Source organism: Shinella lacus (genome assembly GCF_010994755.1).
GTDB lineage: Bacteria > Pseudomonadota > Alphaproteobacteria > Rhizobiales > Rhizobiaceae > Shinella > Shinella lacus.
Genome location: NZ_WHSB02000002.1, coordinates 506,634 through 564,304, shown reverse-complemented (window position 1 = coordinate 564,304; position 57,671 = coordinate 506,634). Strand labels below are relative to the sequence as shown.

Sequence of the window (57,671 nt, the reverse complement as noted above, 5' to 3'; positions counted from 1 at the left end):
GAGATAACCGAGGCCAGAGAGACGATCCCTGGCCTCGGCTTGTTTGAAGACCCTGTCTGCCGACGATCCCAAGGGTCGTGGTTAAGGCGACAGGTCGGAGGTGATCTTCATCACCCTGTCATATTTCCGGGTACATTCGTTCCCAAAACCTTGAGTTCGCCGGGGTTTCTCGGCGGCACGCAACAAGAACCGACAAGAGGCTCACAATGGCTGAAATCACCGCTGCACTGGTGAAGGAACTGCGCGAAAAGTCCGGCGCAGGCATGATGGACTGCAAGAAGGCGCTGGCTGAAAACGACGGCGACATCGAAGCAGCAATCGACTGGCTGCGCGCCAAGGGCATCGCCAAGGCCGACAAGAAGTCGGGCCGCACCGCCGCTGAAGGCCTCATCGGCGTCGCCACCTCCGGCACCAAGGCCGTTGTCGTCGAAGTCAACTCGGAAACCGACTTCGTTGCCCGCAACGATGCGTTCCAGACGATCGTCCGCGGCGTTGCCGACGTGGCGCTGACCACCGACGGCACCGTTGAAGCCGTTGGCGCCGCCACCTACCCGGCAACCGGCAAGTCGGTCACCGACACGATCAAGGACGCAATCGCCACCATCGGCGAGAACATGAACCTGCGTCGCTCGGTCCTGCTGTCGGTCGAAGACGGCGTCGTTGCGACCTACATCCACAACGCTGCCGCCGACCGTCTCGGCAAGCTCGGTGTTCTCGTGGCGCTGAAGTCCACCGGCGACAAGGAAGCCCTCAACGCCATCGGCCGCCAGGTCGCCATGCACGTTGCTGCAACGGCTCCGCTCGCCATCCGCGCCGAAGAAGTCGATGCTGCCGTCGCCGAACGCGAACGCAACGTCTTCATCGAGCAGTCGCGCGCTTCCGGCAAGCCGGACAACATCATCGAGAAGATGGTTGAAGGCCGCATGCGCAAGTTCTTCGAAGAAGTCGCCCTGCTGTCGCAGGCCTTCGTCATGAACCCCGACATCACCGTCGGCGCTGCCGTCAAGGAAGCTGAAAAGACTGTCGGCGCGCCGATCGAAGTCGTCGGCATGGCCCGTCTCCTGCTCGGCGAAGGCGTCGAGAAGGAAGAGACGGACTTCGCTGCCGAAGTCGCGGCTGTGGCCAAGGGCTGATTTTCTTAATCCCAATCGGGAAAAGAACAGGGCGCCGCGTGACAACGCGGCGCCCTTCGTGTATCCGGCTTGCCGAAATGCCTGCCCCGAATTTTCTTCTGCGGCGAGGGTTGCCCTGTGCCGAACCGCTCCCGGTTCTGGCCGGCTGCCCGATCGGGTGAGCAGGTTCACGAGTTCAGGAGCGACCATGACGGCCAACCCAATCTATAAACGTGTTCTGCTGAAAGCCTCCGGCGAGGCCCTGATGGGCTCGCAAGGCTTCGGCATTGATGTCGCGGTCGCCGATCGCATCGCCTCCGACATCGCCGAAGCCCGCGCGCTGGGCGTGGAAGTGGGCGTCGTCGTCGGCGGCGGCAATATCTTCCGCGGGGTGGCGGTGGCCTCCAAGGGCGGCGACCGGGTGACGGGTGACCATATGGGCATGCTGGCAACCGTCATCAACGCACTGGCGCTCGCGACCTCGCTGCGCAAGCTCGATATCGACACCGTGGTTCTCTCGGCAATCGCCATGCCGGAAATCTGCGAGAGCTTTTCGCAGCGCGCCACACTCTATCACCTGTCGCTCGGCCGCGTGGTGATCTTTGCGGGCGGCACCGGCAATCCGTTCTTCACGACCGATTCTGCCGCAGCGCTCCGCGCCGCCGAAATGGGTGCCGAGGCGATCTTCAAGGGCACGCAGGTCGACGGCATCTATTCCGCCGATCCGAAGAAGGACCCGCACGCCACCCGCTTCGACCGCCTGACGCACAGCGAAGTGCTGGAGCGGGGCCTCGCCGTCATGGACGTTGCCGCCGTGGCGCTGGCGCGCGAAAACCACATCCCGATCATCGTGTTCTCCATCCATGAAAAGGGCGGTTTCGCCGAAATATTGACGGGTGGCGGACGCGGTACCATCGTAACCGACAACTGATTCTCTAGAGGCGAGCACGCCCGATGCGTGCAGCCGTTCCGTGAAAATGGGAGTATTCCGATGAGTGAAGGTATTGACCTGAAGGAACTGAAACGCCGCATGGACGGCGCGATTTCCGCTTACAAGAACGACATTGCGTCGCTGCGCACCGGCCGCGCCTCGGCCAACGTGCTCGATCCGGTGCAGGTCGAAGCCTACGGTTCGCGCGTGCCGCTGAACCAGGTCGCCAACATCTCCGTTCCGGAACCCCGCATGCTGTCGGTTTCCGTGTGGGACAAGAGCATGGTTGGCGCCGTCGAGCGTGGCATCCGCGAATCGAATCTCGGCTTGAACCCGATCATCGACGGCCAGAACCTGCGCATCCCGCTGCCGGAGCTCAATGAGGAGCGCCGCAAGTCGCTTGTGAAGGTCGCGCACGACTATGCCGAAAAGGCCAAGGTGGCGATCCGCCATGTGCGCCGCGACGGCATGGACGACCTCAAGAAAGCCGAAAAGGATGGCGATATCGGCCAGGATCTGAGCCGCAGCCAATCCGAAAGGGTGCAGAAGATGACCGACGAGACGATTTTGGACGTCGATCGCTTGCTTGCCGAGAAGGAAAAGGAAATCATGCAGGTTTGAGGCGCCCGCCTCGCATCTTTTCTCCATTCCGGATCGCTCATGAACCAACTCTCGCCCAGCACCGTACCGGCACACGTCGCCATCATCATGGATGGCAATGGACGCTGGGCGAGTGCGCGCGGCCTGCCGCGTGCCATGGGACACCGCAAGGGTGTCGAATCCGTGCGTGAGGCTGTTCGCACGGCCGCCGAAAGCGGCGTGCGCTACCTCACGCTCTTTGCCTTCTCCTCGGAAAACTGGAGCCGGCCCGAAAGCGAGATCACCGATCTCATGGGCCTCCTGAAGACCTTCATCCGGCGCGACCTTGCGGTGCTGCACCGGGAGAACGTGCGCATCCGCGTCATCGGCGACAAGTCGAACCTGTCGAGCGACATCCTGCCGCTGCTTCTGGAAGCGGAGGACACGACGCGGGCGAACAGCGGCATCACGCTGGTCATCGCCTTCAACTACGGCTCGCGCGACGAGATCGCCCGTGCGGTGCGCACGCTTGCCGCCGAGGTCGCCGCCGGCCGCCTCGATCCGGCCGAGATCACCTCGGAGCGCATCGGCGCATCGCTCGATACTGCCGGCATTCCCGATCCCGACCTCATCATCCGCACCAGCGGCGAGGAGCGGCTGTCGAATTTCCTGCTCTGGCAGGCGGCCTATGCCGAACTGATGTTCGTTCCCGATTTCTGGCCCGACTTTTCGCGCGAGACCTTCCTTGCCGCGCTGTCGCGCTATTCTATGCGCGAGCGCCGGTTCGGCGGCTTGCAGGCCGCAAAGACCCTTGCGGTGGGCTCCTGATGCAGAGTGAACTGCGTCTGCGCATCCTCTCCGGCATCGTGCTGGCTATCGTCGTGCTCGTCGCGACCTGGCTCGGCGGTTTCGCCTTTCGCGTGCTCGCCTCGGCCATAGCGCTCCTCATCTATTATGAATGGTCGACGATCACGCGCTTGCCGGAAACGGATTTCCGCGCCAATGCGTTCGGCTGGCTGTCGGTCGGCGTGATCGCGCTTCTGGTGGTCTTCGGCATCGACGAATTCGCCATGCCCGCGCTGATCGGCGCGACGCTGATCGGCATCGTCTATGCCTTCGCCCTCCAGGGCAGCGGCTGGCTTGCAGGCGGCATCGTCTATGCCGGCCTGACGGCGATTTCGCTCGCCGCCATCCGCGGCGATACGGCGCATGGCTTTGCCGCCATGCTGTTCATCTTCGCCGTCGTCTGGGCGACGGATATTCTCGCCTATTTCGTCGGGCGCGCCATCGGCGGGCCAAAACTCGCGCCGCCGATCTCGCCGGGAAAGACCTGGTCGGGGGCGATCGGCGGGGCGATTTCCGCCGTCATCGCCGGCACGCTTGTGCACATGGCCTTCTTTTCGCTGAACGGCCTCTGGGTGCCCGTCATGGCGCTGGTGCTGTCGGTTTTCAGCCAGGTTGGTGATCTTTTCGAGTCCTTCATCAAGCGCCGTTTCGGCGTAAAGGACTCAAGCCGTCTCATTCCGGGACATGGCGGCGTCATGGACCGGGTTGACGGCCTTGTTTTTGCCTGCTTCGCCGCGTTCCTCATTGCACTTGGCGATGCGATCGTGTCGGGCACCGCGAACACGCCGGCCGGCGTGTTCCTTTTCGGCCCGTAATCGCGACACATTGGGGATTGCTCATGGAAATGCTGGCTGGCTCCGTTGGGTTCGTGACGGGCTATATCATTCCCTTCCTGGTCGTGCTGACGCTCATCGTCTTCGTGCACGAGATGGGCCACTACCTGGCGGGCCGCTGGTCCGGCATCGGCATCACCGCCTTTTCCGTCGGCTTCGGCCCGGAACTTTTCGGGTTCAATGACCGGCACGGCACGCGCTGGAAGCTCTCCGCCATTCCGCTCGGCGGCTATGTCAAGTTCCTCGGCGACGACGACCCGGCCTCGATTCCAGACTATGACGCGGTCGCATCGCTGCCGGAGGCGGTGCGCAAGCGCACGTTCCTCGGTGCTGCCCTGTGGAAAAGAGCGGTGACGGTCGCTGCCGGTCCGATCGCCAATTTCGTGCTCGCCATCGCCATCTTCGCCGTGATGTTCACCATCTACGGCCGCCAGATCGCCGATCCCATCGTCGCCGAAGTCCGCCCGGACAGCGCCGCCTCAGAGGCGGGCGTGCTCCCCGGCGACCTGCTCGTGGCGCTTGACGGCAATCCGGTCACCACCTTCGACGACGTGCGCCGCTATGTCAGCGTGCGCCCGGAACTGACGATCAACGTGACGGTGCGCCGCGACGGCCAGGATCTCGTCCTTCCGATGGTGCCCAAGCGCACCGAGATCACCGACCAGTTCGGCAACAAGATCGAGCTCGGCCTGATCGGCATCGTCACCAACCAGGAAACCGGCAATTTCCGCGTCGTGGAATATGGCCCGGTCGAGGCGGTGGGGCAGGGCGTGCTGCAAAGCTGGCACATCGTGACGGGCACGTTCGACTATCTCGGAAACCTCGTTACGGGCCGCATGAAGGCCGATCAGCTCGGCGGACCCATCCGCGTCGCGCAGGCTTCCGGCCAGATGGCGACGCTGGGTGTTGCCGCTCTGCTGCAGCTCGCTGCCGTTCTCTCTGTTTCCATTGGACTTTTGAACCTGATGCCGGTTCCGGTACTTGATGGCGGCCACCTGATGTTCTATGCGGTGGAGGCTATCCGGGGCAGGCCTGTCGGGCCCGGGGCGCAGGAGATCGCATTTCGCATCGGCATGGCGCTGGTGCTCATGCTGATGGTGTTTGCGACCTGGAACGACATATCCATGCTTCTCGGCTGAGGTTTGCCGGGCTACCGGCAGTGAATGCCGGCATTGCCGGCAGGGAATCAAAAGGGGTGCCGCTCTCGCCGACGCAGTCGTGCTAACGCTCTGTTTACCGTAATGAAACGGATGTAGTGACCTTCGGGCCACGGTTGGAATTGAAGTAAACAGAAATTAACGCGTGACCTTGCTTAGATGGCAAAAGCGGTTAAAACGGCAAACGTGACCGGAATCGGGCGTACGCGCCTGCCGGGACGTTGAAACGAAGGTAAGTAGTGAAGATGAAAGCTGGTTCAAAATTTTTGAACGCCGTGTCGGCCGTTGCATTGTCGGCCACGATGGTTGTCACGGGCGGCTCTTTTGCCACGCTTGTCTCCGCCACGGCCGCCGAGGCCGCCGTCATTCGCAGCATCCAGGTGAATGGCGCTGACCGCGTCAGCGCTGATACGGTCAAGGCCAATGTCACCATTGTGCCCGGCAAGGCCTTTTCCAACGCCGATATCGACGCCTCCGTGCGCCGCCTGTTTGCCACCGGCTACTTCTCCGATGTGAAGATCTCGGTTTCCGGCAGCACGCTCGTCGTCGTGGTCGATGAAAACCAGCTCATCAATCAGGTCGTCATCAACGGCAACCGCAAGATCAAGGACGACAAGCTGCAGGGCGTCCTGCGCTCGCAGTCGCTCGGTCCGTATAGCGAGACTGCCGTCGAAGCCGACAAGCAGGCGATCCGCGATGCCTATGCCGCGATCGGCCGCAGTGACGCCACCGTCACGACGCAGGTCTATCCGCTCGGCAATGGCCGCGTGAACCTCGCCTATATCGTCGATGAAGGTGACCGCACGAAGATCTCTCAGATCAATTTCGTCGGTAACGAAGCCTACAGCAACAGCCGTCTGCGCGCCGTTATCGTCACCAAGAAGTCGAACTTCCTGTCCTTCCTTACCCGCAAGGACGTTTATAGCGAAGACAAGCTGCGCGCTGACGAGGAGTCGCTGCGCCAGTTCTACTTCAACAACGGCTATGCCGACTTCCGCGTGATTTCGTCGGAAGCCGTGCTTGACGAATCCTCCAACGAATATGTTGTGACCTTCACGGTCGAGGAAGGCCAGCGCTACGACTTCGGCCAGGTGAACGTCGAATCGACGGTCGAAGGCATCGATGGCGCGGAGCTTCAGGGCCTCGTCGAATCGCGCCCGGGCAGCACCTACCGCGCTCGCGACGTGCAGGACACGATGTCGGAAATCTCCAAGCGCGTTGCGGCTAACGGTTATCCGTTTGCCCGCGTGACGCCGCGCGGCAACCGCGACCTCGGCAACGGCACGATCGCCGTCGATTACCTCGTCGACCAGGGCGAGCGCGCCTATGTCGAGCGCATCGAGATCCGCGGCAACACCCGCACGCGTGATTACGTGATCCGCCGCGAGTTCGATATCGGCGAAGGCGACGCCTTCAACCAGGAAGTCATCACGCGCGCCAAGCGCCGCCTCGAGGCCCTCGGTTACTTCTCCACCGTGAACATCACGACCGCGCCGGGCAGCCAGTCTGACCGCGTCGTCCTGGTGGTCGATGTTCAGGACCAGTCGACCGGTTCGTTCGGTATCGGCGCCGGTTACGAAACGGGCAAGAACGGCGGCATCAAGCTTGAAGCGTCGGTGGAAGAAAAGAACTTCCTCGGTCGCGGCCAGTATATCCGCGTGGCTGCCGGTGGCGGCGAGAACTCGCGCGATTACAGCCTGTCGTTCACGGAACCCTATTTCCTCGGCTACCGCTTGGCTGCCGGCTTCGATGTCTTCAAGAACGAAGACGAGAGCGAAGATTACTACAGCGTCAACACGGAAGGCTTCACGCTGCGCGTGACGGCCCCGATCACGGAAGACCTGTCGACGTCGCTGCGCTACAGCTACACGAAGCTCGACTACAATTCCGGCGATCTGGACGAACTGTCGTCGCCCTACCGTTACGTGGTCACCGAAGGTCCTTGGGTTCGCTCCTCGGTTTCGCACAGCGTGACCTATGACACGATCGACGACCGCACGCTGCCGCGTGAAGGTATGTTTGCCCAGATCACCCAGGAATTTGCCGGCCTCGGTGGCGATTCGGACTACTACAAGATTTCGGGCAAGGCACGTTACTTCCACATGCTGCTCGAAGATGCTGATGTCATCGGCTCGCTCTCGGTCAGCGGTGGCCACATGTGGGGCCGCGGCGACACGAAGGTGTTCGACCAGTTCACGCTTTCGGCCAGCGACATCCGCGGCTTCGAATCGGGCGGCATCGGCCCGCGCGCGACGTCGACGGACGACGCACTCGGCGGCAAGACCTACTTTACGGCCTCTGCTGAAGCATCCTTCCCGCTGCCGTTCATCTCGCGGGATTCGGGCCTGCGCGGCGCCGTCTTTGCCGATGCCGGCACGCTTTACGGCAACGACGTCAAGACGGTCGCAGCCGACCGGGTGCGTGGCGAAAGCATGAGCATCCGCGCCTCTGTCGGCGCCAGCGTGATTTGGGCTTCGCCCTTCGGTCCGCTGCGTCTCGACTACGCGGTTCCGGTCAAGAAGGAAAACTTCGACGAGGTGCAGCGCTTCAAGTTCGGCATCGCGACGCAGTTCTGATATAGGCAGTCCAGAACTGCGAGAAAACGGACGTTCTGGAGTCATGCCGATGGAGCATAACTGGTTTTTTCCGCCCCATGACGGCATTCGTCTGGGTGATCTTGCGGCGACGCTTGGGGCGGAACTTGCCGATGCTGCACATGCCGACCGTGTCGTGCGCAGCGTTTCGCCCGTCAACAGGGCAAAAGAGGGCGACCTCTGTTACATCCTCTCCCGTAAATTCCGCGGCGAGCTTGCGACCTGTGCGGCCTCGGCCATCCTCTGCGATCGATCGCTTGCAGCGCTCGTCCCGTCGCATGTCGCCGTCCTGCTTTCCACGCGCCCGCACACCGCCTTTGCGCTCGCCGGCGAGTTGCTGCACGGCTCTGCCATGCGGCCCGAGCCGATGACGTCTGCGGTGGGCATTGCGCCCGGCGCCTATGTCGATCCTGAAGCGCGTATCGAGCCCGGCGTGTCCATCGAACCGATGGCGGTGATCGGCAAGGGCGCGGAGATCGGCGAGGGCACGCATATCGGCCCTGGCGCGATCATCGGCGCTGGCGTGCGCATCGGGCGCAATTGCTCGATTGCCGCCGGCACCACGGTGCAATGCGCGCTCGTCGGCAACAATGTCATCCTGCATCCCGGCGTGCGCGTCGGCCAGGATGGTTTCGGCTATGCGCCGGGCCTGAAGCCGGGCATGATCAAGATCGTGCAGATCGGCCGCGTCATCATCCAGGACAATGTGGAGATTGGCGCGAACACCACGATCGACCGTGGCACGATGGACGACACGGTGATCGGCGAGGGGACCAAGATCGACAACCAGGTCCAGGTCGGCCACAACGTGCGCATCGGCCGCCATTGCGGCATCGTCAGCGGCGTCGGCATTGCCGGCAGCGCACGCATCGGTGATGGCGTGATGATCGGGGGGGCGGCCGGCATCAACGGCCATATCACCATCGGTGACGGCGCGCAGATCGCCGCGATGAGCGGCGTCGTTGCCGATATCCCGGCAGGCGAGAAATACGGTGGCGTTCCGGCTCGTCCGATGCGCGACTTCCTACGTGACATGGCGGAGATCGCCATGCGTTCCAGCACTCGAGTCCAGAAGAAGGGGGGCAATGATGAGTGAAGAGACCAAGGCAACGCTTGGCGTGGCTGACCTGCGTGAAATCCTGACGCTACTTCCTCACCGCTACCCCTTCCTCCTCGTCGACAAGATCATCGAGATCGACGGCGACGAACGGGCGATCGGCATCAAGAACGTGACGGTGAACGAGCCCCATTTCATGGGCCACTTCCCCGATCATCCGATCATGCCCGGCGTGTTGCTCATCGAAGGCATGGCGCAGACCGCAGGCGCCATCTGCGCGCGCAAATCGCGCTCCGGCTCCAACCTCGTCTACTTCATGACCATCGACAATGCCCGCTTCCGCAAGCCCGTCGTGCCCGGCGACCGCGTCGAGTTCCATGTCGTGAAGCAGAAGCAGCGCGGCAATATCTGGAAGTTTCATTGCGATGCAAAAGTTGATGGGCAACTTGTCGCCGAAGCTGATATCGGCGCGATGATCGTGAAGAAGGAAGACGCCTGAAAATGATTGCCGCCAGCGCGAAGATCCATCCGCTCTCCGTCATCGAGGACGGGGCGGTCGTCGGTGAGAACGTCGTCGTCGGCCCCTTCTGCCATGTCGGGGCCAAGGTCGTTCTCGGCGATGACGTGGAGCTTCTGACGCATGTCGTCGTTACCGGCCGCACGGATATCGGCCGCGGCACCCGCATCTTCGCCAATGCCGTCGTCGGCGGCGATCCGCAGAGCATACACCATGACGGCGCCGAGACGACGCTGACCGTGGGTGCGAACTGCGTCATCCGCGAAGGCGTGACGATGAATGCCGGCACCACCGAGGGCGGCGGCAGGACAGTCGTCGGCGACAACAACCTGTTCCTCGCCAATTCGCACGTCGCGCATGATTGCCAGCTCGGCAACCACATCATCCTGTCGAACAATGTCATGCTCGCCGGCCATGTGACGGTCGAGGATCGCGTCATTCTCGGCGGCGGCTCGGCCGTGCACCAGTTCACCCGCATCGGCCGCCAGGCCTTCATCGGCGGCCTTTCCGCGGTCTCCTACGACGTCATTCCCTACGGCATGCTGAACGGCAATCCCGGCGTGCTCGGTGGCCTCAACGTCGTCGGCATGAGCCGCGCCGGCATGGAGAAGGCGACGATCCACCAGGTCCGCCGCGCCTTCAAGCAGATCTTCGACGGCGAGGGTTCCATCCGCGTCAACGCCGCCGCGATCCGCGATGAATATGCCGACTGCGTGCCGGTCATGCACATCCTCGATTTCATCGCTGCCGACAGCGACCGCGCGCTCTCCTCGCCGAACCGCGGCAAGGGCTGAGCGGCATGGCGGACGGCCGGCCCCTCGCGCGCGACCGGCTGGCCATCATCGCCGGCGGCGGCCTGCTGCCGCGCTACGTTGCCGATGCAGCGCGAGCGCGCGGCGAAAATCCCTACATTCTGGCCCTCACCGACGAGTCCGTGCAGGACTGGTCCGACTTCGACCATCAGGTAATCTCGATCGGCAACTATGCCGGCATCGGCGCGGCCTTCCGCGCTGAGGGCATAGGCCGCGCTGTGCTGTCCGGTTCCGTGCGCCGCCGTCCCGAATGGCGCGATATCCGCGCGCCGCTGAAGGCGCTGACGGCCCTGCCGTCCGTGGTGCGCACGCTGCTGAAGGGCGGCGACGATACCGTGCTGAAGATGGTCATCCGCCTGATCGAGGCCGAAGGCGTGCGTGTCGTCGGCGCGCAGGACATAGTGCCCGACCTTCTCGGCAGCGAAGGCCCGCTCGGCGCCGTCGCGCCGGACGAGGCCGCCAGAGCCGACATTGCCGCCGCCGCTGCCGCCGCACTCGCGCTCGGCCGGCTCGACGTGGGGCAGGGCGCCGTTGCGCTCGGTGGCCGCGTGGTGGCGCTGGAGGGCGCGGAGGGCACGGATGCGATGCTGGAGCGCGTGGCGGGCCTGCGCGCGGCCGGCCGCATTTCTACACGCCGCAAAGGCGTGCTGGTAAAGCTCTGCAAGCCGGAACAGGACCTGCGCGCCGACCTGCCGTCGATCGGCGTGGAAACCTTGCGCCGCGCCCATGCCGCCGGGCTTGCCGGCATTGCGGTAGAGGCCGGGCGCTCGCTGGTGCTGGAGCGCGCGGCGCTTGTAGCTGAGGCGGATGCGCATGGCCTCTTCGTCACGGGCATCGTGCCGGAACGAACGGAGCTGCGGCGATGACGGAAAGACCCTTGAAAATCGGCATCATCGCCGGCGAAGTGTCGGGCGACCTGCTTGGCGGCGACCTCATCGCGGCCCTGCGCAAGGCCCATGCCGGCGAAATCGACCTCATCGGCGTTGGCGGCGAGGCGTTGCAGGGGCAGGGGCTCCAATCGCTGTTCGATTTCTCCGAACTCTCCATCATGGGCATTTCGCAGGTGCTGAAGCGCCTGCCGTCTCTGCTGCGCCGCATCCGCCAGACTGCGGAAGCCATCATCGCTGCGCGCCCGGACGTGCTCGTCATCATCGACAGCCCGGATTTTACCCACCGTGTCGCGCGCCGCGTGCGCAAGGCGCTGCCGGACCTGCCGGTCGTCAACTATGTCTGCCCGAGTGTGTGGGCCTGGAAGGAAGAGCGCGCGCCGCGCATGCGCGCCTATGTCGACCATGTGCTCGCGTTGCTGCCCTTCGAGCCCGCCGTGATGGCGCGACTCGGCGGCCCCGCGACCACCTATGTCGGCCATCGGCTGATCGGCGATCCCGACATCCAGCGCGTGCGCGCCGCAAGGCTCGCCCGGCCGGCGCGCAGCGAACCCATCTGCCTGCTGCTTCCCGGCTCGCGCAGCACCGAGATCAGCCGCCTGCTGCCGGCCTTCGGCGAGGCTGCCCGGGAGCTGACCGCCCGCACGCCCGGCACGCGTTTCCTGCTGCCGACCCTGCCGCGGCAGGAGGCGCTTGTGCGCAACCTGACGGCCGACTGGCCGGTGAAGCCGCAGATCACTCTCTCCACCGCCGAAAAATGGCAGGCCTTTGCCGAGGCCGATGCCGCGATCGCGGCGTCCGGCACGGTCATCCTGGAACTGGCGCTCGCCCGCGTCCCTGTCATCTCCACCTATCGGCTCGACTGGCTGGCGAACCTCTATCTCGGCCGGATCCGGGTGTGGACCGCGGCGATCCCCAACATCATCGCCGACTATGCTGTCGTGCCGGAATATCTGAACGACATGGTGCGCCCCGGGGCGCTCACGCGCTGGTTCGAGCGGCTTTCCGCCGACACGATCGAGCGCCGCGCCATGCTGGAGGGATATGACCTCGTCTACGAACGCATGCAGACCGAGCGCCCGCCCGGCGAGACCGGCGCGGCCGTCATCCTCGATCTCCTCGCAACAAAAAAGCCCGGTCGAAACTGACCGGGCTTTTTCATGTGGTTCTGCCAAAAAATCAGCGCTTGGAAACCGGCAGGTAATCGCGCTTCGGTTCGCCGATATAGAGCTGGCGCGGGCGGCCGATGCGCTGTTCCGGGTCTTCGATCATTTCGTTCCACTGGGCGATCCAGCCGACCGTGCGGGCGAGCGCGAAGAGCACGGTGAACATGGTGGTGGGGAAGCCCAGCGCCTTCAGCGTGATGCCGGAGTAGAAGTCGATGTTCGGGTAGAGCTTCTTCTCGATGAAATACTCGTCCGTCAGCGCGATGCGTTCAAGTTCCATCGCGACTTCCAGCATCGGATCGTCCTTGATGCCGAGCTCGCCGAGAACCTCGTGCGTCGTCTTCTGCATGATGCGCGCGCGCGGGTCGTAGTTCTTGTAGACGCGGTGGCCGAAGCCCATCAGGCGGAACGGATCGTTCTTGTCCTTGGCCTTGGCGACATATTCCGGAATGCGCTCGACCGAGCCGATTTCCGCCAGCATGTTGAGCGCCGCTTCGTTGGCGCCGCCATGCGCCGGGCCCCAGAGGCAGGCGATGCCGGCCGCGATGCAGGCGAACGGATTGGCGCCCGAAGAGCCGGCGAGGCGAACGGTCGAGGTCGAGGCGTTCTGCTCATGGTCGGCATGCAGGATGAAGATGCGGTCCATGGCGCGCGCCAGAACCGGGTTCACCACATAGTCCTCGCAGGGCACGGCAAAACACATGCGCAGGAAATTCGAGGCGTAGTCGAGGTCGTTCTTCGGGTAAACGAAGGGCTGGCCGATATGGTACTTATAGGCCATGGCGGCGATCGTCGGCATCTTGGCGATCATGCGCAGCGAAGCGACCATGCGCTGGTGCGGATCGGTGATATCGGTCGAGTCGTGGTAGAAGGCCGACAGCGCGCCGACACAGCCGCACATGACAGCCATCGGATGTGCATCGCGGCGGAAGCCGGTGAAGAAGCGGCTCATCTGCTCGTGCACCATGGTGTGGTGCGTGACGCGGTAGTCGAAGTCGTCCTTCTGGGTCTTGGTCGGCAGTTCGCCGTACAACAGAAGGTAGCACACTTCGAGGAAGTCGCCGTGTTCGGCAAGCTGCTCGATCGGGTAGCCGCGGTGCAGAAGCACGCCTTCGTCGCCGTCGATATAGGTGATCTTCGATTCGCACGAGGCGGTGGAGGTGAAGCCGGGATCGTAGGTGAAGGCGCCGGTATTCTTGTACAGCGTGCCGATGTCGATCACATCGGGACCGATCGTGCCGGATCGCGTCGGCAGCTCGACCGACTTGCCACCGAACGATACATCCGCGATTGTTCCTGTCATAACGATCCTCCGTTGTTTCAAATGGTGGCACAGTTTCGTGCCGCAACCATGAACATGCTCGTTTTGCTAGCCCATTTACGATGCGCTGCCAAGCGATACCAAAGGCAAATTGTGCATTGCGATAACGGGCTTTCCGGCAACGCAATATCTACCCTTTCCGGCAAGTTGCAAGCAACTTCTGAGGGTGGTTTTCGTGTTGCGGAGGGCGCATGCTTTCTGTTTGGCTTAGTATTAATTCGCCCTACTTTTGATTGAAGATTTCTGCGACGGGTTGCATAATCGCCGGGGGAACCTGCGGGGCCGAGTGCATGGCCAGGATCGACATCGCGGAGAAGCATGCGGCGCGCGAGGCAGAGGCCTGGGGCGTCGCGCCGGCTGGCGATTCGCTGCCGATACCGGCTTTGCCAGTGCCTCGTCGCAACGCCGCACTTGTTGCCTATGCGCGCGCCGTCGGCCGGGTTCGGGAAAGCCTTGCCGGCCAGAGAATTGATGCCGCCTTCGCCGAGGAGCGGGCGCACGGCCACTTCTTCCTGTTCGTGCCGGTCTTCCTCGGCATCGGCGCCGCGCTGTGGTTTGCCGCCGCTACCGATCCGCCAATTTATGCCCTGCAGCTTCTCGCCTGCGTTACGTTCTGGCCCGCCTGGCGGCTGCGGTATCGGGAGGACTGGGTGGCACTCGCCGCGGGTGCCGCTTTTCTCGTTCCCGTGGGCATGCTGCTTGCGGCCCTGGAAAGCGCCCGCCTCGACACCGTCGTCCTCGATACACCGGTCACCACGCAGATCAGCGGCCGCGTGCTGTCCCGCGAAAGCGACGAGCGCGGCGCGATCCGCTACCGTATCGCGCTGGAGGCGACGCGCGATCCGGTGCTGAAGCGGCCGCCCGGCATCGTCACGCTGCTCGCCCGCAGCCGGCACGAGCCGATCGCGATCGGCACGGGCATAACGGGGCGCGCGCGCCTCGGGCCGCCGTCCGGCCCGGCCTTGGCGGGCCTCAACGATTTTGCTTTCGATGCCTATTTCGCCGGCACCGGCGCCGTCGGCTATTTTTACAGCGCGCCCAAAGGTGTTGCGACCGGCGAGGCGGGGCTTGAAGGTCGGGTAAGGCAGGAGATCGCGCGCTGGCGCAACAACCTGACCGAGCATATTCGGGGCCGCATCGGCGGCGATGCCGGGGCGATCGCCGCGGCACTGGTGACGGCGGAACAGCGGGCGATCGGCGCGGAGACGGTCGAGGCGCTACGGCAGGCGGGGCTTGCGCATGTATTGGCCATTTCAGGGCTCAACATGGTGCTCGCCGCCGGCACCTTTCTCGTCGGTGCTCGCATGCTGATGGCGCTGATTCCGGGCTTTTCCGAGCGCTATCCGGCCAAGAAGATTGCCGCCGTCGGCGCGCTCATCATGGTGACGCTCTACATCCTCGTCTCGGGCGGCGCGCTCTCGGCCGTGCGGTCGTGGATCATGATCTGCGTCATGCTTGTGGCCGTGCTCTTCGGACGATCGGCCATCAGCCTGCGCAATGTCGCGCTCTCGGCGATCCTCATCCTGCTGGTGACACCGTCGGCCGTCACCAATCCCGGCTTCCAGATGTCCTATGCGGCGACGCTCGGACTCGTCGCGGGCTATGCGGCCTGGCGCGAGCGGCCGATGCGGCGGGAAAGCCGGGGAGGGCCGCTGCAATTGTTCGGCGGCTCGCTCGGCCGCTTTTTCGGCGGGCTCATGCTTTCCTCGCTGATCGGCGGTTTTTCCACGCTGATCTATTCCATCGGCCATTTTCACCGCATTCCCGCCTATGGCCTTGCCGGCAATCTTTTGGCGATGCCGGTGATCAGCACGATCGTCATGCCCTTCGGCCTCATCGCCGTGCTGCTGATGCCGTTCGGCCTCGACGCCATTCCCTTCGCGATCATGGGCAAGGGCATCGAGTGGATGATCGCGCTTTCGACCTGGGTCGCAAGCTGGAAAGGCGAAATCGTCACCGGTCAGATTCCGCAGTCCGCCTTCCTGCTGGTCGGCCTCGGCGGCGGTCTAGCCTGCATTTTGCGCACCCGGCTGCGCCATTCCGGAACGCTGCTCGTCATGCTCGGGATCGTCATCGCCTGCTGGCCGGACGAACGCCGCGCGCCGGAAGTGCTGGTCTCGGAAGACGGCCGTCTCGTGGCGATCCGGCGCGGTGACACCGTTGCGACGAACCGCGCAAGGCCGCCGGACTTCATCTATGCGCAATGGCGCCGCGCGCTGCGGCTCGGCGAGCTCGTCAAGCCGGAGATGCGCAAGAGCGAAGGCGTGACGATAGAGGATGCCGCCGCACCCGCTGAAGGGCCTGAAAAGCAGAGGAAGCCACGCCGCAAGGCGGACCGGCAGAAGGCGAAGGACGCCATGGCATCCGCCCTGGAGGCGGCGGGAAAGGGTACGGGCTTCATCTGCGAAACAAAGGCATTCTGCGCCGCGGTCTCGCCGAGCGGCTGGCGGATCGTCACGCTGGAAGACCTCGCCTTCCTCGGCACCGCCTGCGATGCTGCCGACCTCGTCGTCGTGTCCCAGGCCCTGCGGCTGGAAGCGTGCCGCTCCGGTGCCCGGCTGATGACGGCTCGCCATCTGCGGCGCACAGGCGCCCTGGAAATCCAACCCGGCGCTGAAAAAACCGCTTCAACACTTTCCGAAGCCGAGATCACGCGCGCCGTCGAAACCCTCGACCGGCCCTGGTCCCGCCACCGCACCTATGATTGGCGCAGCGGCACCTTCGAGGCCGAGACGGCGCTCAATGATAGCGGCGAATGAGGCCGACGAGCTTGCCCTGGATCTTCACGCGGTCCGGGCCGAAGATGCGGGTCTCGTAGGCCGGGTTTGCGGCTTCGAGCGCGATGGAGGCGCCCTTGCGGCGGAAGCGCTTCAGCGTCGCCTCCTCGTCGTCGACGAGCGCCACGATAATCTCGCCCGGATTGGCGGTGGTGGCGTTGCGGATGATCACCGTGTCGCCGTCGAGGATGCCGGCCTCGATCATCGAGTCGCCCTTGACCTCCAGCGCATAATGATCGCCGTTGCCGACCATCTCGGCCGGCACCATGATCTCATGGGTGTTGTTCTGGATGGCGGAGATCGGCACACCGGCGGCGATGCGTCCCATGACCGGCACGGAGACCGAAGACGACATGTCCGCCTGCAGCGTGCGCTGCACGGGGGCGGCCGGCACGGGCTGCTTGCCGCGGCTGCCTTCGATGACGGCAGGCGAAAAACCGCGGCGCGGCTGGAGGCTCGGCGAATAGGCTTCGGGAAGCTTGATGACTTCCAGCGCGCGCGCGCGGTTGGGTAGGCGGCGGATGAAGCCGCGCTCTTCCAGCGCCGTGATGAGGCGGTGGATGCCGGACTTGGACGCGAGATCGAGCGCATCCTTCATCTCGTCAAACGATGGAGGGATACCGGACTCCTTCATCCGTTCATGAATGAACAGGAGAAGTTCCTGTTGTTTCCGCGTGAGCATGGCCCCTCCACCGAGAATCTTGAAACAATCCAGAATCGTGAAACAAATCCAGAACAGACACTATCTGTTCCATATGTGTTCTGCAAGGCCTTGGAAATAATAATATTGTTCAGGCGGAGGGTTCGCGCAGGAGAAGGACTTCGCAGGGATCGCCTTCGGGCACGGCCGGGGCGTATGGCGGGCGGATCAGCAGGCCTTCCGATTCGGCGAAGACCTTCATCATCGAGGAATCCTGCTTGCCGAAGGGGGTGACGCGCAGGTCGCCGGCCGGTCCCCGGATTATGCGGGCGCGAACATAATCCTGCCGCTGGTCGTTTTCCTTGAGCGGCACGGCGGCGATGGCCGGGTGCCGGCGGTTTTTTGCGGGCAGGCGGGCGAGGCGGCGCACCAGCGGCTCCAGGAAGAGCAGCGAGCAGACGAGGCTGGAGACCGGGTTGCCGGGAAGGCCCAGAACCTGGATATCCCCCAGCCGGCCGACCATCAGCGGTTTTCCGGGGCGCATGGCGATGCGCCAGAAATCGAGTTCCATGCCGGCCTCGCCGAGCACCGGCTGCACGAGATCGAAATCACCGACGGAGGCGCCGCCGAGCGTCACGAGCACGTCGATATCGAGCGTCAGCGCGTTGCGCACGGCTTCCAGGATCGCCTGCTTGTCGTCGCCGACGATGCCGAGGTCGATCACCTCCGCGCCGGCCGCCCGCGCGAGCGCCGAAACGCCGTAGGTGTTGGAGGCGATGATCTGGCTGGCGCCGGGCGGCGTTCCGGGCGGGACGAGCTCGTCGCCGGTCGCAAGCACCGCGATGCGCGGGCGGGCGTAGACTGTCAGCGCCGGATGGTTCATCGCGGCGGCGACGGTCAGGCGGCCGGCATCGAGCACGGCGCCGGCCTTCAGCACGGTCTCGCCTTCGGAAAAATCCTGCCCGCGCGGGCGGACATGGCGGCCCTTCGGCGTTAGGAAGGTCGTGCGGATATGGCCGTCTTCCAGCTTTTCCGCGTCTTCCTGAAGAAGCACGGTATCGGCGAACGCGGGCAAGGGCGCGCCGGTGAAGATGCGCACGGCCTCGCCGGGGCCGGCGGAGCCTTCGAAAGCATGGCCGGCGGAGGAGAGGCCGACGACCTTCAGGATGGCGCCGAGCGTTGCGATATCCGCGTGGCGAACGGCGTAGCCGTCCATGGCGGAATTGTCGAAGGGCGGCTGGGTCAGGCGCGCGGCGATGTCTTCGGCGAGCACGCGGCCTTGCGCGTCATGCAGCGAAACCGTCTCCGTCCGCTGTGTCGGCTTGGCCCGGGAAAGCAGGCGGTCGAGGGCGTCGGCGACGGGGAGGAGCGACATCAGGCGTTTGCCCGCTTGTAGTCGCCGGAGCGGCCGCCGGATTTTTCGACGAGCCGGATGCCGCCGACCTCCATCTCGCGGTCGGCGGCTTTCGCCATGTCGTAGATGGTGAGGCAGGCGACGCTGACGGCGGTGAGCGCCTCCATCTCCACGCCGGTGCGGCCGGTGAGCTTCGCCATGGCCTCGACGCGCAGGCCGGGCAGCGCGGGGTCCTCGCGGATTTCGACGGCGACCTTGGTGAGCATTAGCGGGTGGCAGAGCGGAATGAGGCTCGACGTCTGCTTGGCGGCCATGATGCCGGCAAGGCGCGCCGTGCCGATCACGTCGCCCTTCTTGGCGTCGCCCTTGAGGATGAGATCGAGGGTCGCGGGCGCCATGCGGATGAAACCTTCGGCAACGGCGATGCGCACCGTTTCCGCCTTGTCGCCGACATCCACCATGTTGGCTTCGCCGGAGGCGTCGATATGGGTCAGCTTGCCGGCCTTTTCGGCCATCATTCGGCCGCCAGCATGCCGGCGGAACCGGTCAGCAATTCTCGGGTGGCGGCGGCCACGTCCTCCTTGCGCATCAGGCTCTCGCCGACGAGGAAGGTGGAAATGCCGACCTTGCCGAGGCGTTCACAATCCGCATGGGTGAAGATGCCGCTTTCGCCGACGAGCAGCCGGTCGTCGGGCACCATGCCGGCGAGCTTTTCCGACACTGCGAGGTCGACCTCGAAGGTCCGCAGATTGCGGTTGTTGATGCCGACGAGCTTGGACTTGAGCTTCAGCGCCCGTTCCATTTCCGGTTCGTCGTGCACTTCGATCAGCACGTCCATGCCGAGCGAGAAGGCGGCATCCTCCAGCATCTTCGCATCGTCGCCGCTGAGGGACGCCATGATGATGAGGATGCAGTCGGCGCCCCAGGCGCGGGCTTCCAGCACCTGGTAGCTGTCGAACATGAAATCCTTGCGCAGCGCCGGCAGCGCGCAGGCTTGGCGAGCGGCTGTGAGGAATTCGGGCGCGCCCTGGAAGCTCGGCGTGTCCGTCAGCACCGAAAGGCAGGCGGCGCCCCCGGCCTCATAGGCCTTGGCGAGCGCCGGCGGATCGAAATCCGGGCGGATGAGGCCTTTGGAGGGGCTGGCCTTCTTGATTTCGGCGATCAGGCCGAAACTGCCGGCAGCTTTTCTGGCCTTGAGGCTCGCGAAGAAGCCGCGCGGCGGCTCCTGGTCGCGAATCTGGGCGCGAAGTTCGGCGGGGGCCACGCGCGCCTTGGCGGCGGCGATTTCTTGCAGCTTGTAGGCTTCGATCGTCTTCAGGATATCGGTCATGGCCAATCCTACTCCGCATGGCCTTCGTTGGAAACCGAAACGAGGCGTTCGAGCACCGTGCGGGCGCGCCCGCTTTCCAGCGCCTCGGTTGCCTTCGCCATGCCGTCCTTCAGCGTTTCCGCCTTGCCGGCGATGAGAAGGGCGGCTGCGGCATTGGCGAGCGACACGTCGCGATAGGGCATGTGCGCGCCGCCGAGCACCGAGAGGAGGGCTGCGGCGTTGTGCGCGCCATCGCCGCCGCGGATATCGTCGAGCGTCACCTGGGGCAGGCCGAAATCGGCGGGCGTCAGCTCGAAGGTGCGGATTTTGCCGTCTTCGAGGGCTGCGACCTGTGTGGTGCCCGTCGTGGTGATTTCATCGAGGCCGGAGCCGTGCACGACCCAGATGCTCTCGGAGCCGAGATCGCGCAGCACTTCGGCAAGCGGCACCAGCCATTGCGGCGCGAAGACGCCGAGGAGCTGGCGCTTGACGCCGCCGGGATTGGAAAGCGGACCGAGCAGGTTGAAGATCGTGCGCGTGCCGAGCTCGACGCGCGACGGCCCGACATGTTTCATCGCCGGATGGTGCAGCTGCGCGAACATGAAGCCGAGGCCGGCATCGTGCACGCAGCGGGCGATTTCGGCGGGGCCGATATCGAGCTTCACGCCGAGGCAAGAAAGCGCATCCGCCGTGCCCGCCTTGGAGCTCAGCGCCCGGTTGCCGTGTTTTGCGACGGGCACGCCGGCGCCGGCGGTGATGATCGCGGCAAGCGTCGAGATGTTGTAGGTGCCCGTGCCGTCGCCGCCCGTGCCGACGATGTCGATGGCATCCGCCGGCACCGCGACCGGCAGCATGCGGGCGCGCATCGAACCGACGGCGCCGTAGATCTCGTCGACGGTTTCGCCGCGCACGCGCAGCGCCATCAGGAAGCCGCCGATCTGCGAGGGCGTGGCGGCGCCCGACATGATGATCTCGAAGGCGCCGCGGGCGTCCTCGCGGTCGAGCGCGTTGCCGGCGGCGACCTTGGCGATATAGGATTTCAGGTCGGACATGCGGTTCCCGTCTTCCTCTATCGAGCAATGCTCTGTTCGGCGAGCGTGCGGTTGATCGAGACGCCATAGGCGGTCTGCAGCGAGCTTACCATCTGGTCGAGGATGTCGTCGCCGCTGGCGCGCGCGACGGCAGCGATCTGCTGGTCCTCGTTGGAGAGCGCGTCGGTCGCCGAATCGGTGACGACATCCGCGACCTTCAGGAGGATCTGGCCTTCGCCATCCACACCGGGCGTGTTGGCGACATGGCCGACCGGGCCGGCGAAGGCGGCGGCAACGGCGGCCGGGCTCAGCACCGGGTCCTGTGCGCTGCGGTGCAGGCCCGCCTTGTTTTCGACCGCCATGCCGAGTTCGCCGGCAATCGCGGCGAGGTCGCCGCCCTTGCGCACGCGCTCGGCGAGTTCCTCTGCCTTCTTGGCGAGCGTCTGGCGCTGCTGCTCGGCCGTCCAGTCGGCCACCACGCGGTCACGCACCTCGTCAAGCGTGCGGTCGCGATCCGGGATCACGTCGAGCACTTCGAACCAGGCATAGCCTTCGCGGCCGACATTGGTCGGCTGGGTTTCCGTGCCGACATCCGTCTTGAAGATTTCGCCGATAAGGGCGGCCTTCTCCGGCAGGCCGTTGACCTCTTCGCCCTTCTGGTCGTTGCCCTGGGCATCGATGCCGTCGATCGTCACGGCCTTCAGGTTGTTCTTGGCGGCCGCTTCCGCAAGGCCAAGGCCCTCGGCGCGGCTGTCCTCCATGCGGTCATGCACCGCGAGAATGCCGTCGGCAGCTTCGCTCAGCGCCAGTTCGCTGCGCAGCTCTTCCTTCACCTCGTCGAAGGTCTTGAGGTTTTCCGGGCGGATGTTGGTCACGCGCAAGATGATCGGGCCGAAGGTGCCGTCGATGACCGGCGTCGTGCCGCCGTCCGTGGCAACGGCGAAGGCGGGTTCGGCGAACTTCTGGTCCGGCACGTTCGCCTGCGTGAAGTCGCCCAGCAGCACGTCGGTCGCCGTCTTGCTCTGTTCGGCGACCAGCGCGTCGAAGGTCGTGCCGGAGGCGAGCTTGGCGGCGGCGGCGTCGGCCGCGGCGCGATCGGGGAAGGTCAGCTGCTCGATCGTGCGCGTTGCCGGCGTGCGGTACTTTTCCTTGGTCTTCTCATAGTCGGCCTGGAGCGCTTCGTCGGTGATCGCGGCCGCGTCCATGATGTCCTTCGGCTCCAGCGCGACATAGACGACCTTGCGGTATTCCGGCGCGCGGTATCTCGCCTTGTTCTGTTCGAACCAGGGGGCGAGCACGTCGTCGCCCGGCGCCTTGACCGGGTCGATATTGGCGTTGCTGAGGATGAGGTAATCGATGGTGCGCGCTTCGTTGCGGTACTGGCGCAGCGCCTCCGTCAGCACGTCCGGCGCCTTGTAGCCGTCCGAAACGGCCTCGACGACCTGGGTGCGGATCGCCACCTGGCTGCGGTTGTTGATATAGTCGTTCTCGCGCAGGCCCGCATTGCGCAGCACCGAGGAGAAGGCGAGGCGATCGAACTGGCCGTTGACGCCGCGGAAGGCCGGATCGTCGGCGATCAACTGGGCGAGGCGGCCTTCCGACAAGCCGAGGTTCATGTCGCGCGAAAGTTGGTCTAGGGCGGCACCGGCGACGAGTTCGGCGAAGACCTGGTTCTCGATGCCGAAGGCGCGCGCCTGCTCGGCGTTCAGCCGCATGCCGAAGCGCTGCGACATGGTGGCGACCTGACGCTCATAGGCGAGGCGGAAATCCGTCGGCGAAACGCTGACGTCGCCAACGGTCACGACGGAATTCGCCGTGCCGGTGACGAGAGAGCTCGAAACGCCCCAGACAGCGAAGGAGCCGACCAGCAGGATCAGCAGGGCTTTTGCCACCCAGGTCTGGGAGGAGCGTCTCAGGGCTTCGAGCATCGTCTAAATTTCCTCAATATCGGCGGCCATGCGGCCGGAAACCGTCTCTTATCGGAAAGTTCGCGGGAATTGAAGTATGCTGGCGCTTCGCAATGCATGGGAAAACGGCCTCTGACGCAAATGTGTCAGCGGCTGCCGATTTCCTTTGCCGGCAAACGAAAGTTTTCTGAAATTATTGGCGGAATTTCGCTGTTTTGCCCTATCCGGATGCGAGACTTCGTGATCGGATGCGGGATTAAGCCGGTGAGTCCGGCGTTTTACCGGTTTGATGGAGGTGCACCGACGTGGAATCCACTGTTGTCATGATCAACCTTTTCGGCGCTGTCGCGCTGCTCCTGTTCGGGCTGGCACAGGTGAAGGACGGCATGACGCGGGCTTTCGGCGTGCGGTTGCGCTCCGGGCTGGCGCTCGGCACGCGCGGGCCGTTCCGCTCCTTCTTCGCCGGTTTCGTCGCGACGATCGCCCTCCAGAGTTCCACGGCGACGGCGCTGATGACCGCCTCCTTCGTCGAGCGCAAGCTCGTGCAGGCCCGCATGGCGCAGATCGTGCTGCTCGGTGCCAATGTCGGCACGGCCGTCACCGCCTGGCTGGTGGCGACGGGCATCGAATCGGTCTCGCCGCTGGTCATCCTGGTCGGCGTCGTGCTCTACAAGTCGAGCGGCTCGACGGCGCGCCAGGGCCTCGGTTCCGCGCTGGTCGGCATCGGGCTGATGCTGCTGTCGCTGCATCTGCTGAGCCTTGCGACGGAGCCGATGCGCCAGTCGCCGGCACTCGCCGCCTTCCTGACGCTGCTCGACGGTGCCTGGCCGGTCGCGCTCGCCTTCTCGACCGTGCTTGCCATCATCGCCTCGTCGAGCCTTGCGGTGGTCGTGCTCATCCTGTCGCTGACGGCGATGGGCATCCTGTCGCCGGCGCTGACGGTCATCCTCGTGCTCGGCGCCAATCTCGGCGGCGCCGTGCCGCCGGTCATCGCGACGCTGAAAGCGGCGGCCTCCGCCCGGCGCGTGACGCTCGGCAATCTGCTCGTGCGGGGCGTCGGTTGCCTCGCCGTGCTGCCCTTCGCGGGGCAGGTGGCCGACCTGCTCGCGCTGCTGCCCATCCCGGCCTCCAAACTGCCGGTCGACGTGCACCTTGTCTTCAATCTGGTCGTAGCGCTCGTGCTCTGGCCGCTGTCCGGACTGGTGTCGCGGCTGATGGAAAGGCTCGTTCCGGAGGAAAAGCAGCCGGAGACGGGGCCGAAATATCTCGACGATTCGGCGCTCTCCACGCCGCTCATCGCGCTGTCAGGCGCGACGCGCGAGGTGCTGCGCGTCGGCGATCTTATTGAATCCATGCTGATCCGCTCGATGCGCGCCTTCAACGACAACAATCTCGCGCCGCTCGGCGAGATCGTCGAACTGGAGCGGCAGGTCGATGCCTTGCAGCAGGAGGTGAAGATCTACCTCTCCCGGCTCGGTCGGCAGGGCATCACCGGCGAAAGTGCGGCGCGCTCCATCGTCATCATCGACTATGCGATCAACCTCGAACATGTCGGCGACATCATCGAGAAGGGTTTGCAGGAGCAGGTGCGCAAGAAGATCGTTAACGGGCTGAAATTCTCCGACGACGGCTACAAGGAGCTTTCCAACCTGTTCAACCTGACGATCGAGAACCTGCGCATCGCCCAGACGATCTTCGTCACGCGCGACGAGGGGCTGGCGCGCCAACTGGTCGAGGTGAAGGTCGACGTGCGGCGCATGGAGAAACAGTCCTCCGAGCGGCACCTGGAGCGCCTGCGCGACGGGCGGCTCGACAGCCTCCAGACGAGTTCGCTGCATCTCGACATGCTGCGCGATCTGAAGCGTGTCAACGCGCATCTCGTCTCCGTCGCTTATCCGATCCTCGACGAAAGCGGACTGCTCACGGAAAGCCGCCTGCGCAGCGCCAATTAAATCCCTTTGTCTGCCCCCAAGGCTTTTTGCTAAGGATCGGCGACGATTTGGCGTGAACGAGGGATTCCCATGACTGCAGACCGGACGAAGCGCAACTGCCTGGCCGTGATCCTGGCCGCCGGCGAAAGCACGCGGATGAAGTCCTCGCGGTCGAAGGTGCTGCACCCCGTCGCCGGCCGGCCGATGATCGCCCATGTGGTGGATGCGCTGGCGAAGGCCGGCATTTCCGATATCGCGCTGGTGCTCGGCCGGGATGCCGAGAAGGTCGAGGCGGCGGCGAAGAATGCTGCCGTGAAAAACTCCGTGCACATCCAGACCGAACGCCTCGGCACCGCCCATGCTGTGCTTGCCGCCCGCGATGCGATCGCGAAGGGGTATGACGACGTGCTCGTCGTCTTCGGCGATACGCCGCTCATCACCGAGACGCCGCTGAAGGCCGCGCGCGACGGCCTTGCCAAGGGCATCGACGTCGTCGTCATCGGTTTCGAAACGGCCGATCCCACGGGTTATGGCCGCCTGATCGTGGAAGACGGCGAGCTGGTCGCGATCCGCGAGCAGAAGGACGCGAGCGAGGCCGAACGCGCCATCACCTATTGCAACGGCGGCCTGATGGCCATCGACGGAAGCAAGGCGCTCGACCTCATCCACCGCATCGGCAATGATAATGCTAAGGGCGAATATTATCTCACCGACATCGTCGAGGTGGTGCGCGCCTCCGGCGGCCACGCCATCGCCGTCAAGGCGCCCGAGGAGGAGCTGACCGGCTGCAACACCCGCGCCGAACTCGCCGTCATCGAGCGCCTCTGGCAGCAGCGCCGCCGGCTGGAGATGATGCTGGACGGCGTGTCGATGATCGCGCCCGAAACCGTCTTCCTCGCCTTTGACACGAAGATCGAGCGCGACGTGACGATCGAGCCGAACGTTTTCTTCGGCCCGGGCGTGACGATCGAAAGCGGCGCGCTCATCCATTCCTTCTCGCATATCGAGGGGGCGCATATCGCGGTGGATGCCGAAGTCGGCCCCTATGCGCGGCTGCGTCCGGGCGCCAATCTCGGAGAAGGCTCGAAGGTCGGCAATTTCTGCGAGGTGAAGAAGGCGGAGATCGGCCGGGGCGCCAAGGTCAACCACCTTACCTATATCGGTGATGCCATCATCGGCGAAAAGACGAATATCGGCGCCGGCACCATCACGTGTAACTATGACGGCATCAACAAGCACCTGACGCAGATCGGCGCCCATGCGTTCATCGGCTCCAATTCGTCGCTCGTCGCCCCGGTTTCGATCGGCAACGGTGCCTATATCGCGTCCGGCAGCGTCATCACCATGGACGTGCCGGACGATGCCGTCGCCTTCGCCCGTGCCCGGCAGGAGAACAAGGAGGGCCGGGCGGTCCTCATCCGCGAGCGCAACCAGGCGATCAAGGATGCCAAGAAGAAGGCCGCCGAATAGGCCCAGCCAGCATTAACGCTTGCAATCGAAAGTGAGTGCCGGCGAGTTGCGCCGCAGCAAAAAACCACTACGAAAAGAACGCAGTAGAAACTTTTCGAAAGCGCGGAGCGGGCCATGTGCGGAATTGTCGGTATCGTCGGAAACCAGCCTGTCGCCGGCCGGCTTGTCGATGCGCTGAAGCGCCTTGAATACCGCGGCTACGATTCCGCCGGCGTGGCCACCATCGTCGATGGCAAGCTCGAGCGTCGCCGCGCAGAAGGCAAACTCTTCAACCTGGAAAAGCGCCTTTCCGAAGAGCCGCTTGCCGGCACCCTCGGCATCGCCCACACCCGCTGGGCGACGCACGGCGCGCCGACGGAAGCCAATGCCCACCCGCATTTCGTCGATGGCGTCGCCGTCGTGCACAACGGCATCATCGAGAACTTTTCCGAGCTGAAGGACGAACTCATCGCCGGGGGCGCCACCTTCGCCACGCAGACCGACACCGAGGTCGTCGCCCAGCTCGTAGCAAAATACCGCCGCGACGGTCTCGGCCGGCGCGAGGCGATGCATGCCATGCTGCGCCGCGTCACCGGCGCCTATGCGCTCGCCGTGATCTTCGAAGACGATCCGTCGACCATCATGGCCGCCCGCAGCGGCCCGCCGCTTGCCATCGGCTACGGCCGTGGCGAAATGTTCCTCGGCTCCGACGCCATCGCGCTTGCGCCCTTCACCAACGAAATCACCTATCTCGTCGATGGCGACTGGGCGGTGATCGGCCGTGACGGCGCGCATATCTTCGGCCTCGACGGCAACCGCGTCGAGCGTCCGCGCCAGGTGTCTTCCGCTGCCGCCTATCTCATCGACAAGGGCAACCACCGGCACTTCATGGAAAAGGAAATCCATGAACAGCCGGAAGCGATTTCGCACGCGCTCAGCCATTATGTCGATTTCCTCGCCCATACGGTGCGCCCCATCGCCTCGGCGATCGATTTCGCCAAGGTGCCGAGCCTTGCCATTTCCGCCTGCGGCACGGCCTATCTCGCCGGCCTCGTCGGCAAATACTGGTTCGAGCGTTATGCCCGCCTGCCGGTGGAGATCGACGTCGCATCGGAATTCCGCTACCGCGAGATCCCGCTGAACCCGGCCTCGGCCGCGCTCTTCATCTCGCAGTCCGGCGAAACCGCCGATACCCTGGCCTCGCTGCGTTACTGCAAGGAAAACGGCCTGAAGATCGGCGCGGTGGTCAACACGCGCGAATCGTCGATCGCCCGCGAGTCGGACGCTGTCTTCCCGATCCTCGCCGGCCCGGAAATCGGCGTCGCCTCCACCAAGGCCTTCACCTGCCAGCTCGCAGTTCTGGCGGCACTCGCCGTCGGTGCGGGCAGGGCGCGCGGCACGATCAGCGAGGCCGAGGAGAAGGCGCTGGTGCGCAACCTCGCCGAAATGCCGCGCATCATGGCGGGTGTGCTCAACACCATCCAGCCGTCGATCGAGCAGCTTTCGCGCGAGCTTTCGAAGTGCAAGGACGTGCTCTATCTCGGCCGCGGCACCAGCTATCCGCTGGCGATGGAAGGCGCGCTGAAGCTCAAGGAAATCTCCTATATCCACGCCGAAGGCTATGCCGCCGGCGAGCTGAAACACGGGCCGATCGCGCTGATCGACGAGAACATGCCGGTGATCGTGATTGCGCCGCACGACCGCTTCTTCGACAAGACCGTCTCGAACATGCAGGAAGTGGCGGCGCGGGGCGGCCGGATCATCTTCATCACCGACGAGAAGGGTGCGGCGGCCTCGAAGCTCGAAACCATGGCGACGATCGTGCTGCCGAATGTCGACGAGATCATCGCGCCGATGATCTACTCGCTGCCGATCCAGCTTCTCGCCTATCACACCGCCGTCTTCATGGGCACGGATGTCGACCAGCCGCGCAACCTCGCCAAATCCGTGACGGTGGAATGATCATCCGGCCGGAACAGGCCGGCGATATCGATGCGATTCGCACGCTGACGGAGACCGCGTTCAAGACGGCGCCGCACGCCGACGGCACGGAGCACATCATCATCGACCGCCTGCGCGCTGCTGGCGCCTTGACGCTCTCGCTCGTCGCGGAGGCGGATGGCGTGGTCGTCGGCCATGTCGCCTTCTCGCCGGTCATGGTCTCCGATGGCAGCACGGACTGGTACGGCCTCGGCCCGATTTCCGTCGATCCCACCCGCCAGGGCGAGGGCATCGGCAGCAAGCTGGTGCGCGAAGGGCTTTCGCAATTGAAGGCGCTCGGTGCGAGCGGCTGCGTGCTTTTAGGCAATCCCGCCTATTACGGCCGTTTCGGCTTTGCGCCGGACCCCAAACTGACGCTGGACGGGGTGCCCCCGGAGTATTTCATGCGTGTGGCGTTTTCACCGGTTTACGGCGGCGGAACCGTTTCCTATCATCCGGGTTTCTACGGCTGAGCGCCCTCCCACGCTTGCCAGACCCTGGATACCCGATGACCGAACTCGTCCCGAGACAGTCGCTTGCCACGCGGCTGCGCAACAATTTCCTGACCGGCCTCGTGATCTGCGCGCCGATCGCCATCACCATATGGCTGACCTGGACCTTCATCCGCTGGGCGGACAGCTGGGTGAAGCCCTATATTCCGGCACAATACAATCCGGAGAACTACCTCCAGTTCGCCATTCCCGGCTTCGGTCTCCTGACCGCGCTGATCCTGATCACGCTGGTCGGCTTCCTCGGCAAGAACCTCATCGGCCGCACGATCGTCGAGTTCGGCGATTCCCTGTTCAACCGCACGCCGCTGGTGCGCACGGTGCACAAGAGCCTGAAGCAGATCTTCGAGACCGTGCTGAAGGACAAGGGCACGTCGTTCAACAAGGCGGCGATGATCGAATATCCGAGCCCCGGCCTCTGGGCGATCGTCTTCGTGGCGACGGATGCGCGCGGCGAGATCGCCGCGAAATTCAAGTCGATGGGCAAGGACATGGTCGCCTGCTTCCTGCCGCCGACGCCGTTCCCGACGGCAGGTTTCCTCGTCTATGTGCCGCGTGAAAAGCTGGTGCCGCTCGACATGAGCGCCGAGGACGCCGCCAAGCTCATCATCTCCGTTGGCCTGGTTACGCCACCGGAAAAGACGCTGCAACTCATCGAGAGCGAGGAGCAGCGCAAGGCCAAGGCGAAGAGCAAGAAGAAGAGCTGAGAGAGCCGGGCGTCAACCTGCGAAAAGGGACCGGCCGATGGTACGCACCGTATCGAGGTGGGCTTCGTGGGATCTCTCATCCGGCACCAGCAGTTCCGACCTCGCGACAGGCGCGCCGCAATAGTCGAAGATGCCATGATCGATCTGCGTCTTCATGGCGCCGAAATAGCCGTGCCGCGCATAGGTCCGCATGTTGGCCCCGGCGACCGCGATCAGATGGACCGGAAGCCGGCCGAGTTTTCGCACGATCCTGCCATCCGGCTCTTCCACATAGGCCCAGCCGTTCGTGAAAACCCGGTCGATCCAGCCCTTGAGCAATCCGGGAAAGGACCACCAAAAGACCGGATAGACCAGAACCAGCGCGTCGCTCCGGTCAAGCCGCGCCTGTTCGGCTGCTACGTCGGCAGGCAGCTTGCCTTCACCGACAAAAAAGGCGTGATCCTGCGCGGAGAAACGCGGGTCGAACCCCTCCGCGGCAAGGTCCGCGATCTCGAAGGAATGGGCGCCGGAGGCTGCAATTCCCTCCGCGACTTGGTTTGCGATGGAATGGGTGAAGGAGCCCGGTTTGGGGTGTGAAACGACGATGAGCGCGTGCATGGAACCCTCTGAATATCGATATCGTCAGCGTTACCGCGGGCAGCAGGTAAAATTGCTCACTATATACCTTTGGTAAGTTACGAAAGGTATATAGTGAGCTTTGCTGACTTTGCAAGATCTCGAGGAAATGGTTCACGACGTCGCAGGCGGCGCCTTGTAGATGGTGCTGCTCGCACTGTATGTCGATTCTGAAACCCACTACGACGCGTGGTAGGACGTGCGTTGACCGGGCACAACGCGAGCCTAGAAGGCCACGCTGAGATAACCCTTGATCGACGAGAAATGCGACGTGTCCGCGAATACGCCGCGATATCCGAGGCCTACTTTCGTTTTCGGGTCTAGAATGTAGTCTACATTCAGGTCCAAGCGTGCAGCATCGCGCGCTAGGGCGGCACCGACGACCTTGAAGGGCGTACCACCCGGGAACCGAACATCGGCCGTGCCTTGCACGTCGCCGTAAAGATGTTGCCAGCCGAGCAGGGCGCTTGCCGAGAACGTGGCGGCGTCCACCTCGAAATCGGTCGAGATGCGCGTGCCGATGAGGGTTACGCCGATATCGCTCGACGAGACGGCTCCGGAGAGCGCTGCGGACCCGCCGCTTTCCTTGAAGCTGCTCCCCTTTACACTCAGATAAGCACCCGAAACGAAGGGATTGAGATAAAACTCTCCTACCGTTGCCCTGTAACCGATTTCGCCAAAAACCTGCGCGGTCCTGGTGTCGTAGGAGGCCGTCAGCGTCTCGGTGAAACCGCCGAATGCCGGCGTGCGCCGCGTCGTCATGTCGGACCAAGTGTAGGACGCGCCGATGCTGGCGTCGAAGGACCCGAACGCGGTCGAACCATAGGTCACGATGTCGTAGTGGGTGGCTTTGACGGAAGCGTTCTGGCTTCCGACATCGCCGTTGCTGTGACCCAAGCCGGCGGCAAGGCCAAAACGGCCGATATCGCCAATGCCTGCATCCAGGCCGTACAGCATGTTTGCCATTCCCCAATCGAATGTTTCGGCGCCCCCGCCATCTGCCGCGCCCCAGCCGCCATTGGCTGATGACCAGAACGTTGCGCGATCATCGAGACCGTCCGCTGCGAAGGCGGCTCGGATACGTTGTGCGATCGCGTCCTGCGTCGCGTTGGCGTGAGTGACATGTAATGTGTTTGCCGATGCGTACGCCTCACCCGAGAGCTGGCCGAGCGCATTGGCGAGCCGGTCTGCATCCGTCCCGTAAAGGCCCGTGAAAAGTGCGTTTGTACGCGGGCCGGGGTCGGGGCGGATCTCGTCCAGCGCCTTGCCAACGGCATCCACGTTGCGCGTGGTGCTGAGGCCGTGCGATGCCAGATCGCCATAGACCTGCGGCGTCACGGCCAGCGAAACGTCCGTGGTCTGGTAGAGGATATCGAGGCGGGTTCCCTTTACCAGTTCGTCCGTGCCGGGCTGAGTGAAGGCGTCGAAGCTGCCGATGATCCCGACGCTCGAATGGATGATGTTGAAGCGTGTGCCCAGTGACGCCACGTAGGTGTTCGTCGCATCGCCCGAAATTCCGCGCAGGACCGGGTCGAGCCTGCCTGCAAGGCCGATCACGCCGGCTTCGCCCGTGGTGACGAGGCGCGAATAGTTGCCGACGCCCGTTCCGGTTCCCGTGCCGTCGATGTCGAACCGGGATACGGCTGTTTCCTGTAGCGCCACGGGACCGTCCACCGTCAGCGTGCCCGGTGAATCGCCCGGTGCCAGCAGGCCGGCAACGCTCAGCGGTGCATCGATCGTACCCGTACCGCGCAGCGTCCCATCGATGCCCACGACCACCAGCGAACTCAACGTGCCGTTGACCGACAATATGCCACCATGAATTAGCGTGCCGCCGAGGTAAGTGTTCTTGCCGGTCAGGGCGAGAATTCCGTCGCCGGTTTTTGTGAGCGATCCCGCACCGTCGATATCGTTTGCGAAGGTGCCGTCATATCCCTTCGTATCGATGATCACGTCGGACACGAACCTGCCGTAGCCCTTGACCGCTTTCCCTGCATTGACCATGCCCCAGCCGAAGAGTTCCGGGTCACCCATATAGGTCGCGGTCGTCAGCAGCGTCTGCTGCAGATCCTTCGCGCTGAAGAAGGGAAAAGCCTCCTTGACCAGGGCGGCGATGCCGGAAACGACGGGCGTCGCCATCGACGTGCCATCTTCCAGCGCATAGTCGGGATCCAGTTCCCAGCCGGTGCCGAGCGGCATGGTGGAGTAAACATCTACGCCGGGGGCGACGAGGCACCATTCTGCCGCGACGCCGCATCGGTTGCTGAAATCAGCAAGCTCGCCATCGGAATTGACGGCGCCCACGACAAGCCAGTTGTCGCGCAGTTCCGGGATCCAGTAGGGCATTCCGCCCAGTGCGTCCGGCGAGGGCTGCCCCTCGTTGCCGGTCGCGAAGACCATCAGGATATCCTTTTCGGCCGTATATTTCATGGCCGCGATGGTGTCTGCATAGTTGCTTTCAAGTTCGCCCGGCTTGTAGTCCGTGACGTTGCAAGGCGGCGTGTTCACCGCGGCGCAATCGTTGATGCCGAGGCTGTTGTTGATGATGGATACGCCCTGGTCCGCCAGGAAACGCCACGAACCGGCATAGACGGCGTCCTGGTTCCTGGTGTTCTGGTCTACGATTGCGGGTGTGATCTTCGCATCGAACGCCACGCCATGCATGCCGACGCCGTCCCTGTCGGCGGCGATGATGCCGGTGACATGCGTGCCATGGGTGTCGGTATCGAAATTCGCCTTGCCGGTGATTTTCTGGTTGTTTGTAAAGTCGTAGCCGTCCAGCACGCGGCCGTCGAATTCCTTATGCCGCGTGTCCAGGCCGCTATCGAGCACGCCGACATTGACGCCACGCCCGGTATAGCCGAGTGCATAGGCGTCAGCGGCATTGACGGCGTCCAACTGCCAGCCGTTCTTGTATTCCTGTGTTTCCCAGGCGCTCTGTGCAAAGGCGCCGTTCGTGATGAAGCCCAGCAGGCTGAACGGCAAGACACTGACCGCCGTTCGCCAGAACGCATAGGTTTTCATCATGTGCTTTCCCGAATCCCAGATCGTCAATGAATTCTCTGTATTTAGCCCAGCCCGACGCATTCGTGATGAGCGTACGATCTCATCTCTGGTATAGCTGTCTCATCTAGGCTTTAGGGTAGGCGATACGGGACTGCAAGATGACTGAAACGGACGAACCGTTGCTGCTCCGCCAGCATTTCGATTCATCTGAAGTGGATCCGCAGCAATCCTTTCTCGGATGGCAACAAGTGGTCGCTCCTGTGTTCGATGTCGCGCCCGTCAATCCGGCGGCCAAGTTCGCGGCGAAGTACGACACCTATCACCTCGGCGACATTCTCATCGGCATCGGCAGTTTCGATGCGACCCTGTTCACGCGGGATCGCCAGAAGGCGCTGACTGATGGCGTCGATCATGCCCTGGTTCAGGTCTACACGGCGGGTGGCTACACCGGCCTGCTGGACGATCGTCCCATCACGGTGAGGCGTGGGGATCTCGTGACGCTTGACATGGCGCGCGAAACCCGCACGGCTTCGGTCGCGTCGGACAATATCACGGTCATGATCCCGCGCGACCTGCTCAAGGTGAGAGACATACCCCATGGGCACATGTCACAAGGCCCACGTGGCGCCATTCTCGGCGGACTGATGGCCGATCATCTTGTTTCCCTGCGCGACAGGTTGCCGAATATGCATCGCTCCATCGGTGCCGCGGTGGCCAACGCGACGCTGGCGCTCTACCACGCAGCCCTTGAGCCTATGGACGAAATGGGGGATCTGGCGCCGGTGCCTTTCAAGGACGCGCAGTTCCAGCGCGCGCGCCGCATCATCGAAAATCGCCTCGGCGACACAAGGCTGGGGGCCGAGACGCTCGCCTCCGACATGGCGCTGTCGCGCGCGACGCTGTATCGCCTTTTTGAACCCTATCAGGGCATCACCAGCTTCATCCTTGATCGCCGCCTGGCCTATGCCCGAAAGGCTTTGGGAGACGCCGAGGACACGCGGCATATCGGCATCATTGCCGCCGCTTGCGGGTTTACCGATCCATCCCATTTCAGCCGCGTCTTCCGCCGCCGGTTTGGAATAACGCCTGCCGAATTCCGCAAACAGGGACGAACCGCGCCGTCGAGTTTCGACAGCGGATCGAGCTTCGATCTGCGGCCGTGGATCAGAAACCTATCCTGAAGGGGGCTCGGCCTCTCTTTCCTGGTGGCTTCAAACGGACTTTCCAACGCATTCCCCCGCCTGTAAAGGTCGACGTGATCGATCGGCTATAAGCCTTGTGACCTGCTACGGGGTATTCGGTGAGCGAAGCATTCGCCTTCATGTTCGGCTTTTACGGCCTGCTGCTCGGCCTTGCCGTTGCCGAGGTCGCGTCCGGCTTCTCACGCGCCTATGACGAACGTCAAACCCGAGGAATGGGCATCGTCGCGCCCCTGTTCGGCATCCTTCTTCTTCTAGACTTGATCACGTTCTGGATGAATGCCTGGGCCTATCGTGAGCTGGCCGAGGTCAACTATATGTTGGCATATGTCGTCGCATTGGTCGCGTTGCTCTACTATTTCGCCGCCACCCAGGTTTTTCCGAAGGCGACGGAGAAGGACACGCTCGACAACCACATTATGGAGCACCGGCATGTCGTTGTCTTCTGCGTGCTGGCCAGCAACCTGATAACTCAGATCCCGAATGCGATTTCCGCATTCACCACGCCGTGGCCCCTATCGGACACCGCGATCTGGGCCAGCATGAACCTGATCTATTATGCACTGCTTTGCACCGCCGCCTTGGCGAAGAGCAAGAAGGTCGTGATCGTCGTCGTTGCATCCGCCATCCTGTTCGTCATCGGCGCAACAGCCATCTTCGCTTGATTGCCGACCAACTGTCTCACCGCATCGTGCTTTCGCGCGCCTGGAGTTCGAAGCCGAGGTCGATGATCGAAGGGGAAACCGGGCGGTTTGCCAGGCGGTCGAGTACCATCTGGACGGAGCGCCGACCGATCTCGTAGCGGGGGGTGCGCACGCTGGTCAGCGGCGGATAGGCGACGCGCATCATGTCGAGGTCGTTGAAGCCGCAGATGCCCATGCGGTGCGGCACGGCGATCGCCGCCCTCTGGCATTCGAACAGCACGCCCATCGCCAGGTCGTCGTTGTTGCAAAAGACGGCGTCGAGGTCGTGGGCCTTGGCCAGCGTATCGGCCAGCAACTGCCCGCCCAGCGACACGCTCGACGGGGTCAGTGTCGTGGTGACCAGCCTGGGGTCGAAGAGCTGCGCTTCCTCCAGCGACCAGCGATAACCGGCGAGGCGGCGTTGCGAGCGCGGGTCCATGCGGGCGCCGATGAAGCCGATGCGGCGATAGCCGGCCTCCAGCAGATGGTTGGTCGCCATCTTGCCGCCCTCGAAATGGGAAAAGCCGATCAGCATGTCGACCGGATCGTCGCCATGTTCCATGATCTGCACGACAGGGCAGCCGGCGGTTTCCAGCAGCTTTCGCGTCGTCTGCGTCTGGTCGATGCCCGACACGATCAGCGCCGATGGCCGCTGGCTGAGGAACATGCGGACGAGGCGTTCCTCTTCCCGGGGAGAATAGTGGGTGTTGCCCATCTGGATCTGCAGGGGGCTTTCGCCGAGCTCGTCATATATGCCGCGTACCGTGTCGGCGAAGACGATGTTGGTCAGCGACGGCACGAGAACGCCGATCACGTCGGCCCGCGAGGAGGCGAGCGCGCGGGCGTTGGGATCGGGCGCATAGCCGAGCTGCACGACCGCCGTGTCGATCTGGGCGCGCAGTTCGGCAGAGACGAGCGACGGATCGCGCAGCGCGCGCGACACCGTGATCGCGGCGACGCCGGCGAGCTTGGCGACGTCGGCGATGGTCGGCCGGCCGCTGCCGCGTCGGCTTGCCCTGCGGCCCCGGTCCTTGGAGATGATGTCGTCTGCCACGTCGGCTCCTGCCAGAGCACTCCCGGTGAAACAGGATTAGAAAAGTGCTCTATCTCTTTGTTTCTGCGCCATTCCGAACAAAAATCCGCTGCGCATTGACGGCTCTAACTTCGGAAACGCAGGGTCTCGACATCCGTGCTGCCGACATACCAGTTCCTGGCGTCGACCTCATCGAAGACGATGGAGATTTCGCGCTCGGGAAGCCCGGTTGCCTCGGCAATCGCCGCCGCGACCTTGCTGCTGATCGCAGCTTTCCTGCCTGAAGGATCGTCCGCGAGGGTCTCGCGCACGATGGTGATGCGCACAAATGGCATTGCGGGCCTCCCGCCTCAATAGAGTTTTGCACCGTTGACCATGAGCCGCACCGCATAGAGCGAACTGGTCGCGCAGATGTAGAGGATGTTGCGCTTGGGTCCGCCGAAGACGCAGTTGGCGGTGATTTCGGGAATTCGCACCTTGCCGATCAGCGTGCCGTCGGGGTGGTAGCAATGGATGCCGTCGCGGGCGCTGGTCCAGATCCGGCCTTCGTCATCCAGCCGGAAGCCGTCGAACAGGCCGACGGTGCAATCGGCAAAGACGCGCCCGCCCGAAATTTTGCCTGCGGCGTCGACGTCGAAGACGCGCATATGCGCGGGGTTTTCCGGGCCGTGCGTGCGGCCGGTATCGACGACGTAGAGCTGTTTTTCGTCGAGCGAGAAGGCAAGGCCGTTCGGCCGCACCATGTCGGTGATGACCGCGGCGACCTCGCAGGTCGCCGGGTCGACGCGGTAGACGTGGCAGGCGCCGATCTCGCTTTCGGCCTTGTGGCCTTCATAATCGGTCTCGATGCCGTAGGCGGGATCGGTGAACCAGATGGAGCCGTCCGAGCGCACGACCACGTCGTTCGGCGAGTTCAGCCGCTTGCCGTTCCAGCGTTCGGCGATCGTGGTGATGCTGCCGTCGTGCTCCGTGCGGCTCACGCGCCGCCCGCCGTGCTCGCAGGTCAACAGCCGGCCTTGCCGGTCCGTGGTGTTGCCGTTGGAGAAGTTCGACGGCTGGCGGAAGACGCTGACATGGCCGTCCGTCTCGTCGTAGCGCAGCATCCGGTCGTTGGGGATGTCCGACCAGACGACATAGCGCCCGGCGGCAAAGTAGGCCGGGCCTTCGGCCCAGCGGCATCCCGTGTGCAGCTGCTCCACCCGGGCGCTGTGATTGACCAGACGGACGAAGCGCCGGTCCAGAATTTCGAAATCGTCAGACATGGTATCTCCCCCTCATCGATTTATGATAGCGCTATCATATGGGAAGTGAATAGCTTTTTTGCGCCTACGCTATTTGAATGCGAATATTCACTGATAATGGCCGATATGCCACGCTTTTCGACCCACAAAAATTCCTTTACAATTTATCATGGTAGCGCTAACCAAATGGAGGACGGCGGCGTTTTCGGGAGGAGAACCAGGACGCTTCGTCAAGGGTTGAGCCGGGCATCCAGCGTGCCGATGCCGGTGCTATTCGTGCTGTTTCCGCCTTCGGACCGACGGCCGAAAAAGGTGCGCGCCAAAAGGGAGGAAAAGTCGATGGTGAAGTCACTCGCTGGCGGCATCGTTGCCGCTACTGCATTCCTGATGCTCGGATCCGCGGCCTATGCCGAGCCCGAGATCGTTACGGGACCGTCCGCCGAGCCGGAGTGTTTTGCACCCTGGTCCGCGGAGACCAAGTTTCTCAAATTTCCGAAGAAGGATGGGCCTTATCGCATAGCCTTGGCCAACGGCTACATCGCCAACACCTGGCGCATCCAGATGGTGCAGACCGCCAAGGCCTATGCCGCGCAATCCGACGTCGCGGCCAAGCTGAAGGAGTTCAAGGTCGTCTCGACGGGCGAGGACGTGCCCGCCCAGATCTCGGCGATCAACAACTTCATCGATTCCGGCTACGATGCCATCGTCGTCAACGCCCAGAACCCGACCGCGTTTGCGCCCGTCATCAAGCGGGCGAAGGAAGCCGGCGTCGTGCTGGTCGCCTTCGACAATATCCTGGACACCGAGGACGCCATCAACGTCAACGTCGACCAGAAGGGCTTGGGCGAACTGTGGGGCGACTGGCTGGTCAAGCACCTGCCGGAAGGCGGCAAGGTGCTGGAGGTGCGCGGCGTCGCCGGCACGTCGGTCGATACCGACCGGCACGAGGGCATTCATGAAAAGCTCAAGGCATCGGGCAAGACCTTCGATGTCACCGAGGTCATGGGCAAGTGGGACGACGGCGTGGCCCAGAAGGTGACGGCGGACGCGATCGCGACCAGCGGCCCGTTCGACGGCATTACCGGCCAGGGCGGCGATACCGGCATCGTGCAGGCGATGATCGATGCCAAACATCCCTTCGTGCCTTTTGGCGGCGAAACGGAGAATGGTTTCCGCAAGTTCTGCGCCAAGTTTGCTGCCGAAGGGCTGAAATGCACTTCTGCGGGCTCCGGTCCGGCCCAGGTCGCGGTTGCGATCAAGACCGCGATCGCAGCACTCGAAGGCCAGGTCGTGCCGCAGGAGGTCAAGCTGCCGCTGGCCATCACGTCCGATCCGGACTTCAAGGACGGGCAGGACTACTTCCCGGCCGAATCCGACAACTTCTTCGTCGGCAATGCCTTCCCGAGCTGCGGCATCAACTTCACCGCGCAGGAGATCATGGGGCAGAGCAAGGAAAACCAGTAGGCCTTGGCAAGATCGGGCATCGCGCAATCGCGCGATGCCCCCTTCGGCAAAACGGTTTTCGGGGAGAGTAATGGAAAGTGCCGCACCGCTCTTTCGCATGGAAGGCATATCGAAACGCTATGGCGGCGTCCGGGCGCTTGAAAAGGCCGACCTGTCGGTAAGGGCAGGGGCGATCCATGCCATCCTGGGCGAGAACGGCGCGGGAAAATCGACGCTGATCAAGATCATGGCGGGCGTGGTGGCGCCGGACGAGGGGCAGATGATGCTCGACGGCCGGGCGGTGGATTTCGCCTCGCCGGCGGCGGCGAATGATGCCGGCATCGTGTGCGTCTTCCAGGAACTCTCGCTGATTCCGGAACTGAGCGTCGCCGACAATATCATCATCTCCAATCCGCCGACGCGCTTCGGCATGATCGACCGCAAGGCGCAGCGGCGCCTGGCGGAAGAAGCGCTGGCGCGCGCGGGTGCCGCCGACATCCATCCTCTCTCGCTGGTCAAGGACCTGCCGCTGTCTCGCCGGCAGATGGTGGAGATCGCCAAGGCGCTTGCGCGCAAGCCGCGCATCCTCATCCTCGACGAGGCAACCTCGGCGCTGACGGCGGCCGACGTGTCGAAGGTCTTCGCGGTGCTGAAGCGCCTGCGCGCGGAAGGGCTGGCGCTGCTCTATATCTCGCACCGCATGAACGAGATCGCAGAACTGGCTGATGACTGCACGGTCTTTCGCAACGGCAGCAAGGTCGCGAGCTATCCGGCGGGCTCGAAGAGCGACGAGGAGGTCATCGAGATGATGATCGGTCGCGAATATCACAGCGTCTATCCGCCGAAGCCGGAGCGCGCCCTGCAGGGGGTGCCTGTCCTCGAAGCGCGCAATCTTTCCTGGACGGACCGTCTTCAGGACATTTCCTTTTCCCTGCATGCCGGTGAAATCCTCGGCCTCGGCGGGCTGGACGGGCAGGGGCAGCGCGACCTGCTGCTGGCGCTGTTCGGCGTGCTGCGCGGGCTGCGCGGCACGGTGCATGTGGACGGCAAGCCGGTCGGCATCGGCAGCCCGGCGCAGGCCCGCGCGCAGGGCATCGGCATGGCGCTTATCCCGGAAGACCGCAAGACCGAGGGGCTGATGCTGCCGATGACGGTGCGCGACAACCTTTCCTTCGCCTCCCTCGATCGCTTGACCCGCGGCGGCATCATCGACAGCGCGAAGGAGCAGGATTTCATCGATCGCATGATGACGCTGCTCGCCATCAAGGCCGGCAGCATCGATGCGCCGGTCGGCGCGCTTTCCGGCGGCAACCAGCAGAAGGTCGTCATCGCGAAATGGCTGATGCGCCAGCCGCGCACCATCCTGCTCAACGATCCGACGCGCGGCATCGATGTCGGGACCAAGCAGGAGATCTACCAGCTCCTGCGCCGGCTGGCGGACGAGGGCGCGGCGATCCTGTTCTATTCGACGGACTATGCCGAACTCATCGGCTGCTGCGACCGGGTCCTCGTGCTCTATGACGGGGCCGTGAAACGGGAGCTGGTGGGGGCGGAGATAACCGAACATGCCCTGATCGCCAGCGCGCTTAACATCCGCTCCGTCGAGAGCATGCACGAGGGGGCCGCGTCATGAAGGACTGGCAATACCGGCTCGCCGAGCAACGCGGTACGCTGACGGCGCTGACGATTTTCGTGGTGATGTTCGTCATCTACACGGCGAACCACCCGGCGGGTTTCACGGCCAATGTCGTGCAGACCGCGGCCAACAAGGGCGTGCTCCTCGCCTTTATCGCCATGGCGCAGACGCTGGTGGTCATCACCGCCGGCATCGACCTGTCGATCGGCATGATCTTCCTGCTCACCAATTGCCTGGCCTCCTGGCTGGTGGTCGGCACGCCGCTGGAAACGGCCTTCGGCGTCGTCGTCGTGCTGGCCGTCGGCGCGCTCTGCGGAGCGATCAACGGCGCCATCGTCATCTACGGCAGGCTCCAGCCCATCGTCGCGACGATCGCGACAGGCGCCGTCTATTTCGGCATTGCGCTGTTGCTGCGGCCGTTCCCCGGCGGCTCCGTCAACGAAGACCTCGCAGACGCCCTGACGGGGCGGATCTTCGGCAGCGTTCCGGCAAGCCTCGTCGCGCTTGCGGCGGTGGTCGTGCTGGTCTGGGTGCCGTTCAGCCGGTCGGTATATGGCCGCGCCGCCTATGCCGCCGGCTCTTCCGAAACCGCGGCCTACATGTCCGGCATGCCGATCCGGCGTGGCAAGTTCCTCGCCTATACGCTCGCGGGCTTCGTGGCGGCCATCGGCGGGCTGTTCCTCACCTTCTTCACCTATACCGGCGATGCGGCCTATGCGAGCGGCAACGCCTATACGCTGTTTTCGATTGCGGCCGTGGTGCTGGGCGGCGTGTCGCTGTTCGGCGGTAAGGGCAGCGCGATCGGCGCCGTCTTCGGCGCGCTGGCGTTCCGCACGATCGGCGACCTGCTGTTCGTGTTCGATCTCGATCCGCTCTGGCAACCGCTGTTCCAGGGCCTCATCCTGCTTGCGGCGGTCAGCCTCGGGGCTTTCGCGCTGTTCCGGGTGCGCAATCGGTTGGAGTGGTTCCTGTGAGCGAGACGGCAATGACGCGTGCAACGGGGCGCAAGCCGGGCTTTATCCACCGCTTCGATCCGGCGGTCCTGACGGCCTTTGGCTGCATCATCCTGCTTCTTGTGCTGGGCAGCCTGTACTCCCGCAACTTCCTGTCGCCGGATTATCTCCTGCAGCAGTTGAAGGTGGCGTCGTTCCTTGGCGTCATCGCCACGGGCATGATGCTCGTCATCCTGCTCGGGCAGATCGACCTTTCCGTGCCCTGGGCCGTGGCGACGGGCGCGATGATGGCCTGCGCCGCTGCCGCCTACGGTCCCTTCGGCGTGGCGCTCGCCATTCCGTTCGGGATTCTCTGCGGCGTCGCCATCGGCGTCGTCAACGGCATTGGGGTCGCCTATCTGCGCATCCCCTCGATGATCGTGACGCTCGCCACCAACGCCGTCGCGCAGGGTGTAATGGTGGTCTATACCGGCGGCTTCTCGCCGCAGGATTCCGCCACAGCGGCCATGCGTTATCTCGCCACCGGCGGCCTCATCCCCGGCATCCCCAACGTCGTCTTCATCTGGGCGCTGATCGGCGGGGCCATGGTCTTCGTGTTGGGACGCACCGGCTTCGGCCGCGCCGTCTACGGCATCGGCAATCGAGAGCGCGCGGCCTATCTCTCCGGCATCAACACCCGGCGCATCGTCATGATCGCCTTTGCCGTCTCGGGCGGCCTTTCGGCCTTCGGCGGCGTGCTGCTGGCAGGCTACGCCTCGAAAGCCGCGCAATCCATGGGCGACGCCTACCTGCTGCCGGCCATTGCCGCGGTTGTGCTGGGTGGAACCTCGATCCTCGGCGGCCGAGGCACCTACCTCGGCACCGTCGCCGGCGTCATCCTCATCACGCTGCTGCAATCCATTCTCTCCGTCATGCAGATGCCGGAAGCCGGGCGTCAGATCATCTACGGCCTGATGATCGTCCTCATGCTGCTGCTTTACGGTCGTGCACCGGCGAGCCGCTAAGCCCTAGACGCTGTTCCTATCCGGTTTCGTTGGTTATACAGAGATATAACGACGGCGACGAACTTCACTTTTGGCCGTCCGATGCAGGAGGCCAGCATGGCGAATGCCATCCTCAGGAGAACGGTCGAGATCGTGCGTGCCAGCCTCGGTCCCGCGCTCGACGATATAACCATCGAGCGTGTCGCCATCGGGCTGTTCTTCACCGGCGTGAAGCTGTCGACGGGGCATGCGGGGGCCTGTGCCACGCCGGTCAAGGACATGCCGGAGGCCGTCTGCTGCCCCAGTTCCGCGATGGCGATGCCGTTTCCGGGGAAGCTGCGCGGCCGCCGCGCCGCAGACCTCCTCGACGAGGCCGTCGAACAGGTCGGTATAAGGCGCAGCGTCGGCATCGCCACGCTCAATGCGCTGGCGCAGATCGTCAATGAAAACCGCACGCCGCAGGGTTTTGAGATCGTCGAGGGGCTGGACGCTTTTGCGGGCGCTGAGGTTGGGGCGGACGAGACCGTTGTCGTGGTCGGTGCCTTCGTGCCGTTCCTGCGCGAACTGCGGAACATCGGCGCACGGCACTGGGTGCTGGAGAAGGACCCTTCCACCCTCAAGCCACACGAAATGCCCTATTTCAAGGAGGCCGAAAGGGCGCCGGACGTGGTCCCCGAGGCGGACGTGCTGATCATCACCGGCACGACGCTGGCGAACGATACCCTTGGCGATTTGATCGCCCTGGCAAAGCCGTCGGCCCGCATCGTCGTCGTCGGCCCGACCGTCACGATGATCCCCGACGCCTTCTTCGAGCGCGGCTGTCACATTCTCGGCGGCATCAAGGTCACCGATCCCGATGCCTTTCTCGCCGTCATCGCAGAGGGCGGCTCGGGTTATCATTTCTTCGGCAAATCGGCGGTCAAGATCACGCTGCGCAGGCCGACCCATCGCCGCGATCAAATACCCGGAGGGACCCTTCAAACCGAACCGGTTTGAAGGGCTGATTCCAACAACCGGCGCAAGACCGGCCCCAGCCAAGGTTAGCCGGCTTTGGGGATGACGCCGTAGGCGAGCTTGCCCTTGTGGACGACGGCATTCCGGTTGGGCAGGCGCGCGACCGCTTCGGCCGAGCAGCTGGCGGGCACGAGGTTGAAGCTCGCGTCGTCGCCGGTCTTCGGCCACACCTGTTCGCCCTTGTCGTTGAGCGGCGTGACGAAGCCGGTCGCATAGCCCAGCGTGCGGTTGATCTCATATTCGATGCTGGAATAATCGATCCGGGCGATTTCGTTCGCCTTCTGCAACATGTCGCAATTGCCGAAGGAGTCCCACCAGTCGATCACGCTGTCCGTGCCGCAGATGACGTCGACGCCGGCCTCGTGCAGGTCGCGGATCGGCATGGCGTACCGGCCCAGCGGAACCGCGGTGGCGAAGGTGACACCGAGCGCCTTCATGCGGGCGGCGAAGTCCTTGAGTTCGCCCTTGGAGAGCTCGGCCAGCGAGTAGGCATGGCTGAACGTCACGTTACCCTGCAAATGCTTGTTCTGCTCCATGTGGTCCATGATGCGGTTGAACGTGGGAATGGCGGTGTCGCGCGGATCGTGCACATGGATGTCGATGCCGACGTTGAAATCGATCGCGAGCTGTACCGTCGTGTCGACCGATTTTTCAATGTCGTTGTCGAAGGAGGCCGGGTCGATGCCGCCGACATAGCTGACGCCACCCGATTGCAGCGCCTCGCGCATCAGGCCGACGCTGTCGGAAACCAGCAGGCCATGCTGCGGGAAGATGGCGATCTCCGAGGTGAGCGTATCCTTGAACCGCGCAAGCGAGGTCTTGAGATGCTCAAGGTTCGCCAGCTCGCTGACCGGATCGACGTTGCAATGGGTGCGGCAAATCGTGGTGCCGCGCGAATGCATGAGGCGGATGATCGCGGCCGTGCGCTCCTCGGCTGTCGGCAGGAGTTTTAGCAGAAGCTCACGCTCCTGCGCGACACGATCCACCCGAAAGTTCTGCGTCGGGATCGTCGCCTCCCAGGGACCGCCGTAGAAGGTCTTGTCGATATGGGTGTGCATGTCGGTGAATGTCGGCACCATCAGCTGGCCCTGCGCGTCATAGGCCGCGGCACCCGCAGGAACAGGCGTCTTCGCATCGAGAATCCCGGCAATCTTGCCGCCGGTGACGTGCAGCGTCTTCAGCTCGGTGCTGGTGTGCGTGATGACCGGCGCATCGAGCCACGGCTTCTTCTCCTCAACGAAGCCGGTCTCCAGACGCACGTTGAGCAGATAGTAGGTGTTCGGCAGCGTCGCCACGTCGATGACCGGGGTCGTAACGATGCTGACGTCGATCGCCGACACCGTTTCCGCGGCACCGGCGCTTCCCGCCAGACCAACCCCCAGCGCCAGACTTCCCGCACCAACGCCTCCCATAAAGCCGCGTCGCGAAAGGCCAAATTGTGAACGATCCATTTTGTCCCCCTCCATCAGGTTGCATTAATTGTACGCAATAATATCGATATATCGTATTCAATTTTTGCAAACGTCAAGCGTTTTTGCGCATCGCTAAGAAGCCGATTCTGATGACCTCAAGCATCTCATCCACGAAAGCTATTACCTATTTGACGTGAGGGCATTCGCCTAACGCTGCATCGCGAATCTGCGATCGCAGTCGAGACGTGCGCGTGAGGGCAGCAAGGCTTTGCATAATAAGGGTATGCTTTATGGTAAATTTTTGTAAGCAAAATTTCTTGACATTGCATACAAACGCCGTAGCCTGAAATTCCCGAGGATGGAAAATCCTTCTGTACGATCCGAATTCCCAACATAACTCGAAGCCAGCGAGAACGCCGATGGATGTCGATATCAGAGCCGACCGTCACCTCACTCCACGCACGACCCTCGTGTTGTCCCGGTCCGAAATCGAAGGATTGGTGACCATGGCCGAGGTGATCGAGGTGGTGGAAGCCGCGCATGCCGATATGTCCAACGGCACGGCTGCGCAGCCCGCGGCAACCGCGATGAAGCTTCCTTCGGGCACGGGCGCCTTCCTGGCGATGCCCGCGCTTGCCGACCGGCAGGGTCTCGCCGTCGTCAAGCTGCTGGCCGATATTCCCGACAATACGGCGCGCAGCCTGCCGATGCAGCGCTCCGTGGCCCTTCTGGTGTCGCAGGAGACGGGCGCGCCGGTGGCGATCTTCCACGGCCAGATCCCGACCCGCATCCGGACGGCCGCGGCGAGCGCCGTCGCCACGCGGCATCTGTCGCGTCCCGATAGCCGCGTGCTCGGCCTGATCGGCGCGGGCGCCCTCGCCGTCGAGCATGTGCGCGCCATCTGTCAGGTCCGCTCCATCGAGCGCGTGGTGGTGTGGTCGCGATCGGCGGCCACTGTTACCGGTTTCATCGAACGGGTCGGCAAGGATTTCCCCAATCTCGTGCTGGAGGCCGCCGCCTCGCCGCAGGATGTGTTTGCGCAATCCGATATCGTGTGCACGCTGACGCCGTCGCGCGAGGCCCATGTGGAGGGGGCGTGGTTCAAGCCGGGCCAGCATATCAACGCCGTCGGCGCGCCGCCGCGGCCGGACCATCGCGAGATCGATTCCGCCGGCATGGCGCGGGCGCGGGTCTTCCTCGACAGCCTGCCCATGGCCATGCACGATTCGGGTGACCTGCTGATGGCCATCGCCGAGGGCGCGATCACCAGGGAACAGGCGTCCACCGAGATCGGCGACGTCATCACAGGGGCTGCTTCGGGCCGAACGTCTCCGGAGGAAATCACCCTTTTCAACTCCGTCGGCCTTGCCGTCCAGGACCTGGCGATCGGCGCGCTTCTTGTCGCAAGAGCGCGCGAAAAAGGCGTCGGCATGGAAATCGACCTCGCCGGCTAAGGCCCGGAGGCGACGCTACAAATCGGCATTGGCCTGCGCTCTGGGGGGAGCACCGGCCGTATTCACCGCGCGAACGGGTTTGCGTGGCCATGTCCGCATGGCTGCCGGATACCTGCGCATATGGGGAGGAGAGACATGGATAGAAACTTCATTTGGCGCAAGGGAGACTGGGGCGGCTACTTCGGCCTTCTTGCCAACAATCTGACCAATCTTCTGACGATGATCGCGCTTCTGGTCTTCGTCGTCGGTTTTCCCAAGGACATGGTCTATGGTCAGATCGCGCCGGCCTTTGGCCTGGCAATTCTCGCTGCGAGCCTCTGGTACACCTATTTCGCCTATCGCCTGGTGAAATCCACCGGGCGAACGGATGTCACGGCGCTGCCTTCGGGGCCGAGTTCGCCGTCGATCTTCACGGTGACGTTCCTCGTCATCCTGCCGGTCTACCTGCAAACCAAGGATGCCGAATTCGCCCTGCAGATTGCCCTGGTCTGGTGCGTCGTCGAGGCGATGATCCTCGCCGGCGGGTCCTTCTTCGGCGAAAAGATCCGGCAAATCATCCCGCGCACCGTGCTGCTGTCGTGCCTTGCGGGGCTTGGCCTGCTGCTGCTGGCCATGAACCCGATGCTGCAATCCTTCGAGACGCCGACCATCGCTTTCGTCGTCCTCGTGCTGATCTTCCTCAACTGGTTCGGCAAGAAGCCGCTCCTGCCGAAGGTTCCGACCGGCTTCCTCCTGCTCGCAACCGGCACGGTGCTGGCCTGGGCCTTCGGGCTGCAAAACCCGGCGGCGGTGGCGGAATCGCTCGGCACCTTCGGCTTCAATCCGCCGACGCTGCATGTGGGAAGCTTCCTCCAGGGCCTGCCGCATGCGCTGCCCTACCTTGCCTCGGCTGTGCCGCTCGGCCTCGCCAACTATGTGTTCGACCTTGAGAATATCGAGAGCGCGCATGCCGCCGGCGATCCCTATCCGACCCGCCAGGTCATGCTGGCGAACGGCCTGTCCTCGACGATCGGCGCCATGTTCGGCAATCCGTTCCCGGTGACGGTCTATATCGGCCATGCCGGCTGGAAATCCATCGGCGCCAGCACCGGCTATACGCTGTTTACCGGCATCAGCATGTTCCTGATCACGCTGTTCGGGCTTGGCGCCTTCCTGCTGGCGGTCATCCCGATGGTCGCGGTGCTGCCGATCCTCGTTTACATCGGCGTGGTGACCTGCAACCAGGTGGTTCGCGAATCGCCCAAGAACGAAGTGCCGGTGATCTTCATCACCATGTTCCCATGGATCGCGAACTGGGCGTTGACACTTCTGAACAACACGCTGGCGGCGGCCGGAACCAATGCCAAGACGGTGGGCGTGGAGGCGCTTGCGCACAAGGGCGTCTATTACCAGGGGCTTTCGAACCTCGGCAATGGCGCGCCGCTCAGCAGCATGACCTGGGGCTGCATCGCGATCTTCGCCATCACCGACCGCCCGATGGCCGGCGTGCTTGCTGCCCTGGTTGGCGCTGTACTGACCTTCCTGGGCGTGATCCATGCCCCCACGGTCGGTATCGCGCAGGCCCAGGCCATGCCGCTGGTCTACGGCTATTGCATGATCGCCGGCATCTTCGCGCTCAAGCAATATCTCAACCAGCGCGACGAGAGCATGGCAACGGTGGCCAAGCCTGCCGGCGAATGACCTGATATAACCGGCGCCCCGAACACGCCTGCGAGCGGCGCGAGCCTGCCCCATCCGGGCACGCTCGCGCCGCTTCGGCATTGTCCTATGCGGTATCGAGGACCTTGGAAATTTCCAGCGCGAGCTGCTGCTGCGTGTAGGGTTTTCCAAGGCGGGCGACTTCGAAGCCAAGCTCGGCCGGGAGTTCGGAATATCCCGACGCGATCAGGATGGGCAGGTCCGGGAACAGCGCGCGGGCGGCCTTTGCCAGTTCGCCGCCATTCATCTCCGGCATGGAATAGTCCGTTATCAGGAGGTCGATGGGGCCATCCTGCTTGAGGCGTTCGAGCGCGTCCCTGCCGGAATGCGCTTCGACGACCTCATGGCCGAGATCAGCCAGCATGTCGACCGAACTCATCGCGATCAGGAAGTCGTCGTCAACCAGCAGGATGCGCTTGGGGCCGGAATTGCGGCCTTGCGGGGAGGGCGCCGGTTCGCTGGGCTGGGCGGGCGCCTGTTTCGAGACGGGAACCCAGAGTTCGGCGGTCGTGCCTTTTCCAGGCGCACTGATGAGCCGCAACCGGCCTTTAAGCTGTAGCGCCAGGCCGTGGATCATCGACAATCCCAGCCCCGTGCCCTTGCCGAGTTCCTTCGTCGAGAAGAAGGGCTCGATCGCCTTCTGCAAGGTTTCCTCGTCCATGCCATGGCCCTGGTCTGTCACCGAAAGAACGCCGTAGCGCCCCGGTGCGAGCTCGTCTTCCCGGTGCGCCAGCTCTTGCTCGGTCAGGCCGATGCGGATGGTGCCGCCGTCCGGCATGGCATCGCGCGCATTGACGACGAGGTTGAGCAAGGCCAATTCCAACTGGTTGGAATCGGCGAGCACCGGATCCAGGTCGTCGGGGACGGCGGTTTCGATGACGACGCTGGTGCCAACAGAGCGCTTCATCAGGTCGGCCATTTCCCGCACCAGTCCGGCAAGATCGACCGAACCGATGTGGAGATCCTGGCGCCGGGCGAAGGCGAGAAGCCGCTGCGTCAAGGATGCACCCCGCCGGGCGCCCTGGAGGGCACCGTCGATCAGCCTGATGACATTCGGATTGTCGCCGGCGTGTTTTCGCAGCAATTCGAGATTGGCGAGCACAGCCATCAGCAGATTGTTGAAATCGTGCGCGACGCCGCCTGTCAGCTGGCCGATCGCCTCCATCTTCTGGGCCTGCCGGAGCTGTTCTTCGGCATGTTCGCGTTGTGCCACTTCCGCCATCACGACGGCATGGGCTTCGTGCAGTTCGGCAGTGCGCTCCGCCACCCGCTCCTCAAGCACTTCGTTGAGCTGGCGCTGATGCTCCTCCGATCGCATCCGGGCGGTGATGTCGGAGGATACGCCGACCATTTTCACGGCTTTGCCGCTTCGGTCCCGGTAGAGTTGCGCCCTGATTTCCGCCCAATGCGCGGAGCCATCCGGCCAGATCGTGCGATACTCGATCGCGTAGTCCGCTCCCGTGTCGATGGTCGCCTTTACCGCTGTCTTCATTCGCTCCAGATCGTCCGGATGAATGCTGGCAAGGAGTTGCGCATAGGTGAACGTGTCTCCCGGATCGTGCCCGAAGACGGCGCGGCAGGTCGGCGATGTCGTCAAGGCACTGGTGGCGAGGTCGAGTTCCCAGGCACCCAGCCGGCCCGCTTCCAGGGCCGTCTGAAGCCGTCGTTCCCCTTCATCCAGGGCCTCGATGCGCAGCCGGGCCTCATATTGCCGCCGGCGGCCGCGCAGCGCCGAGCGCGCGACGCTCACGAATGTCGTGGCGTGGAACGGCCGCTCGATGAAACTCACATTGCCCAACGTCTCCAAAACCCTTGCGGCGGCAGGGTTGCGCTCCGGCCCCCCGCCGCGATGCGTGAGGATGATGAAGGGGAGGTCAGACCAGCTTGGCTGCGTCTCTATCCAGCTTGAAATCTGCCGAAGGTCGGATGAGCGAAGCGCCTCTTCGGTGATAATCACGAAGGCGGTGTCTTCATTGAGCGCGTCGATGAAGGTTTGGAGATCGCCAGCCGTCTTCGACGGGATTCCGGCTTCGACCAGGAGCGAGGCGGCGATCTGGGCATCGCGTCCCATCGGGGCGTGGATAAGGGCGAAGGCGTGTCTACTGGGAATCGTCCTGGCCCTCTTTTGCGGATGTCAGCAACGGCTGTCTTTCGCCGACGAAGGTCGGCACGCCGCGCAAAACCCCCTGGAAGCCGGAAAGCGGTTCGCCCAACACCAGTCCGGTATTGCCGATGCGGAATTCACGGATGGTATCTTCGTGCCAGCCGGTGCGCTTCTTGATAACCGAGACCGCGCGCCTGACTTTTCCAAGCGCTTCGAAATAGCGCAAAAGAATAACGGTATCGGCAAGATAGGTCACATCCACCGGCGATTTCATGTCCCCGACGAGGCCGTGTTGGGCGACCGTGACGAACGTGTTGGTGCCCTGGCGATTGAGGTATTGCAGCAGCTCGTGCATGTGGAGAATGAGCGCATTTTCTTCCGGCATTGATGCCTGGTAGCCGTTGACGCTGTCGATGACGACCGTCTTCGCATCGAAACTCGCGACGCGGTCGCGGACGCGTTGGGTGAATTCCCCGGGCGACAGCTCGGCGGCATCGAGCTGCTCGATATGGATCAGCCCATCCCGCTGGTATTGTTCCAGATCGAGGTTCATGGCCTTCGTGCGGGAGAACAGCAATCCCAGCTCTTCGTCGAAGATGAAGATTGCCGCCTTTTCTCCCCGTTGCACGGCAGCCTTGACGAATTGCAGTGTAAAGAGGCTCTTGCCCGTGCCTGCCGGGCCGATGAGGAGCGTGCTCGATCCGCGCTGAATGCCGCCGCCAAGCAACTGGTCGAACTGAACAATGCCGCTTTTCAGCGTATCGCGCTCGAAGCTCGCCCGATGTTCTACCGCGCGCAGCCGCGGGAAAACGGCCACGCCGCCGGTCTTGATGACGAAATCATGGTATCCGCCGCGAAAGGCCTGCCCACGGTATTTCGTCACCCGCAAGCGACGTCTTTCAGAGCCATAGTTGGGTGCGAGCTGCTCCAGATGGATTACGCCATGCACGATGCTATGGACAGTCTTGTCGAGGTTGTCCGCGGTCATGTCGTCGAGCAGCAGGACGGTGGCACCAGTCTTCGAGAAGAAGTGTTTCAGGGCCAGGATCTGCCGGCGATAGCGCAGCGAACTTTGTGCCAGAAGCCTGATTTCGGAGAGGCTGTCGAGCACCACCCGGTTCGGTTGCAGGGTCTCGAAAGCCTCGAAAATCATCTTTGTCGTTTCGCCAAGCTCCAGATCCGAGGAGTAGAGCAGGCTTTGGCGCTGGTCTTCGTCCAGCAGGCTTTCCGGTGGCACGAGCTCGAAGATCTTGATTGCATCCGCGATGACCATGCCGTGCGACGCCGCGCTGTCGCGCAGTTCCTCTTCGGTCTCCGACAGTGTGATGTAGAGACACTTCTCTCCACGCGCGGCCCCCTCCTGCAGAAATTGCAGCGCAATCGTCGTCTTGCCCGTGCCGGGCGATCCTTCGAGAAGAAAAACGTGACGGCGCGTCAGACCGCCAGCGAGAATATCGTCAAGCCCTTCAACGCCCGTAAGTGCCTTTGTTTGTGTGGTTTCGCCCATGCATCTTCCTCTATCGCGTCGGGCGATACATAGAGCCGGCCCGTCACATGGCAACAGCGGCGAGGCGGGACGAATGTCCAATTTTGGTTACACTGGTGGGAGTGCCTCGTTTATCGACGACAGGCTTGGAAGCGCAAGAAGCCGATCATAAAGGCCGTCGTCCGTACGATGCCCGCCCCATTGCAGGCAGTCGGCAAACTTTCGCCGCCTTTGATCCGCGTCCAGCGCATCCTCGCGCGAGCCCTTGGCATGCAGGCGCGCGTGGCGCAGGACGGTTCCATTTTTCAAGGTCACGGCGACAAGATGGGGCAGGCGCTCGTGGCCGCGCTCCTCTTCCGCCGTGTAGGAGGTCATTTCGATCCGGCTCATGAGCGCCTGGATCTGCGGACGATGCAGGGCGCAAGGTTCGAAATCCTTCAGGCTGAGCCCGTCATGCACCAAGGCCGTCGCCAGGCAATAGTGCATCGAGAACCGGGCCTGCATGCCGTTCTCCGGCTCGCGATAGACAAGGTTGCGTATGGCGGAGAGTCCGACCTTCGTTTCGATGCGCACGATGTCCGCCGCTGTCAGATTGTGCTCATGCTTCAGGTCGAGAAGCGCGTCGATTGCCCGATGGGTCGAGGCGCAGCAAGGATGGCGTTTGGTGACGAGGCCGCGTGTCTCGATGACATGCGCGTCCTCCATCGGCCAATCTGTCCAGCCTCGCGGTTCATCGCCGCCGAAGAGATCCAGAAAACCTTGCGGTCTCTCCAGAATATCGAGCCGGCCGGCGCTGCCGGCAAGCGCAAGGCGGGCGGCCTCGACGGCGTTGCGCGCGGCTATGCCGGCATGAAGCGGTTTTGCCGGGGTGCCGAATTGGCCCTTGGGGCCGCAGGCCATGGAGGTTGCGAGGCTCATCGCGTGCGCCGTCTGCTCGATACCGGCGCCCAGCAGGCGGGCGACACCTGCGGCAGCGCCGATCGTGCCGACGGTCGATGTGCCATGCCAGCCTCTGTTGTAATGCGAGGGATTGACGCCGAAGCCGACGGCGGCCTGTGCTTCCAGTCCGGTCAGATAGGCTTCCAGAAAGTGGCGGCCGCTGGTGCGGCCTGCTCCCGCCACGGCAAGAAGAGCCGGGACGAGGACGGCGGAGGCGTGCGCCCGGGCAGGGTGGAAATTGTCGTCGAAGTCCAGCGCATGCGCCGCCGTCCCATTCACCAGGGCGGCCAGCGAGGACGGCGCCGCACCGCCGGTGACCAGCCAGCAACCGCCGCCGCTGGACATTTCGTCCCCAAACGCATTGACGACGGCCTGCACGGCCGGATCGTGGCCGCCGGCAATCATGCAGCCGAGCGTGTCAATGACGGCATCGCGGGCACGCTCCATCGCGGTCTCGGAAAATGTAGTTCGCAGCGAAAGGCGGCGCGCGATTTCGGGAAGTATGCTGGTCATTGACGAATGTCTCTCGCTAGGCTTGGTTCGCGGGCGAAAGTGTTCGACTTTTCAGCAAGCCACAATCTTATGCGGTTTTGCGGTAGGTCTATCGAGGAATGGGGGTCTTCATGGCGAAAGCGGAGAACGCGGCGATCAGCCTGAAGCATATCGAAGCCTATGACGCCATTGCCGCGACCGGCTCGACGATCGCGGCGGCGGCCGAGATCGGCATTTCGCAGTCCAATGCCAGCCGCCTGCTCCAGCAGCTCGAAGACTATCTCGGCGTGCGCCTGTTCGACCGCGACAAGAACCGCCTGTCGCCGACGCGCGAAGGTTTGCAGCTGGGGCCGGAGATCCGCGCCATTTCAGATCGGCTGCGCGCGCTGAAGACCGCAGCGATCGAGCTGGAAAGCGGCCGCTCGCGCGAGATGCTGCTGAGGCTCGCTTTCCCCGCGAGCCTGTCCTCGACGGCAGTGCCGAAGATGATCCGCGCCTTCCTGTCGGCCAATGGGCCGATGCGGGTGGAGATTGCATCGGGAAGCTACCTGGCGATCGAGCGCATGGTCGCCGATGGCGAAGCGGATATCGGGTTCGCACGCCTGCCGTTCGCCACACCCGCCTTGCGGCAGGAAAGGCTGCTGCCGTCCCGCGTTGTCTGCGCGCTCCATGTCGACCATCCGCTGGCCGGCCGCGCGTCGCTGGCGATCGCGGATCTGAAGGGGCAAGACCTGATCGTGCTCAACCGGGAACGACCGGTTCGCCACCAGCTCGAAGCGCTGTTCTATCAGCATGGCCTCAGGCAGCGGCCGCTTCTGGAAGCGCATTCCGTGGCGAGTGCCTGTGCGCTGGCCGCGGAAGGGCTCGGCATCGCGCTGGTCGGCGATCTGATCGCCCGAGAATTTGCCAACCTGCCGCTGCGCTTCATCGACCTTGAGCCGGAACTTCCGGTCACCTATTGCCTGATCAGCGGCGAAAAACACCCGCTGCCCAAGACAGCCGGCTTTTTCCTGCAAAACATTGCCGGCTGGGCGTCCTGATATGCACAAGCCGAAGGTGCCGTTGCCATGAACATCCGCTTGCTCGAAGTCCTGCGCACGCTGCTTGCCACCGGCTCGACGATTGCGACCGCCAAGGCCATGGGCCTCAGCCAGTCGGGCGTGAGCCGCATGCTGCAACAGCTCGAAAGCGACCTCGCCATCACGCTTTTTGCCCGCGACAAGGGGCGGCTGATCCCGACGCCGGAGGCGGTGGTGCTCGGGCGCGATGCGGAAAACGTGCTGCTCGCCGTCGAGCGCATGTCCGGCCATGCCGAAGACCTGCGCAGCGGCGCGTCCGGCCCGGAAATCGTCCGCATCGCGCTGCCGAGCAGCATGTGGGAGAACTTTGCGCCCGCCATGCTCATCGACTATGTGCGCGATTTTCCGGGTGTGCGCATCGAGACCTTCTTCGAGACGACGACGCTGATCAGCAAGCTGGTCGGCGACCGGGTCATCGACCTCGGTTTTCTCCGCATGGAGGGCGAGACGGGGCCGGGCATCGTGGTCGACAAGGTGGCAAGCGGCCAGAGCGTCTGCGTCCTTCCGAAGGACCACCCGCTCGCCGAGCTCGACGAAATCACCATCAAGCACCTCAAGAACGTGCCGCTGATCCTGATCGGCAAGCAGAGACCGAACCGCATGGCGCTCGACCAGGCCTTCAAGCGGGCAGGGGTGAAGCAGATGGTGAAGATCGAGACGCATACCAACAGCTCGGCCTGCTCCTACGTCGCGCACGGGCTGGGCATCACGATCATCAGCAGCTTCTATGCGAATCTCTACCGGCACCTGAACCTCGTGCAGCGCCCCTTCATACCGACGGCGACGCAGGAATTCGGCTTGGCGCGTGCGGACGGCGTGCCGCTGTCCATCGCGGCGCAAGGGCTGAGCGACGCCTTGAAGAGACAGATCCAGCTCTCCCAAAGAGGCGAGTGAAATCAATCGTATGACCTTCGAGAACCGGCGTTTTTCCCGCCGGCGTTCCTTCCCAAGTCTGCATAAACATATGACGAAAACGCATAATATTGCGCGTCTTTGCTCATTCCCTCATAGTCTTAGGCAACGAAACCGATGACGGCGGACGCAAGTCCGGCCGCCAATCGTGGGGAACCCATGTTACGTTTTATCCTCAACCGCCTCGTGATGGCGCTTCCGACGATCGTGCTCGTATCGATCACGGTCTTCGCGCTGATCCGCCTCATTCCCGGTGATCCCGCCGCCCTCATGCTCGGCGATATGGCGCAGCCCGACCAGATCGCGGCCATGCGCGTCGAACTCGGCCTCGACAAGTCGATGCCGCAGCAATTCCTGATCTGGGCGGGCAACGTCCTGCATGGCGATTTCGGCCGGTCGATCGTCAACGACGAGGCGGTGCTGCCGCTGGTGGTCTCGCGCTTTCTGGTCAGTGCCGAGATCGTCGTGGTCGCCGTGCTGCTGGCAAGCCTTATCGCCGTGCCGGCCGGCGTGATCGCCGCCTGGCGTCAGAACAGTTTGACGGACCTGGTGTTGGTCGGCACTGCGACCGTGCTTCTGTCGATCCCGACCTTCTGGCTCGGCCTTCTGCTGCTGCTGTTCTTCGGCCTCAAGCTCGGCTGGTTGCCGGTGCTCGGCTACGTCTCGATCGGCGACAACGTCGTCGGCGGCCTGCTCTATCTCGTGCTGCCGGTGATGACGCTGGTCATCCACGAAATGGGCGTGCTGATCCGCATGGCGCGCGCCTCGACGCTGGAAGTGCTGCGCCTCGACTACATTACCCATGCCCGTGCGAAGGGCCTTTCGGAAAGCGCGGTGCTCTGGCGGCACGCCTTCAAGAACGCCTTCGGCCCGACCTGGACGATGATCGGCCTGATCCTCGGCAATCTCCTCGGCGGCATCGCCGTCATCGAGACGGTGTTCACCATTCCGGGCCTCGGCCGGCTGATGGTCGATAGCATCTTTGCCCGCGATTACCCGGTCATCCAGGGCTGCCTGCTGTTCGTGTCGCTGTCCTACGTGCTCGTCAACCTCGTCGTCGACCTGCTGTATCCCCTCTTTGATCCGCGGGTTGTTGCCGAATGAAAAAGGTCTCTCTCAACGGGCTCATCGGCGGCACGCTGATCGCCATCCTGCTCATCACCGCCGCCATCGGCCTCGTCTGGACGCCGTTCGACCCGATGAAGCTGTCCTTCACGGCAAGGCTTGCCGCACCGAGCGACGCGCACCTGCTCGGCACCGACGAATTCGGCCGCGACGTGCTCAGCCGCCTGATGATCGGCGCGCGCGCCAGCGTGTGGATCGGCGTCTTGACCGTCGGCTTCGCGACGATCTGCGGCACGCTCATCGGCCTCGTCAGCGGCTATGCCCGCGGCTGGGTGGATGGCGTCATCATGGCGGTCAACAATGCGCTGCTGGCCTTCCCGGGCATCCTGCTGGCGCTCGGCCTGCTCGCCGTCTTCGGCGCCAACCAGTACGGCATCATTTTCGCGCTCGGCATTGCTTACACGCCTTCCATGGCCCGCGTGGTGCGCGGCGCCGTGCTGTCGTTGCGCGAACGCGAATTCGTCGAGGCCTCGCGGGTGATGGGCAATGGCGAGCTCTTCACGATGTTCCGCCACATCCTGCCGAATTGCCTGGCGCCGATCACCGTGCTCGCGACCTCGATGTTCGGCTGGGCGATCCTCTCGGAAAGCGCGCTCTCCTTCCTCGGCCTCGGCGTGCCGCCACCGGCCCCCACCTGGGGCAACATGCTGGCCGCCGGCCGGCCGTTCATCGAGCAAGCCGTCTGGCTCGGCCTGTTTCCCGGCCTCTGCATCGCGCTGACGCTGCTCGGCATCAATCTTCTGGGCGATGCCCTTCGCGACAGGCTCGACCCGCGCATGAGAGGTCTGAAATGACGGTGGACACGCTTCTGACGGTTCGCGGCCTCACGCTGGAGGTCGCCCGGTCCGGCCACAAGGTGGTCAACGATATCTCCTTCGACATCGCCGCCGGCGAAATCTTCGGTATCGTCGGCGAAAGCGGATCGGGCAAGACGCTCGCGACACGCGCCCTCATCGCCCTGTTGCCGCCGGCCATCAAAGTTGTCGGCGGAGCGGTCCGCTACAAGGGCCGTGATGTGCTGACGATGAAGGACAGGGATTTGCGGCGCCTGCGCGGCGCCGAGGTCGGCGTCGTCTTCCAGGAGCCGATGACCTCGCTCAACCCGTCCATGACGATCGGCCGCCAGCTTGAGGAGGGCCTGGTCCTCCACACGAAACTGTCGCCGGACAAGCGCCGCGCGCGAATCCTGGAGATGCTGCGCCGGGTCGGCATCCGCGATCCGGAAGGCGCGCTCGCCTCCTATCCGCACGAGTTTTCCGGCGGCATGCGCCAGCGTATCATGCTGGCCTCGGTCATGCTGCTGAAGCCCGCTCTGCTGATCGCGGACGAGCCGACCACGGCGCTCGATGCAGTCATTCAGCGCGACGTCATGGAACTGATGGTGGAACTGACGCGGGCCGAAGGCACGGCGGTTCTCCTGATCAGCCACGACCTGCCGATGGTGGCGCGTTACACCAGCCGCATCGTGGTGATGGAAAAGGGCGCGATCGTCGAAGCGGGCCGCACGGAAGACCTGCTGGAGGCGCCGCAGCATCCCTATACGAAAAAACTGCTCTCCTCGCTGCCGTTCCGCGGCGAACCGCGGTCGATCGACACGGCGAAGGCGCCGATGGTTTCGGCCCGCGACATCGTCGTCGATTATGCCGGCCGCAAGTCGCTGCTGAAGAAAGCGGCGGCCAAGCGGGCGTTGCATGGCGTCAGCATTGACATCCACGAGGGTGAGGTCGTCGCCCTCGTCGGCGGTTCGGGCTCCGGCAA

Annotated in this window: 48 protein-coding genes (1 of these 48 only partly in view); 32 read left to right on the top strand and 16 right to left on the bottom strand. The window is 63.8% G+C overall.

Annotated features, from left to right (window positions below):
- Positions 1-206: 206 nt before the first annotated feature.
- From tsf to lpxB, 12 genes are all read left to right on the top strand, one after another.
- Positions 207-1,133, top strand: coding sequence for a translation elongation factor Ts (tsf, locus tag GB927_RS07200; protein ID WP_256115990.1), 927 nt, complete (start codon positions 207-209; stop codon positions 1,131-1,133).
- Between the two features lie 187 nt (positions 1,134-1,320).
- Complete coding sequence (pyrH, locus tag GB927_RS07195) at positions 1,321-2,043, top strand: UMP kinase (protein ID WP_256115989.1); 723 nt, start codon at positions 1,321-1,323, stop codon at positions 2,041-2,043.
- Positions 2,044-2,103: 60 nt separating this feature from the next.
- Entirely contained in the window at positions 2,104-2,664 is a 561-nt protein-coding gene (frr, locus tag GB927_RS07190) for a ribosome recycling factor (RefSeq protein WP_256115988.1), read from the top strand.
- A 39-nt stretch (positions 2,665-2,703) separates the two neighbouring features.
- Positions 2,704-3,450 carry an isoprenyl transferase gene (locus tag GB927_RS07185; RefSeq protein ID WP_256115987.1) on the top strand — a complete coding sequence of 249 codons (747 nt, stop codon included), beginning with the start codon at positions 2,704-2,706 and terminating at the stop codon, positions 3,448-3,450.
- On the top strand, positions 3,450-4,283 hold the full coding sequence (locus GB927_RS07180; protein WP_256115986.1) for a phosphatidate cytidylyltransferase: 834 nt from the start codon (positions 3,450-3,452) through the stop codon (positions 4,281-4,283). Before GB927_RS07185 ends, GB927_RS07180 begins: the two co-directional genes overlap by 1 nt.
- 23 nt (positions 4,284-4,306) lie before the next feature.
- On the top strand, positions 4,307-5,440 hold the full coding sequence (rseP, locus tag GB927_RS07175; RefSeq protein ID WP_256115984.1) for an RIP metalloprotease RseP: 1,134 nt from the start codon (positions 4,307-4,309) through the stop codon (positions 5,438-5,440).
- Positions 5,441-5,703: 263 nt separating this feature from the next.
- The gene (gene bamA / locus GB927_RS07170; protein WP_256115983.1) at positions 5,704-8,034 is read left to right on the top strand and encodes an outer membrane protein assembly factor BamA; all 2,331 of its coding nucleotides are present in this window, start codon (positions 5,704-5,706) and stop codon (positions 8,032-8,034) included.
- Positions 8,035-8,083: 49 nt separating this feature from the next.
- On the top strand, positions 8,084-9,148 hold the full coding sequence (gene lpxD / locus GB927_RS07165) for a UDP-3-O-(3-hydroxymyristoyl)glucosamine N-acyltransferase (protein ID WP_256116190.1): 1,065 nt from the start codon (positions 8,084-8,086) through the stop codon (positions 9,146-9,148).
- The gene (gene fabZ, locus GB927_RS07160; RefSeq protein ID WP_256115982.1) at positions 9,141-9,608 is read left to right on the top strand and encodes a 3-hydroxyacyl-ACP dehydratase FabZ; all 468 of its coding nucleotides are present in this window, start codon (positions 9,141-9,143) and stop codon (positions 9,606-9,608) included. The genes lpxD and fabZ overlap by 8 nt, the downstream gene beginning before the upstream one ends.
- Positions 9,605-10,420 carry an acyl-ACP--UDP-N-acetylglucosamine O-acyltransferase gene (lpxA, locus tag GB927_RS07155; RefSeq protein ID WP_256116188.1) on the top strand — a complete coding sequence of 272 codons (816 nt, stop codon included), beginning with the start codon at positions 9,605-9,607 and terminating at the stop codon, positions 10,418-10,420. The genes fabZ and lpxA overlap by 4 nt, the downstream gene beginning before the upstream one ends.
- Before the next feature lie 5 nt (positions 10,421-10,425).
- On the top strand, positions 10,426-11,304 hold the full coding sequence (locus GB927_RS07150; protein WP_256115981.1) for an LpxI family protein: 879 nt from the start codon (positions 10,426-10,428) through the stop codon (positions 11,302-11,304).
- On the top strand, positions 11,301-12,473 hold the full coding sequence (gene lpxB, locus GB927_RS07145; RefSeq protein WP_256115980.1) for a lipid-A-disaccharide synthase: 1,173 nt from the start codon (positions 11,301-11,303) through the stop codon (positions 12,471-12,473). Before GB927_RS07150 ends, lpxB begins: the two co-directional genes overlap by 4 nt.
- Before the next feature lie 31 nt (positions 12,474-12,504).
- Here the strand turns inward: lpxB and gltA are convergent, their stop codons facing one another.
- Entirely contained in the window at positions 12,505-13,794 is a 1,290-nt protein-coding gene (gene gltA / locus GB927_RS07140) for a citrate synthase (protein WP_256115978.1), read from the bottom strand.
- A 308-nt stretch (positions 13,795-14,102) separates the two neighbouring features.
- Here gltA and GB927_RS07135 point away from each other — a divergent pair, with 308 nt between their 5' ends.
- Positions 14,103-16,571: a ComEC/Rec2 family competence protein gene (locus GB927_RS07135; protein WP_256115977.1), complete on the top strand. Its 2,469-nt coding sequence runs from the start codon at positions 14,103-14,105 to the stop codon at positions 16,569-16,571.
- On the opposite strand, the gene lexA is transcribed toward GB927_RS07135, so the two are convergent.
- The 6 genes from lexA to GB927_RS07105 form a co-directional block, all read right to left on the bottom strand.
- Positions 16,552-17,271, bottom strand: coding sequence for a transcriptional repressor LexA (gene lexA, locus GB927_RS07130; protein ID WP_256115976.1), 720 nt, complete (start codon positions 17,269-17,271; stop codon positions 16,552-16,554). The genes GB927_RS07135 and lexA overlap by 20 nt on opposite strands.
- 109 nt (positions 17,272-17,380) lie before the next feature.
- Complete coding sequence (locus GB927_RS07125; protein WP_256115975.1) at positions 17,381-18,604, bottom strand: molybdopterin molybdotransferase MoeA; 1,224 nt, start codon at positions 18,602-18,604, stop codon at positions 17,381-17,383.
- Positions 18,604-19,101 carry a cyclic pyranopterin monophosphate synthase MoaC gene (gene moaC, locus GB927_RS07120; RefSeq protein ID WP_256115974.1) on the bottom strand — a complete coding sequence of 166 codons (498 nt, stop codon included), beginning with the start codon at positions 19,099-19,101 and terminating at the stop codon, positions 18,604-18,606. The genes GB927_RS07125 and moaC overlap by 1 nt, the downstream gene beginning before the upstream one ends.
- The gene (gene trpC, locus GB927_RS07115) at positions 19,098-19,913 is read right to left on the bottom strand and encodes an indole-3-glycerol phosphate synthase TrpC (protein ID WP_256115973.1); all 816 of its coding nucleotides are present in this window, start codon (positions 19,911-19,913) and stop codon (positions 19,098-19,100) included. The genes moaC and trpC overlap by 4 nt, the downstream gene beginning before the upstream one ends.
- A gap of 8 nt (positions 19,914-19,921) precedes the next feature.
- Positions 19,922-20,944 (bottom strand): anthranilate phosphoribosyltransferase, encoded by a 1,023-nt coding sequence (trpD, locus tag GB927_RS07110; RefSeq protein ID WP_256115972.1) that lies wholly within the window; start codon positions 20,942-20,944, stop codon positions 19,922-19,924.
- Between the two features lie 17 nt (positions 20,945-20,961).
- Complete coding sequence (locus GB927_RS07105; protein ID WP_256115971.1) at positions 20,962-22,851, bottom strand: peptidylprolyl isomerase; 1,890 nt, start codon at positions 22,849-22,851, stop codon at positions 20,962-20,964.
- Between the two features lie 284 nt (positions 22,852-23,135).
- Here GB927_RS07105 and GB927_RS07100 point away from each other — a divergent pair, with 284 nt between their 5' ends.
- The 5 genes from GB927_RS07100 to GB927_RS07080 all read left to right on the top strand — a co-directional run bounded on the left by GB927_RS07100 (position 23,136) and on the right by GB927_RS07080 (position 29,406).
- The gene (locus tag GB927_RS07100) at positions 23,136-24,782 is read left to right on the top strand and encodes a Na/Pi cotransporter family protein (RefSeq protein WP_256115969.1); all 1,647 of its coding nucleotides are present in this window, start codon (positions 23,136-23,138) and stop codon (positions 24,780-24,782) included.
- A gap of 69 nt (positions 24,783-24,851) precedes the next feature.
- On the top strand, positions 24,852-26,231 hold the full coding sequence (glmU, locus tag GB927_RS07095; protein WP_256115968.1) for a bifunctional UDP-N-acetylglucosamine diphosphorylase/glucosamine-1-phosphate N-acetyltransferase GlmU: 1,380 nt from the start codon (positions 24,852-24,854) through the stop codon (positions 26,229-26,231).
- Between the two features lie 114 nt (positions 26,232-26,345).
- Positions 26,346-28,172 carry a glutamine--fructose-6-phosphate transaminase (isomerizing) gene (glmS, locus tag GB927_RS07090; RefSeq protein ID WP_256115967.1) on the top strand — a complete coding sequence of 609 codons (1,827 nt, stop codon included), beginning with the start codon at positions 26,346-26,348 and terminating at the stop codon, positions 28,170-28,172.
- The gene (locus GB927_RS07085; protein WP_256115966.1) at positions 28,169-28,663 is read left to right on the top strand and encodes a GNAT family N-acetyltransferase; all 495 of its coding nucleotides are present in this window, start codon (positions 28,169-28,171) and stop codon (positions 28,661-28,663) included. Before glmS ends, GB927_RS07085 begins: the two co-directional genes overlap by 4 nt.
- Before the next feature lie 35 nt (positions 28,664-28,698).
- The gene (locus GB927_RS07080; RefSeq protein ID WP_256115965.1) at positions 28,699-29,406 is read left to right on the top strand and encodes a DUF502 domain-containing protein; all 708 of its coding nucleotides are present in this window, start codon (positions 28,699-28,701) and stop codon (positions 29,404-29,406) included.
- Between the two features lie 12 nt (positions 29,407-29,418).
- On the opposite strand, the gene GB927_RS07075 is transcribed toward GB927_RS07080, so the two are convergent.
- Both GB927_RS07075 and GB927_RS07070 read right to left on the bottom strand, forming a co-directional pair.
- The gene (locus tag GB927_RS07075) at positions 29,419-30,003 is read right to left on the bottom strand and encodes an NAD(P)H-dependent oxidoreductase (RefSeq protein ID WP_256115964.1); all 585 of its coding nucleotides are present in this window, start codon (positions 30,001-30,003) and stop codon (positions 29,419-29,421) included.
- Positions 30,004-30,246: 243 nt separating this feature from the next.
- On the bottom strand, positions 30,247-33,048 hold the full coding sequence (locus GB927_RS07070) for a S8 family serine peptidase (RefSeq protein ID WP_256115963.1): 2,802 nt from the start codon (positions 33,046-33,048) through the stop codon (positions 30,247-30,249).
- Between the two features lie 137 nt (positions 33,049-33,185).
- Between GB927_RS07070 and GB927_RS07065 the strand changes: the two genes are divergently transcribed.
- Positions 33,186-34,208 carry a helix-turn-helix domain-containing protein gene (locus GB927_RS07065; RefSeq protein WP_256115962.1) on the top strand — a complete coding sequence of 341 codons (1,023 nt, stop codon included), beginning with the start codon at positions 33,186-33,188 and terminating at the stop codon, positions 34,206-34,208.
- Positions 34,209-34,327: 119 nt separating this feature from the next.
- A complete protein-coding gene (locus tag GB927_RS07060) occupies positions 34,328-34,891 on the top strand; it encodes a hypothetical protein (protein WP_256115961.1) in 564 nt (187 codons plus the stop codon).
- 16 nt (positions 34,892-34,907) lie between these two features.
- On the opposite strand, the gene gntR is transcribed toward GB927_RS07060, so the two are convergent.
- The 3 genes from gntR to GB927_RS07045 all read right to left on the bottom strand — a co-directional run bounded on the left by gntR (position 34,908) and on the right by GB927_RS07045 (position 37,204).
- Positions 34,908-35,963, bottom strand: a complete 1,056-nt coding sequence (gene gntR, locus GB927_RS07055) for an HTH-type transcriptional regulator GntR (RefSeq protein ID WP_256115960.1) — start codon at positions 35,961-35,963, stop codon at positions 34,908-34,910.
- Positions 35,964-36,067: 104 nt separating this feature from the next.
- The gene (locus GB927_RS07050) at positions 36,068-36,277 is read right to left on the bottom strand and encodes a tautomerase family protein (RefSeq protein ID WP_256115959.1); all 210 of its coding nucleotides are present in this window, start codon (positions 36,275-36,277) and stop codon (positions 36,068-36,070) included.
- 15 nt (positions 36,278-36,292) lie between these two features.
- Complete coding sequence (locus GB927_RS07045) at positions 36,293-37,204, bottom strand: SMP-30/gluconolactonase/LRE family protein (RefSeq protein WP_256115958.1); 912 nt, start codon at positions 37,202-37,204, stop codon at positions 36,293-36,295.
- Positions 37,205-37,522: 318 nt separating this feature from the next.
- On the opposite strand from GB927_RS07045, the gene GB927_RS07040 reads away from it, so the two are divergent.
- From GB927_RS07040 to GB927_RS07020, 5 genes are all read left to right on the top strand, one after another.
- On the top strand, positions 37,523-38,647 hold the full coding sequence (locus GB927_RS07040; protein WP_256115957.1) for a sugar ABC transporter substrate-binding protein: 1,125 nt from the start codon (positions 37,523-37,525) through the stop codon (positions 38,645-38,647).
- A 70-nt stretch (positions 38,648-38,717) separates the two neighbouring features.
- Positions 38,718-40,259, top strand: a complete 1,542-nt coding sequence (locus tag GB927_RS07035) for a sugar ABC transporter ATP-binding protein (protein ID WP_256115956.1) — start codon at positions 38,718-38,720, stop codon at positions 40,257-40,259.
- A complete protein-coding gene (locus GB927_RS07030; protein ID WP_256115955.1) occupies positions 40,256-41,236 on the top strand; it encodes an ABC transporter permease in 981 nt (326 codons plus the stop codon). Before GB927_RS07035 ends, GB927_RS07030 begins: the two co-directional genes overlap by 4 nt.
- 11 nt (positions 41,237-41,247) lie before the next feature.
- Positions 41,248-42,219 carry an ABC transporter permease gene (locus GB927_RS07025; protein ID WP_256115954.1) on the top strand — a complete coding sequence of 324 codons (972 nt, stop codon included), beginning with the start codon at positions 41,248-41,250 and terminating at the stop codon, positions 42,217-42,219.
- Between the two features lie 96 nt (positions 42,220-42,315).
- Positions 42,316-43,194, top strand: coding sequence for a DUF364 domain-containing protein (locus GB927_RS07020; protein ID WP_256115953.1), 879 nt, complete (start codon positions 42,316-42,318; stop codon positions 43,192-43,194).
- Positions 43,195-43,238: 44 nt separating this feature from the next.
- Here GB927_RS07020 and GB927_RS07015 read toward each other — a convergent pair whose 3' ends face one another.
- Complete coding sequence (locus GB927_RS07015; protein ID WP_256115952.1) at positions 43,239-44,663, bottom strand: amidohydrolase; 1,425 nt, start codon at positions 44,661-44,663, stop codon at positions 43,239-43,241.
- Positions 44,664-45,043: 380 nt separating this feature from the next.
- On the opposite strand from GB927_RS07015, the gene GB927_RS07010 reads away from it, so the two are divergent.
- Both GB927_RS07010 and GB927_RS07005 read left to right on the top strand, forming a co-directional pair.
- The gene (locus GB927_RS07010; protein WP_256115951.1) at positions 45,044-46,078 is read left to right on the top strand and encodes an ornithine cyclodeaminase family protein; all 1,035 of its coding nucleotides are present in this window, start codon (positions 45,044-45,046) and stop codon (positions 46,076-46,078) included.
- Positions 46,079-46,213: 135 nt separating this feature from the next.
- On the top strand, positions 46,214-47,758 hold the full coding sequence (locus tag GB927_RS07005; RefSeq protein ID WP_256115950.1) for a SulP family inorganic anion transporter: 1,545 nt from the start codon (positions 46,214-46,216) through the stop codon (positions 47,756-47,758).
- A gap of 85 nt (positions 47,759-47,843) precedes the next feature.
- On the opposite strand, the gene GB927_RS07000 is transcribed toward GB927_RS07005, so the two are convergent.
- From GB927_RS07000 to GB927_RS06990, 3 genes are all read right to left on the bottom strand, one after another.
- A complete protein-coding gene (locus tag GB927_RS07000) occupies positions 47,844-49,847 on the bottom strand; it encodes a hybrid sensor histidine kinase/response regulator (protein WP_256115949.1) in 2,004 nt (667 codons plus the stop codon).
- A 28-nt stretch (positions 49,848-49,875) separates the two neighbouring features.
- Complete coding sequence (locus tag GB927_RS06995) at positions 49,876-51,387, bottom strand: ATPase domain-containing protein (RefSeq protein ID WP_256115948.1); 1,512 nt, start codon at positions 51,385-51,387, stop codon at positions 49,876-49,878.
- Between the two features lie 87 nt (positions 51,388-51,474).
- Complete coding sequence (locus tag GB927_RS06990; RefSeq protein WP_256115947.1) at positions 51,475-52,818, bottom strand: MmgE/PrpD family protein; 1,344 nt, start codon at positions 52,816-52,818, stop codon at positions 51,475-51,477.
- Positions 52,819-52,928: 110 nt separating this feature from the next.
- Between GB927_RS06990 and GB927_RS06985 the strand changes: the two genes are divergently transcribed.
- The 5 genes from GB927_RS06985 to GB927_RS06965 all read left to right on the top strand — a co-directional run.
- On the top strand, positions 52,929-53,837 hold the full coding sequence (locus GB927_RS06985) for a LysR family transcriptional regulator (RefSeq protein ID WP_256115946.1): 909 nt from the start codon (positions 52,929-52,931) through the stop codon (positions 53,835-53,837).
- 27 nt (positions 53,838-53,864) lie between these two features.
- Positions 53,865-54,770, top strand: a complete 906-nt coding sequence (locus GB927_RS06980) for a LysR family transcriptional regulator (RefSeq protein WP_256115945.1) — start codon at positions 53,865-53,867, stop codon at positions 54,768-54,770.
- A gap of 177 nt (positions 54,771-54,947) precedes the next feature.
- Positions 54,948-55,892, top strand: a complete 945-nt coding sequence (locus GB927_RS06975) for an ABC transporter permease (protein WP_256115944.1) — start codon at positions 54,948-54,950, stop codon at positions 55,890-55,892.
- Positions 55,889-56,707, top strand: a complete 819-nt coding sequence (locus GB927_RS06970) for an ABC transporter permease (protein WP_256115943.1) — start codon at positions 55,889-55,891, stop codon at positions 56,705-56,707. The genes GB927_RS06975 and GB927_RS06970 overlap by 4 nt, the downstream gene beginning before the upstream one ends.
- Positions 56,704-57,671: the 5' portion of an ABC transporter ATP-binding protein gene (locus GB927_RS06965; protein WP_256115942.1), read on the top strand. Its footprint extends 661 nt past the window's final position; only the first 968 of its 1,629 coding nucleotides appear in the window; the start codon lies at positions 56,704-56,706; the stop codon falls past the right edge of the window. The genes GB927_RS06970 and GB927_RS06965 overlap by 4 nt, the downstream gene beginning before the upstream one ends.

Excerpts from the sequence above, each read along its gene's own strand:
- tsf (WP_256115990.1), top strand. The coding sequence starts at position 207 with ATGGCTGAAATCACCGCTGCACTGGTGAAGGAACTGCGCGAAAAGTCC.
- pyrH (WP_256115989.1), top strand. The coding sequence starts at position 1,321 with ATGACGGCCAACCCAATCTATAAACGTGTTCTGCTGAAAGCCTCCGGC.
- frr (WP_256115988.1), top strand. The coding sequence starts at position 2,104 with ATGAGTGAAGGTATTGACCTGAAGGAACTGAAACGCCGCATGGACGGC.
- GB927_RS07185 (WP_256115987.1), top strand. The coding sequence starts at position 2,704 with ATGAACCAACTCTCGCCCAGCACCGTACCGGCACACGTCGCCATCATC.
- GB927_RS07180 (WP_256115986.1), top strand. The coding sequence starts at position 3,450 with ATGCAGAGTGAACTGCGTCTGCGCATCCTCTCCGGCATCGTGCTGGCT.
- rseP (WP_256115984.1), top strand. The coding sequence starts at position 4,307 with ATGGAAATGCTGGCTGGCTCCGTTGGGTTCGTGACGGGCTATATCATT.
- bamA (WP_256115983.1), top strand. The coding sequence starts at position 5,704 with ATGAAAGCTGGTTCAAAATTTTTGAACGCCGTGTCGGCCGTTGCATTG.
- lpxD (WP_256116190.1), top strand. The coding sequence starts at position 8,084 with ATGGAGCATAACTGGTTTTTTCCGCCCCATGACGGCATTCGTCTGGGT.
- fabZ (WP_256115982.1), top strand. The coding sequence starts at position 9,141 with ATGAGTGAAGAGACCAAGGCAACGCTTGGCGTGGCTGACCTGCGTGAA.
- GB927_RS07150 (WP_256115981.1), top strand. The coding sequence starts at position 10,426 with ATGGCGGACGGCCGGCCCCTCGCGCGCGACCGGCTGGCCATCATCGCC.
- lpxB (WP_256115980.1), top strand. The coding sequence starts at position 11,301 with ATGACGGAAAGACCCTTGAAAATCGGCATCATCGCCGGCGAAGTGTCG.
- gltA (WP_256115978.1), bottom strand. The coding sequence starts at position 13,794 with ATGACAGGAACAATCGCGGATGTATCGTTCGGTGGCAAGTCGGTCGAG.
- GB927_RS07135 (WP_256115977.1), top strand. The coding sequence starts at position 14,103 with ATGGCCAGGATCGACATCGCGGAGAAGCATGCGGCGCGCGAGGCAGAG.
- lexA (WP_256115976.1), bottom strand. The coding sequence starts at position 17,271 with ATGCTCACGCGGAAACAACAGGAACTTCTCCTGTTCATTCATGAACGG.
- GB927_RS07125 (WP_256115975.1), bottom strand. The coding sequence starts at position 18,604 with ATGTCGCTCCTCCCCGTCGCCGACGCCCTCGACCGCCTGCTTTCCCGG.
- moaC (WP_256115974.1), bottom strand. The coding sequence starts at position 19,101 with ATGATGGCCGAAAAGGCCGGCAAGCTGACCCATATCGACGCCTCCGGC.
- trpC (WP_256115973.1), bottom strand. The coding sequence starts at position 19,913 with ATGACCGATATCCTGAAGACGATCGAAGCCTACAAGCTGCAAGAAATC.
- trpD (WP_256115972.1), bottom strand. The coding sequence starts at position 20,944 with ATGTCCGACCTGAAATCCTATATCGCCAAGGTCGCCGCCGGCAACGCG.
- GB927_RS07105 (WP_256115971.1), bottom strand. The coding sequence starts at position 22,851 with ATGCTCGAAGCCCTGAGACGCTCCTCCCAGACCTGGGTGGCAAAAGCC.
- glmU (WP_256115968.1), top strand. The coding sequence starts at position 24,852 with ATGACTGCAGACCGGACGAAGCGCAACTGCCTGGCCGTGATCCTGGCC.
- glmS (WP_256115967.1), top strand. The coding sequence starts at position 26,346 with ATGTGCGGAATTGTCGGTATCGTCGGAAACCAGCCTGTCGCCGGCCGG.
- GB927_RS07085 (WP_256115966.1), top strand. The coding sequence starts at position 28,169 with ATGATCATCCGGCCGGAACAGGCCGGCGATATCGATGCGATTCGCACG.
- GB927_RS07080 (WP_256115965.1), top strand. The coding sequence starts at position 28,699 with ATGACCGAACTCGTCCCGAGACAGTCGCTTGCCACGCGGCTGCGCAAC.
- GB927_RS07075 (WP_256115964.1), bottom strand. The coding sequence starts at position 30,003 with ATGCACGCGCTCATCGTCGTTTCACACCCCAAACCGGGCTCCTTCACC.
- GB927_RS07070 (WP_256115963.1), bottom strand. The coding sequence starts at position 33,048 with ATGATGAAAACCTATGCGTTCTGGCGAACGGCGGTCAGTGTCTTGCCG.
- GB927_RS07065 (WP_256115962.1), top strand. The coding sequence starts at position 33,186 with ATGACTGAAACGGACGAACCGTTGCTGCTCCGCCAGCATTTCGATTCA.
- GB927_RS07050 (WP_256115959.1), bottom strand. The coding sequence starts at position 36,277 with ATGCCATTTGTGCGCATCACCATCGTGCGCGAGACCCTCGCGGACGAT.
- GB927_RS07045 (WP_256115958.1), bottom strand. The coding sequence starts at position 37,204 with ATGTCTGACGATTTCGAAATTCTGGACCGGCGCTTCGTCCGTCTGGTC.
- GB927_RS07040 (WP_256115957.1), top strand. The coding sequence starts at position 37,523 with ATGGTGAAGTCACTCGCTGGCGGCATCGTTGCCGCTACTGCATTCCTG.
- GB927_RS07035 (WP_256115956.1), top strand. The coding sequence starts at position 38,718 with ATGGAAAGTGCCGCACCGCTCTTTCGCATGGAAGGCATATCGAAACGC.
- GB927_RS07030 (WP_256115955.1), top strand. The coding sequence starts at position 40,256 with ATGAAGGACTGGCAATACCGGCTCGCCGAGCAACGCGGTACGCTGACG.
- GB927_RS07025 (WP_256115954.1), top strand. The coding sequence starts at position 41,248 with ATGACGCGTGCAACGGGGCGCAAGCCGGGCTTTATCCACCGCTTCGAT.
- GB927_RS07020 (WP_256115953.1), top strand. The coding sequence starts at position 42,316 with ATGGCGAATGCCATCCTCAGGAGAACGGTCGAGATCGTGCGTGCCAGC.
- GB927_RS07015 (WP_256115952.1), bottom strand. The coding sequence starts at position 44,663 with ATGGATCGTTCACAATTTGGCCTTTCGCGACGCGGCTTTATGGGAGGC.
- GB927_RS07010 (WP_256115951.1), top strand. The coding sequence starts at position 45,044 with ATGGATGTCGATATCAGAGCCGACCGTCACCTCACTCCACGCACGACC.
- GB927_RS07005 (WP_256115950.1), top strand. The coding sequence starts at position 46,214 with ATGGATAGAAACTTCATTTGGCGCAAGGGAGACTGGGGCGGCTACTTC.
- GB927_RS07000 (WP_256115949.1), bottom strand. The coding sequence starts at position 49,847 with ATGGGACGCGATGCCCAGATCGCCGCCTCGCTCCTGGTCGAAGCCGGA.
- GB927_RS06995 (WP_256115948.1), bottom strand. The coding sequence starts at position 51,387 with ATGGGCGAAACCACACAAACAAAGGCACTTACGGGCGTTGAAGGGCTT.
- GB927_RS06990 (WP_256115947.1), bottom strand. The coding sequence starts at position 52,818 with ATGACCAGCATACTTCCCGAAATCGCGCGCCGCCTTTCGCTGCGAACT.
- GB927_RS06985 (WP_256115946.1), top strand. The coding sequence starts at position 52,929 with ATGGCGAAAGCGGAGAACGCGGCGATCAGCCTGAAGCATATCGAAGCC.
- GB927_RS06980 (WP_256115945.1), top strand. The coding sequence starts at position 53,865 with ATGAACATCCGCTTGCTCGAAGTCCTGCGCACGCTGCTTGCCACCGGC.
- GB927_RS06975 (WP_256115944.1), top strand. The coding sequence starts at position 54,948 with ATGTTACGTTTTATCCTCAACCGCCTCGTGATGGCGCTTCCGACGATC.
- GB927_RS06970 (WP_256115943.1), top strand. The coding sequence starts at position 55,889 with ATGAAAAAGGTCTCTCTCAACGGGCTCATCGGCGGCACGCTGATCGCC.